The following is a 56,242-nucleotide window of genomic DNA, read 5'->3' on the forward strand; positions in this document are numbered from 1 at the left end:
GTGACCTCCTTCGATTACGCGACGCTGGAGCATCGCCTGCGGGAACTCGCCTTCCTCAATTCCGGGGTCCGCATCATCCTGACGGACAAGAGGCCGGCAGACGAGAAGCGGGTGGAGCTGTTCTACGAGGGCGGACTGGAAGCCTTCGTGCGCTATGTCGACCGTGCCAAGAAGCCGATCATTCCGGCCCCGATCGCCCTGTCGGGCGAGAGGGACGGGATCACCGTCGAAGTCGCGATGTGGTGGAACGACGCCTATAACGAGAACGTCCTCTGCTTCACCAACAACATTCCCCAGCGCGACGGCGGCACCCATCTCGCCGGCTTCCGCGGCGCGCTCACGCGTCAGGTCACGGGCTATGCGGAAACCTCCGGCCTCCTGAAGAAGGAGAAGGTTCAGCTTACCGGCGACGACTGCCGCGAGGGGCTGTCCTGCATCCTGTCGGTGAAGGTGCCGGATCCGAAATTCTCTTCTCAGACCAAGGACAAGCTGGTCTCCTCGGAAGTGCGCCCGGTGGTCGAGAACCTCGTGAGCCAGGCGCTTTCGGAATGGTTCGAGGAGAATCCGCAGGATGCAAGAACGGTGATCGCGAAGGTCGTCGAAGCGGCAGCCGCACGCGATGCTGCTCGCAGGGCCCGCGAACTCACGCGCCGCAAGGGTGCGCTCGACATCACCTCGCTGCCCGGCAAGCTCGCCGACTGCCAGGAGCGCGATCCGGCCAAGTCGGAGATCTTCATCGTCGAGGGCGACTCGGCGGGTGGATCGGCCAAGGGTGGGCGTTCACGCAAGAATCAGGCGATCCTGCCGCTGCGCGGCAAGATCCTGAACGTGGAGCGCGCGCGCTTCGACCGCATGCTCTCCTCTGATCAGATCGGCACGCTGATCACGGCGCTCGGAACGTCGATCGGCAAGGACGAGTTCAACGCGGAAAAGCTGCGCTACCACAAGATCATCATCATGACGGATGCCGACGTCGATGGCGCCCATATCCGAACGCTGCTCCTCACCTTCTTCTTCCGCCAGATGCCGGAGCTCATCGAGCGCGGTCACATCTACATCGCCCAGCCGCCGCTCTATAAGGTGACGCGCGGAAAGCAGAGCCAGTATCTGAAGGACGAGAAGGCGCTCGAGAACTATCTCATCGAGGGCGGCCTGGACGACGCCTCCCTCACCCTGTCCACGGGTGAGGTTCGCACCGGCCGCGATCTTCGAACGGTGGTCGACGACGCCCTTGGAGTTCGCAACCTTCTGAACGGTCTTCACTCGCGTTATGACCGGTCGGTCGTCGAGCAGGCCTCGATCCTCGGTGCGCTGTCTCCCGAAGTCGCAGACCATCCGCAGGATGGGCCGGCGACGGCGCGGCGGATCGCGGAACGTCTCGATCTCATCGCCGATGAAACCGAGCGAGGCTGGTCGGGCGAAGCGGTGGACGGCGGATACCGGTTCGTGCGCACCGTGCGCGGCGTCTCGGAGGTTCAGACCCTGGACGCCAACCTCCTGCATTCGGGCGATGCGCTTGCCCTGATGCGGTATGCGCCGCGCCTCGGCGAAGTCTATGACGGCGCGGTCCCGACCCTGGCCCGGAAGGATACGGTTCGCGATATCGCAGGGCCTCTCGAGCTTCTGATCACCGTGTTTGAAGTCGGGCGCAAGGGCATTTCGACCCAGCGATACAAAGGTCTGGGCGAGATGAATTCCGATCAGCTCTGGGAGACGACACTGGACCCGGACGCCCGAACCCTCGTGCGCGTGAAGGTTCAGGATGCGACGGATGCGGACAACCTCTTCGCCCAGCTCATGGGGGACGAGGTCGCGCCGCGCCGCGAGTTCATTCAGGACAACGCCCTGAGCGTCGCCAATCTCGATATCTGACGGCGACTGCCGCCGCTTATGCCGCACAGCCCCGGTCGCAGCGCGCGACCGGGGCTGTTGTCGTTCGAGTCTATCGTCGGGACGCGCCGCTTACTTCGGCAGGAGAACGCTGTCGATCACGTGGATCACGCCGTTCGACTGATCGACATCCGGGATGGTGATCACGGCCTTGCCGCCGCTCTCGTCCATCAGTGCGAGGCCCGGTCCTTCCGGCATGGCGGTGATGGTATCGCCCGAAACGGTCTTCATCTTGTAGGAGCCGCCATTGTCGTTGGCGCGCTTCAGGATCTGCCCGGCTGACATATCACCGGCGACGACATGGGCTGTGAGGATCTTCGTCAGCTGAGCCTTGTTTTCCGGCTTCATCAGCGTCTCCACCGTGCCGGCGGGGAGCTTCGCGAATGCATCGTCGGTGGGCGCGAACACGGTGAAGGGTCCGGGGGAGGCGAGCGTGTCGACGAGGCCCGCCTGCTTCACGGCCGCAACGAGGGTCTTGTGGATCGGCGAGTTGGACGCGTTCTCGACGATGTTCCGGTTCGACGGCATCTGTGCGCCGCCGACCGTGGGGTTCTGGGCATAGGCCGCCGGCGCGGCGGCAATCGCGAGCGAGACGGCGATCAGCGAGTTTTTCAGAAAGGCTTTCATCGAGAGGTCCTCCTCCGGAGTAAGGCGCGACCCTCATGGCCACGCTTCGCCCGCAGCTACGCAATGATCGGCTCGACGGATGCGAATGGTTCGTCAGAGGATGGTGGAGGGCCTCTATGCGGGACAGTGGCCGATGTCTCCGATCAAGACCGGCCGAAACGCAGGACCGTTTCGATGGGACAGGAGACCGTGTCCGCGATTCGCCCATCCACGTGCTGTCGGTCGACCGATTCTCTGCGGCTGCGCAATTGTCGCACGCTCGCAGCGCTCGGCGGCAAGACTGGTCATCCTGTCGGCCCGGCCAGCCATTGCGAGGTCGTGGAAAGGTAGGATCTGCATGCTGCAGCTCCTGAAAAACCCGACTTTACCAGCGCTTTCCCCGGTTCCGATAATTTCGCTTCGAATGCGCTGGACAGGCTTTCCGGCCTTCTCTATAAGGCCGGCATTCGCACGGTTTTCCTACTGAAGACGGCAACGTCCTCCCCTGGAAATCAGACGCGAAGCGCCCGAGTAGCTCAGTTGGTAGAGCAAGCGATTGAAAATCGCTGTGTCGGTGGTTCAAATCCGCCCTCGGGCACCATCCCCTATTCCCAAAATGTTGATGACACGCCGAATACGGTGTCAGGCCTGCGATCTGGTCTCGTTTCGCATCGCGCGAGCCGGTTCTCCTGCTTTGTCTCGCTGTATGCGGGTCCTGTTTCAGCGTTCGCGCGGTCGCGATCGGGACGTGATTTCGCGCCTCTTCACCCGGTCCGGTAAGACGTTAAATTGATTTACTCGGTGGTCCGGCGTCACCGGCGCCAGCAGCGCATGCCCCGGCTCGAGAGTCTTAACTGAAAATCGGTTCAGAAATTGCTGCGCTGCAATGTAAACCGTTTATCGGTTAATCGGATTTGATCGGCTTGAAGCACGGTTTTTCCGGTCTATAGTCGACTTCACAAGAAGTTCCGGCGCAGCGTTTGGAGGCACCATGGCGGCACGGCAGAAGAATTCCTCATCCGGCTCGTCGAATTCGGACAAATCGAAACCGTCCGACAAGACGGTCGATACCGAGTCGGGCAAGGAGATCGTCCGGACTCTCGAGAACTTCTCGGCGCCGGATCCTGCCGAGTTCAGCAAGGAGGAGGAGTTGCGTGCTTATCGCGACATGCTTCTCATCCGGCGCTTCGAGGAAAAGGCCGGCCAGCTCTACGGCATGGGCTTCATCGGCGGGTTCTGTCACCTCTATATTGGCCAGGAAGCTGTCGTCGTCGGCATGCAGATGTCGATGAAGGAGGGCGATCAGGTCGTCACCGGCTATCGCGATCACGGGCATATGCTCGCCACCGGCATGGAAGCCCGCGGCGTCATGGCCGAGCTCACCGGTCGCCGCTCGGGCTACTCCAAGGGGAAGGGTGGCTCGATGCACATGTTCTCCAAGGAAAAGAAGTTCTACGGCGGGCACGGCATCGTGGGCGCGCAGGTACCGATCGGAAGCGGTCTCGCATTCGCCAACAAATACAACGGCACCGATGCCGTCTCGATCACCTATTTCGGCGATGGCGCCGCGAATCAGGGCCAGGTCTACGAGAGCTTCAACATGGCCTCGCTCTGGAAGCTGCCCGCGATCTATGTGATCGAGAACAACCGGTATGCGATGGGCACCTCGGTTTCCCGCGCTTCCGCCGAGACCGATTTCTCCCATCGCGGATTGTCCTTCAAGATCCCCGGCATTCAGGTCGACGGCATGGATGTGCGCGCGGTGAAGGCTGCCGGCGACATGGCGGTCGAGCACTGCCGGTCCGGCGAGGGGCCGATCATTCTCGAGATGATGACCTATCGCTATCGCGGCCATTCCATGTCGGATCCCGCCAAATACCGCACCCGCGACGAGGTGCAGAAGATGCGCTCGGAGTCCGATCCGATCGAGCAGGTGAAGAAGCGTCTCCTTGAGAACCACGAGATGTCCGAGGACGAGGTCAAGGAGATCGACAAGGAGGTTCGCGACATCGTCGGAGACGCCGCCGACTTCGCACAGAACGATCCCGAGCCGGATCCGAGCGAGCTCTGGACCGATGTCTACGCCGACGAAGCGCCCCAGGCTGCCGAATAAGGGAGGACGGCGATGCCGACCGAGATTTTGATGCCCGCTCTCTCCCCGACGATGGAAGAGGGCACTCTCGCCAAATGGGTGAAGAACGTCGGTGACACGGTCCAGCCGGGCGATGTGATCGCCGAGATCGAGACTGACAAGGCCACGATGGAAGTCGAAGCGGTCGATGAGGGCACGCTTGGCAAGATCCTCGTCGAGGCCGGGACGGAGAACGTGAAGGTGAACGCGCCGATCGCGCTCCTCCTCGCCGAAGGCGAAAGCGAGAGCGATATCGGCTCGAGCTCCGGCAGCGAGGCCAAGAGCGAGGAGCCCAAGACCGCCACGAAGTCCGACGACGAACCGGTCGCGCAAAGTGGCGATCAGGCCCGCAGCGCGAAGACGGTGACGCCGATCGACGAGCGTCGGGTTCCCGCCGAAGGCAAGACGCATCCCGATGTCGAGGACGACAGCCCGTTCGGCCGGGATGTGCCGGAAGGCACCGAGATGGTTTCGACGACCGTTCGCGAAGCGCTTCGCGACGCGATGGCCGAGGAGCTTCGCCGCGACGAGGCCGTCTTCGTGATGGGTGAGGAAGTCGCCGAATATCAGGGCGCCTACAAGATCACGCAGGGTCTCCTCGACGAGTTCGGGGCACGGCGCATCGTGGATACGCCGATCACGGAGCACGGATTTGCAGGTCTCGGCGTGGGTGCGGCCTTTGGCGGCCTGCGTCCGGTCGTGGAATTTATGACCTTCAACTTCGCCATGCAGGCCATCGACCAGATCATCAACTCGGCGGCGAAGACCCTCTATATGGCCGGCGGCCAGATGGGCTGTCCGATCGTCTTCCGTGGACCGAACGGCGCCGCTGCGCGCGTGGCGGCCCAGCACAGCCAGGACTACGCCGCCTGGTATAGCCACGTTCCCGGTCTCAAGGTCGTGCAGCCCTACAGCGCGGCCGACGCCAAGGGGCTTTTGAAGTCGGCGATCCGCGATCCCAATCCGGTCGTGTTCCTCGAGAACGAGATTCTCTACGGCCACTCCTTCGACGTGCCGAAGATGGACGACTGGACCGTGCCGATCGGCAAGGCCCGCATCCACCGCAAGGGATCGGATGTCACGATCGTTTCGTGGTCGATCGGCATGACCTATGCGATCAAGGCGGCCGAGGAACTGGCGAAAGAGGGTATAGAAGCCGAGATCATCGATCTTCGGACCATCCGCCCGATGGACATGCCGGCGATCGTGCGCTCGGTGAAGAAGACTAATCGGGCCGTGATCGTGGAAGAGGGCTTCCCGCAGTGTTCGGTCAGCGGTCATATCGCATCCGAACTGATGGTTCAGGCCTTCGACTATCTCGACGCCCCGGTGTTGAAGGTCAACGGCAAGGACGTGCCGATGCCTTATGCAGCGAACCTCGAGAAGCTCGCTCTGCCTTCGGTCAAGGACGTGATCGATGCCGTAAAAGCGGTCTGCTACCGGAGTTGAGGCTTTGACCAAACTGGCGGCCGAGGACGGTGAATTCGTCGCACAAGACGATGGGAAGGTGGTGATCCGCAAGGAAATCGCCGCTTCACGCCAGGCCGTCTGGCACTGTCTGACCGAGCCTGACTGCCTGAAGGCCTGGTGGCGGGAGAACATCGAGTTCGAGCCCCAGGTCGGCGGGCGGTTCACCGAACCCTGGGTCGATCCGTCGGGTCGCAATCGCACCACCCGCGCGCAGGTCACGTCCTATCACCCGCTTGACGGTTTTGTCATGGTCTGGGCGGACGACGACTGGGCCTTCGATACCGTCGTATCCGTCACCCTCTCCGAAACCGAGATCGGGACGGAGGTCCGGATCGAACATCAGGGTTGGGAGAAGGCGCCGGAAGTCGATCGCGCGACCATGCTCCTCGATCATCAGAGCGGCTGGACCGCCCATCTGGGCAATCTCGCCAATTACGTCGAGGACCAGGGCAGCGGACGCCATGGAGGTCACTGAGGAGTGATGGAGCGGACATCTCCAGAATTGGTGGAGAGTGCCGCTCCCGGCATTCCTCGTGCGAGCGGTCCTCGATGGGGCAGCGCCCGCGCACGGCGTTCCATCGAAGTGTGTTTCGAGCACCCGGCTGCCCGGGTGAAGCCATCTCTCGCGAGCGCGAGGGGTGGAGCCGCGTTCGACAGGACGTTCCAGCCGGTTGATCCGGCATATCGATTCTTCAGCAAAATTTCGTGGCCGACGGCCATCAATCAAGAAGACGCCTAAGACCCTTCGGAGATCTCCCATGCCGATCAACGTGACAATGCCCGCCCTGTCTCCGACGATGGAAGAAGGCAATCTGGCCAAGTGGCTGGTCGCGGAAGGCGACAAGGTCTCGGCGGGCGACATCATCGCCGAAATCGAAACCGACAAGGCCACCATGGAGGTCGAGGCTGTCGACGAAGGCGTTCTCGCCAAGATCGTCGTGCCCGGCGGAACCGAGGGCGTAAAGGTCAACGACGTGATCGCCATTCTCGCTGCCGATGGTGAGGATGTCGATGAAGCCGCGAAATCGGGTGGCGGCAGCGATCCCGCTCCGTCAGGCGACGACAAGGGCGGCGCGATGACCGCGGACGCCAAAGCCGATGATGCGGTGACCGGTTCGGAGGAGGACGCCAAGGATCCGTCCAAGCGCAGCTATTCCCGTCCCGATGGCGGAACCGGCGGTAAAGGCGAGCCGGAGAGCGACGAAGCGACGGAGAGCGCCGGTCCCGCGCCGAAGGACGGTTCGGGCGAACGGGTCTTCTCGTCGCCTCTCGCCCGGCGTCTGGCAAAGCAGGCCGGTGTCGATCTGACCAAGGTCGAGGGATCGGGGCCGCACGGTCGCGTGGTCAAGGCCGATATCGAAAAGGCGAAGAAGGACGGCGTCGGAAAGGACGCCAAGGCCGAGAAGCCGAAGGATGCCGGCAAGCCGAATGCGGCGCCCGCACCCACGGCGACGGCGCCGAAGGGCGCGAGCGACGATGCCATTCTCAAGATGTTCGAGGAAGGCAGCTACGAGAAGATCCCGCATGACGGCATGCGCAAGACGATCGCCAAGCGCCTCGTCGAGTCCAAGCAGACCGTGCCGCACTTCTATCTGTCGGTCGATTGCGAGCTCGACGCGTTGCTCGCCCTGCGCAAGCAGCTGAACGATTCGGCTCCGAAGACGAAGTCCGACGACGGCGAGAGGCCAGCATACAAGCTCTCGGTCAACGACATGGTCATCAAGGCGATGGCTCTGGCGCTGAAAGCCGTGCCTGCCGCCAATGTCTCCTGGACCGAGACGGCGATGCTGAAGCACAAGCATGCCGATGTGGGTGTCGCAGTGTCGATCGACGGCGGCCTCATCACGCCGATCATTCGCCGGGCCGAGGAGAAGACCCTTTCGACGATCTCCAACGAGATGAAGGATCTCGCCAAGCGCGCCCGGAACCGGAAGCTTCAGCCGCAGGAATATCAGGGCGGCACGACGGCGGTTTCCAATCTCGGAATGTTCGGGATCAGCAATTTCTCGGCCGTGATCAACCCGCCCCATGCGACCATCCTCGCCGTTGGCGCGGGCGAGCAGAAGGCGGTCGTCGAGAGCGGCGAGATCAAGGTCGCGACCATCATGACCGTGACCCTCTCGACCGATCATCGTGCGGTCGACGGGGCGCTCGGCGCGGAACTCATCGCGGCGTTCAAGCAGTTCATCGAGAACCCGATGTCCATGCTGGTCTAAGGGCGGGCGATGCGGCGCTTCCTCCGACTCCCGACCTGTGTGGCGGCGATCGCCCTTGCGGTGGCTGCTACGATTTCTGCGCCGGCAAGCGCGCAGAAATGGCCGAAGGCTGAGATCGACGCCTATGCCCGGTCGTTTGCGGGAAAAACCTATGTGATGAGTTTGGGTGGGCTCGGGAACACGCTGGTCTACGCAGCTCCGGACGGCCGTGCCTATGTCGTCCGGGCCTTCGACAAGGCGGTCGTGCCGGGCTCCTGGGAGATCAGCTACAGCATGTCCAATCGATCGCTGATCGCATGCGTCCGGCGATCCTCGGTCAAGCAATGCGCGACGCAGGCTCTTATGGCGCAGTCTCCATCTCGACGCGGAGACGTGTTCGCGCTTTCCCAGCGACGGGCGCTCAACCGTGTCCTGTCGATCAACTTCGATCTGGCCGAAGCGGCGCGGGCTGCACGATGAAGACCGTCCTCGCCTTCGGCGACTCCCTCACATGGGGCTACAACCCCGAAACCATGCTGCGCCACGACTTCTTCGACCGCTGGCCGAACGTCGTCGGTAAGGCGCTGGGCCATCGGGTGCGGGTCATCAGCGAGGGGCTGAACGGGCGTACGACCGCCTTCGACGACCACATGGTTTCTGCCGAGCGCAATGGCGTGAAGATCCTGCCGACGCTTCTTGCAAGCCACCAGCCGCTCGACGGTCTCGTGGTCATGCTGGGAACGAACGATCTGAAGCGCAATACGGGCGGGGGACGTGTGTTCGAATCGCGCCAGGGCTTGGAGCGCATCGTCGAGATCGCCCTCGGCTTCCCTTATCAGCGCGGCTACCGGTCTCCGAAGATCCTTCTGGTCGCGCCTCCGCCGTTCTGTTCGACGACCGAGCCCGATTTCTCGCTGCTGTTCGGTCATGCGAAGGATGAATCGATCCATTTTCGCTCGGCCGTGACGAAGGTCGCCGAGGAATACGGGGTCGCGATGTTCGACGCCGGAGAGGTATGCGAGACATCGCCCATCGACGGCGTCCATCTCGACGCGACGAACTCGCGCAGGCTGGGAGAAGCCCTGGTCGAACCCATCCGTGCGCTCCTCGGCTCCGATGATGACCAAAGCGCCTGAAACAGCAATATGAACGACCCGCGATCGAGCGGACGAGACAACCTGGAGATGACCCATGGCTGACACTTACGATATTCTCGTCATCGGTGGCGGGCCCGGCGGCTACGTTGCGGCCATTCGCGCCGCGCAGCTTGGTTACAAGACCGCCGTCGTCGAGCGCGAACATCTGGGCGGGATCTGTCTCAACTGGGGCTGCATTCCCACCAAGGCGCTTCTTCGCACGGCCGAGATCTTTCACTACGCGGAGAACGGCAAGAATTATGGCCTCGAGATCGCTCCGCCGAAGTTTGACATCGAGGCGGTGGTCAAGCGCTCGCGCGGTGTCTCGGCACAGCTGAACGGCGGCGTCGGCTATCTCATGAAGAAGAACAAGATCGACGTGATCTGGGGCGAGGCCAAGATCACGAAGGCAGGCAAGGGCGGCCCCGCCGAAGTCAGCGTCGGGAAGATGAAGAAGCCGGTGGTCGAGCCGCAGAACCCGGTTCCGAAGGGCGTTCTCGGCGAGGGGACCTACAAGGCCAAGCACGTGATCGTCGCGACCGGCGCGCGCCCGCGCGTCCTGCCGGGCATCGAGCCGGACGGTGACCGGATCTGGACCTATTTCGAGGCGATGAAGCCGAAGAGCATGCCCAAGAGCCTGATCGTGATGGGATCGGGCGCGATCGGCATCGAATTTGCAAGCTTCTACCGCTTCATGGGCGCCGAGGTGACGGTGATCGAACTGCTTCCGCAGATCCTTCCGGTTGAGGATGCGGACATCGCGAAGCTCGCCCGCAAGCAGTTCGAGAAGCAGGGCATGAAGATCATGACCGACGCGAAGGTCGCGAAGGTCGAGAAGAGCAAGGACGGGGTGACCGTCACCGTCGAGACGAAGGGCGGCAAGACGGAAACGCTCAAGGCGGAACGTCTGATCTCGGCGGTCGGTGTCCAGGGCAATACCGAAGGCCTGGGGCTCGAGGAGATCGGCGTCGAGCTGGATCGGGGCATCATCAAGACCGATGGCGTCGGCAAGACGGGCGTCGAGGGCATCTACGCGATCGGCGACGTGGCTGGTCCTCCGATGCTCGCCCACAAGGCCGAGCACGAGGGGACGATCTGCGTCGAGGCCATCAAGGGCATGCACCCGCATCCCATGAAGAAGACCGAGATTCCGGGCTGCACCTACTGCCAGCCGCAGATCGCCTCGGTCGGCCTGACGGAGGCGAAGGCGAAGGAAGCCGGCCACGATGTCAAGGTCGGCCGGTTCAACTTCACCGGAAACGGCAAGGCGATCGCTCTCGGAGAGCCCGATGGAATGGTGAAGACCGTCTTCGATGCCAAGACCGGAGAGCTGCTCGGCGCCCATCTGGTGGGAGCCGAGGTGACGGAACTCATTCAGGGCTTCGTGATCGCGATCGGCCTCGAGACCACCGAGGAAGAGCTCTTCCACACCTGCTTCCCGCACCCGACCCTTTCGGAGATGATGCACGAATCCGTGCTCGACGCCTATGGACGGGTGATCCACCAATAAAAGTGTTGCGCGCCTGTCCAAAAAAAGACTGATTCGGCTTGCCGCGCGCCATCCCTCGCTATCTCCCTCAAGCAGAATGGCAATCTGCAATAAAGGAAATCATCATGGGTTGGCTCGCAGCAATCATCGTCGGTGGCCTGGCCGGTTGGCTGGCCGAAAAGGTCATGAAGAGCGACATGGGCGTCATCATGAACATCATCCTCGGCATCGTCGGGGCGATCGTTCTGAGCCTTATTCTTCAGTTGACGGGCCTCGGCGCCGGCGCCGGCGCCTCCTTCTCCTTCGCCTATCTGATCACGGGTTTCGTTGGCGCCTGCTTGCTGATCTTCATCTTCAGGCTCGTTCGCCGCTGACGCGACGCTTCTGACGATTGCGCAGGGCGCCGACACGGCATAGGTAAACGTCATGGTTACGGTGCTCGACAATCGCACCGCAGCCGAGGGCAAGCCCCGGCTGCGGCATCCAGAAAAGGCTCATCGACCGGACACGGCCGCGAGCCCACCCAAGCCCGACTGGATCCGCGTGCGCGCGCCGGTCGGGAAGGGTTTCCAGGAAACCCGCGACATAGCCCGCTCGAACGGTCTCGTGACCGTGTGCGAGGAAGCCGGCTGTCCGAATATCGGCGAGTGCTGGGAAAAGAAGCACGCCACCTTCATGATCATGGGCGGCATCTGCACGCGCGCCTGTTCCTTCTGCAATGTCGCAACCGGCATTCCCCACGCGCTCGACCAGTCCGAGCCGGAGAGCGTCGGGCGTGCCGTGGCGAAGATGGGCCTCGATCATGTCGTGATCACTTCGGTCGATCGTGACGATCTGGCCGATGGCGGAGCCGAGCACTTCGTGCGGACCATTCGCGCAATCCGCGCGGCCGCCCCCGGAACGACGATCGAGATCCTGACGCCCGATTTCCTGCGCAAGCCCGGCGCGCTCGAGCACGTCGTCTCGGCCCGCCCGGACGTCTTCAACCACAATCTGGAAACCGTGCCGTCGAAATATCTGACCGTTCGCCCCGGGGCGCGGTATTTCCATTCGATCCGCCTTCTGCAGCGGGTCAAGGAGCTCGATCCGACGATCTTCACGAAGTCCGGCATCATGGTCGGGCTCGGAGAAGAGCGGAACGAAGTGCTTCAGTTGATGGACGATCTGCGCTCGGCCGATGTCGACTTCCTGACGATCGGGCAATATCTGCAGCCGACCCGCAAGCATCATCAGGTGGTTCGCTACGTGACGCCGGAGGAGTTCAAGTCGTTCGAGACGACCGCCATGGCGAAGGGTTTCCACGTGGTTTCGGCGAGCCCGCTGACACGGTCCTCGCACCATGCCGGTGAAGACTTCCAGCGCCTGAAAGCGGCTCGTCTGGCCCGGACCAAGGCAGCGTAAGCGAAATCCATGCCACAGTTCCAATCGACGCGCCGGGTCACGCATTCAGCAGACGAGATGTTCGATCTCGTCGCCGATGTCGAAAAGTATCCGCAGTTTCTTCCGCTCTGCAAAAGCCTGAGCATCCGCTCGAAGCGCGAGCGCGACGGAAAGACGCTGCTCGTTGCCGACATGACGGTTGCCTACAAACTCGTGCGCGAGACGTTCACGAGCCAGGTTCTTCTGAAGCCGGAAGAGCGGCAGATCGACGTGAAATATGTCGATGGTCCGTTCCGCTACCTCGATAACCGCTGGAACTTCACACCGGTCGGCGATGAGGAGTGCGAGGTGCACTTCTTCATCGACTACGAGTTCAAGAGCCGGACGCTCAGCATGTTGATGGGCTCGATGTTTGACTACGCGTTTCGCCGGTTCGCCAAAGCCTTCGAGGATCGGGCGGACGAGGTCTACGGGACCGGAACCGGACAGGGCTCGACGCATCCCGAATCCTAGGCGAGGTTCCTTGGATCGGGCGGTCGCCTGGTCCTTCGTGCCCGCCTGCGAAGCCCTGTCAGGCTTCTTGTGCCAGAAGGCAACCCGGTTGGCTTCAATTGGACGCAGTTCCAAGGCTCCAGTGCCGGAACCGCTCTATTTCGATCAGGATCTGCAATCTTCGGATCATCGAAGGCCCGACTGTCTGGACTCGCTCAGTTTCGAGCCAGGGGCGAGACGCCGAACAGCCATTCGTGGGCCCAGACGATGAAGACGGCGGCGATCGACAGTCCGATGACCAGCGAGAGAAGATCCATTTTCGCGGACGCTACCTTTCCGCCGACGGGCTGGGCATTTCGGCGTAGCGACGAGAGGTAGTCGAGAACGGCCCAGACGAAGAAGGCACCGAAGAGAACGACGTTCGCCGTTTCGCCGTTGGCGAGGAGATGGCCGGCTGCCCAGAGACCGACGCCGAGAACCATCGGGTGGCGCGCGGCGCGCTTGATATGGCTCGCGGGAAGATATGCCGCCGAGACGAGAACGAAGGCGACCGGCACCAGAGCGAGCGTGCCAAGGGACAAGACCGGAGGAGGGGTGTAGAGGCGGCCATGCGAGGCAAGCGCTTCTCCATAACCCTGGCCAATCAGAACCAGTCCGATGAGGGAGAGAAGGCTGTAGCTCGCCCTGTAGGGCATCTCGCCGATCCGCGAGATCAGGAGGTTTCTCGGTGCTTCGCCGACCACGCGGATCGAATGCATTCCGATGAACAGAATCAGCCCGACAATCAGCAACGACACGTGAAAAGTCCCTTCTTCGACGCGGCCGAACGGTCGTAGCATGGTTCGAGTTCTGGGAGATACGAAGTCCTCGGTCGGGCGAGGACGCGATGCCGCACCCGCAACATCGCATCGCGCGATGGCTCGATCGCCTCGGTTCTAAACCGTACACTCCCGGTGAAGAGGAGATTCGACGATGAATGGTGCAGCGCTGGGAGCAGTGGCGATCTATTGCGCGTTGAACATCGCGATCCTGTTCTGGATCTCGATCGCGATCGGTCTCATTCGCAGACGAAACGCGATCCTGATCGGCGATGGCGGCGATGCCCGCCTCGCCAAGGCGATGCGCGGGCACGCCAACGCCATCGAAATGATGCCGATGACGCTCATCGCTCTCGCACTCGCGGCACTCCTAGGGGCGTCACCCTGGCTCATTCACGCCCTCGGCCTCGCGCTCACCATCGGGCGCTTCCTCCATGCGCTGCATTTCACTCGCGCGGGCACGCCTCTCTGGCAGCGCATGGCGGGTTTCGGCCTGTCCGCGATCGCACTCGCCGGATCAGCGGCAACCGCCGCGATCCTCGGGATCCTCGCGATCTGACTTCGGCCGCGACAGGGGATGGATCATCCCTGCCGGATCGAAGGACATGGAGACCTCGATCGAGTCGAAAGGCCGCACGTTCGAAGCGTGATCACGACGGTATCCTCGTTCCCGTTTTGATCTTGTTTTTTAATCAATTCCGCGTAGCGTCCAGAGGATGGAACGAGATCGCATTCTGGCATGGTTGAATGATGCCCATTCATCGCTTGCAGGCATTCAGCTCACCGGTGCATCGCTGTGTCTCGGGGCGCTCGTTATCCTTCTTTTCACGCTGCTGCTAAGGGCACGCAAGGCCAATCGCGAACTGAGGACCTTGATCGGCGAAGCGGGCGACGCTGGCCCAGGCATGAGCTCGGTCCTGAAGGCTCAGGCCGAACTGGCCGGCCGTCTCCAGTCGATGGCAGAGATCATCGGCAGTCGCCAGGCGGAACTGACGTCGACGCTTGCTGGCCGCTTCGACGGTCTCTCGAATGCTGTTGGACGACAGCTCGTCTCGACCAGTTCCGAAACCCGCGAAACGCTGTCCGCGCTTGGCGAACGTCTGGCGGTGATCGATCAGGCACAGAACCGCATCGGCGAACTGGCGAGCGGGATCACGCAATTGCAGCACGTCCTCGGGGACAAGCAGACGCGCGGCGCTTTCGGCGAGCTTCGGATGCAGACCATCGTCTCCGACGCATTGCCGGCGAACGGATATCGAATGCAGGCGACGCTCTCGAACGGGAAGCGGCCGGACTGCCTAATCATGATGCCGAACGGCGCGTTCCCGCTCGCCATCGATGCCAAGTTTCCACTCGACGCCTATGCCGCGCTGGCTTCGGCGCAGACGAAGGAGGCGCGCGTTTCCGCCGGCAATCGGTTGCGCCGGGACATGGATGTCCATATCCGCGCGATCGCCACCAAATATCTGATACCGGGCGAAACGCTGGATACGGCGATCATGTTCGTTCCTTCGGAGGCGGTGTTCGCGTTTCTTGGCGAACATTTCCCCGACATCATCCAGAAGGCCTATCGGTCACGCGTGGTGATCGTCTCTCCCACATTGCTCATGCTTTCCGTCCAGGTGATTCAGAATCTTCTGAAGGACGCCAAGGTTCGGGAGGAGGCGGTCCGTATCCAGCAGGAAACCCGTCTTCTCGGCGAGGAAATCCAGCGCCTCGGGGAGCGGGTCGATGCGCTCAAGACCCATTTCGGCCAGTCGCAGCGGGATGTCGATCAAATCCTCTCTTCCACATCCCGCATTTTGAAGCGCGCGGAAAGGATCGACGAACTGCCTGCGGACACCCGTCAAGGGCTCGAATAAGGCACGAAGGGCAAATATCACAACAACGTGATCGCCGCTAAGATCCGTGCTGATCTTCGCAATCCCCGTGAGCGCAGAGCTTTGCAGGGGTCCGTTGCCAGTCTATTCTTACCAGACCGTTAAACTAACTCGGATCGAAACGTGATCAGCCGCATTATGTGACCAGAAGACGACGATCCTGAGGGGGACGAAATGTATCGCGTGGCGCGAACACTGATGGCAGCAGTCGGGCTGGCGATCCTGCCGGTCGGTGCATCGGTCGTTCCTGCACATGCAACCGGTCTCTCCGAAGCCTACAACTCGCAGACCGATATCGACTTTCGCCAAGGCCTCCAGATCCGTCTCGCCTGGACCGGCGATTACGAGGGCTCGTTCGACGGCGTGATCGGGCCGAACTCGCTCCGGGCGATCCGTGATTTCCAGGCCCGCCATGGGTTCGAGCCGAATGGCATCATTTCCGACCAAATGCTGTCGCAACTCGTCTCGCAGTCGGATGCCGTCCAGAACGGACTGGGCGTCGCCTTTGCCGAAGATGCCGCGACCGGTTCGCGGCTTCTCATTCCGTTCAACCGCGTCGTGGATCAGGGTCGTACCGAAGTCGGTAACCTCTGGCGCTCCGAAGACGGACGTATCGAGGTCGAGACGGTGCGGATCGCCGATACCGGCCAGACCCTTCCGGGCCTCTTCGATGTCCTGAACCGGCAGACGGAAACGCGCTCGGTGTCCAGCTCCGCGTTCTCGGAGACCAGCTTCAAGGTCTTCGGGACGGACTCCGGCCGCCAGTATATGATGCGCTTCGAGGTCGGTTCGGAAGACGGCACCGATGTTCGTGGGTTCTCCATTTCATACGATCCCGCGGTCGCGAGCGAGATCGAGCCCTTCCTGACCGTCGCATCGGAATTGTTCGAGCCGTTCGCCGCCGATCCCCGCGAGCCACTGGTGGCCAGCCGCGAGGACAAGCCGTTCACGACCATGCTGCGCAATCGCCGCGAGACGGCGGAGCCGGATGGCCGTTACGCGATGGCTTATGCCGATCCGACCCAGCCGAACATGTTCGCCATTCCGCCGATCGACGGCCGGATGGCCTCCAATCAGCGTGATCCGTCCGATGTGGCGTTCGACATGGCGGGCTCTGGGTTTGCGGTTTCCGAGGACGGCTGGGTGCTGACGAACGCCCATGTTGTTAGGGCCTGCAATGCGGTGCTCGTGAGTGGTTATGGCCGCGTGACGGACCGGGTCGTCGATACGCAGAACGATCTTGCGCTCGTGAAGGTCGATGGACATTTCGAAGCGCCCCTCGCGATCGCGGCAGACAAGCCGCGCCTTGGCGAAGACATCCTTGCGCTCGGTTTCCCCCTGCGTTCGATCCTTGCCGATTCCCTGAACGTCACCCGTGGAAACGTTTCCTCGCTTCTCGGCCTGATGAACGATCCGCGCTACATGCAGATCTCCGCCCCGGTGCAGCCGGGCAATTCGGGTGGTCCGCTCGTCGATCTCGCTGGCCGGGTCGTCGGTGTCGTGACCGCGAAGCTGAATGCCGTCGCGATCGCCGATGCGACCGGGGACATTCCCCAGTCCATCAACTTCGCGATCCAGCCGAATGCCGTCTCCGCATTCCTCGACGAGAATGCCATCGAATACCGGACGGCGGACGCGGGCGCGGAGCTCACGAGCGTTCCCGACGCCGTCGCGAGCGTGAAGGACGCGATCCTTCCGGTGCTGTGTCTCGACGAATAGACGCGGCTGACCTCCGGGACGGGCGGGCTGACCGCCTCGGGAATGGTTCGTGGGGCGCTCGTCCGTGGTGGCCTGCCCAGAACCAAAGCTGACCGATCGGAATTGGAACCGGATCAGAAGAGGCCTGTTTTCCTGAAACGATACCAGTCACTCTGGAAGCAACGGGAAAACGAAATGCCTGATCTCAGCACCGAACCCAAAATGATGCGCGCGCAGCAGGACAAGGATACGCCCGAACGCATCGCCGAGGACGAGACCCGGCCGGGTGCGGGACGCACGGACGCTGACGCCGAGAGCGCGCGAGATCGGGAGGCGTCCAAAAAAGGCGAGGCCCGTTACGAGACGGAACAGCAGCAGGCAATCTTCGAAGGAAACCAGAAGAGCGGCACGGCGAAGACGGATGGTAAGCCGCAGACGGCAAAGAGGCCTGAAGAGAGCGGCGATCATGGCCTCGCGAATGAAGGTCGCTCTCTTCTGAAGGACTGACCGAAGCGCGACGGCGCTTCGCGCCGAGAGCATGAACTATTTCTGGATGCTCTGAAGAAACGTCGTCAGGTCATCCGTGATGTAGTCGATATGCTCGCCGTCGCGGCCCTCGTGCTCCCAATACTCGCCGAGGGTCGTCTCGAAATTGCGCGGCACGACGAGGACGGTCGTCATACTCAGTGCCTTGGGGACCGAGAGATTCTTCGCGAGATCCTCGAACATCGCGGCCTTCGAGGGGTCGATCCCATGACGGCCGACGAAGAGATCGTAGGTCTCGGCCGCAGGTTTCGGAACGAGGTTCGAGGCGACGATATCGAAGATATCGTCGAAATGATCGAGAACGCCAAGTTGCCGCGCCGCACGTTCGGCGTGGCCGCGGTCCCCGTTGGTGAAGATGAATTTGCGGCCCGGGAGCGTCGCGATCGACTCTCCGAGGGCCGCATTCGGCTCCAGCCACGAATAATCGATGTCATGAACGAAGGCGAGAAACGCGTCCGGATCGATCTGGCGCTCGTTCATCAGCCCCCGCAGGGTCGTTCCGTGGCGCCGATAGAGATCCTTCTGCACGATCCGCGCGTCCTCTCTCGGAAGACTCAGGAGATCGGCGACGAATGTCGTCATCCGCTGGTCGATCTGCGAAAACAGGTCGGTGTGGCGCGGATAGAGGGTGTTGTCGAGGTCGAAGATCCAGTCGCGCACGTGTGCGAAGGATTCCGGCGAGGCATCCGCGGTCCTCAGAGTCTCGGCTGTCATGCTGATCGGTCCTCGTCCGCCTGTTCCATCCCCGGAAATGCATCGCGCAAGGCGTGATGGCAAATGGAAACTCCCGAATGGCGGGCTCGCAAGTCCCGCTATGAGGACGTTCTGCCACAATTTCCCGGCGGCCTGCCGCGATCGGTCTGGACGAAGGATACGGTAAGATCCCTAGCACCCCGTCGCCGACCCGGCCCGCACGGTGTCAATCGGTCGGGTCGTCAAGAGAAGGGAGCGACGACCGATCTCGAACCCGTCGACCCTTCGCCGAAAATTTCGCCCGACGCCCTAATAGGCGAACTGGAAGCGTCCGGTCACGGCATGGACGTCGAGCCCGTCGATCGATCCTGCAGTCCCATGGGTGTAGGAGTAGTCGGCAGTCAGCCTGAAGCGCTTGGTCAGATAAAGGTTTGCGACGGCCGACAATCCGATTTGCGCACCGGCATCGGGACCAAGATCGGTCAGATCGAGATAGTCGACGCGGGCACCGACTTCCAAAGCGCCGAAGCCGCCCTGATCGATCGGGTTCTTCGGGACGACCCGTCCGAACGATCCCGTCTCGCGGCTGTAGCTGCGCTGCTCGCCGGTGAGGAAATAGGTCGTGTAGAGATACCCGCCATGGGCGGTCCCGCTCTTCAGCAATCCATCCACATAGACGCCTGTCAGTTCCGCCTGGATCGAAAGCGAACTAACGGAGCGAGCGAATTCGAGGTTGCCGCGATAGACGTCTGACGACCCCATGAATGTCGGCGAGGACGCTATCGAACGGCTGCTGAGTGCGGAATTGCTGTTGCCCGAGAACGAGACGCCGCCGGTGACGTCGAATTTGGTCGAAACGGCCGCACCCAGATGGAGGAGGTTCTCGACCCGCTGGGTGCCGGTGCCGTCCGTCGTCGCGTCACCGCCACGCTCGATCTGACTCTCTTCGTAAATCGGCACCCACGTGGCCCGAGCGGTCACGCCGACACCGCGCTCGTCCAGCCCCTCGAAACCAGGACCGCGCCCGTCGTTGAGGTCGCCACCGAAAACGCCTGCTGCAACGGTATACGTGTCCGTCGAGTAGCGGGCGACACCACCCACATTGTCGCCCGGAATGAGGGCCGCGCTTTGTCCGGCGCTCGCGAAGGGCAGGAAGCGGCTGCCGCCGATGTCCTGGAGGGAAAAGGGCTCGTCCTGCTGACCCAGAATCACGTCGAGATTGTCCATGAACTGGTAGCTGAGGAAGAGATAGCGCAGCGGCCGGGACTCGTTCTCGAAGTCGTAGGCGAAGGTCGCGTCGAGCTTGTCGTAGGTTCCGAACAGGTAGAGGCGGGCAAGCGCGACCTCCGACCGCCATCCGCTCCGGCCGGGATCGAAGTCCAGATATCCGCCGTCCAGCTGGACGAAGGGGGCGATGGTGATATTGCGATCGTCGCCGCCGAACTGGAGATAGCGTTCGTTAGTCGGGAACAGATCAGAGTCGTTCGTCGCCGACTGAGCATGTGCGTCGCGAGGAAGAGCCGCCGCGCAGAGAAGGACGGATGCAAGAATTAATCCAGCCTGTTCCAGCCTCGACGATGGCGTTTTACCATAATGGCGGTCGGTCATCGGGCTGTCCCTCGATTGTTTCATCATCCGACGCACGAAGTCAGGAATTCAACGCGTCGTTTGTTTTCGAAACACTAGAGGGCGCGGCGAAGCAGCGATGTAGCCGCTTCGCAACAATGTGCCGAGACCGGACGGCGATCCTACGTCACGGTACGATCAGCGTTCCCGCACCGTGTTCGGTCAGCAGTTCCAGAAGAACAGAATGCCGGGTCTTCCCGTTGAGGATGACGACGCCTTCGACGCCTCGCTCGAGCGCTTCGATACAGGTCTCGACCTTGGGGATCATGCCGCCCGAAATGACGCCCCTGCGGATGAGGGACTTCGCCTCGCTGACCGACAGCTCCTTGATCAGCTGCTTCTCCGCATCGAGCACGCCGGGCACGTCGGTCAGGAACAGGAGCCTCGATGCCTGCAGCGCACCTGCGATCGCGCCGGCGAAGGTGTCGGCATTGATGTTGTAGGTCGCCCCGTCCCGGCCCGGCGCCACCGGCGCGATCACCGGGATCATCTCGGAGCGGGCGAGGAGATCGAGAAGCGTCCGGTCCACCTCCACCGGTTCGCCGACGAAGCCGAGATCCAGAACGCGCTCGATATGGGAGTCGGGGTCGATGACCGTCTTCGTCGCCTTCTCCGCGAAGACGAGATTGCCGTCCTTGCCGCAAAGACCGATCGCCCATTCGCCCTCGGCGTTGATCATGGCGACGATCTCCTTGTTGATCGACCCCGCCAGAACCATTTCGACGATCCGGACCGTCTCGGCATCCGTGACCCGCAGCCCGCCCTCGAAGCGGGACTCGATGCCCATCTGCGTCAGCATCCTGCCGATCTGGGGACCGCCGCCGTGCACGACGACCGGATTGACGCCCGACTGCTTCAAGAGCGCGATATCGCGTGCGAAGGCCTGGCCGAGGCTCGTATCGCCCATGGCGTGACCGCCATATTTCACGACGACATTCTTGTTCTCGTAGGCCTGCATATAGGGGAGGGCTTCGGAGAGAAGGCGTGCCTGCGTCTCGGCGCTGTCGGGGGTCTGCTCGCTCATCTCGTCCGTCCTATCGCTCGGGTGGCATCGTATGGGTGGCTCTTCTAGCGACAATCCTGCCGGGGCAGAAGTCGCGATCTGGGCTTCTACGATCGTTTCGCGACGGTTCGTTGGCAGGGGCGGCAAGGAAATGCCATGGTTTTCGCCACTGTGATCGCATTCGCGTGATATCCTGTTCGTGAGAAGAAGGGACCGGGGAACCCATGCTCGATTGTCTGCCACGCTGCGCGACGGCTATCGTCAGCGCCTTGGGCGCCATTCTGCTGTCACCCTCGTTCGCGCAAGCGGCCGAGGATGCGCTGTCCAAGGCTGCTGGCGAGGACGTGCAACTCGTCATGCGCCATGCGATCGCGCCGGGCACCGGAGATCCCGATGAGTTCACGCTGGGCGATTGCAGCACCCAGCGCAACCTTTCCGAGACCGGCCGCGAACAGGCGGCAGCAATCGGGCGCAAGCTCGAGGAGGCGGGCGTGAAGGTCGACGTCGTCTATTCGAGCGAATGGTGTCGCGCACGCCAGACCGCCGAACTCCTGGGACTGGCTCCGGTCGAGTCCGCCTCTTTCCTCAACTCGTTCTTCGAAGATCGCACCGAGGCCGCGCGCCAGAACAGGGCATTTCGCAACAAGCTCGAGGAACTCGCCGAGGAAGGGCGGAAGGCCCTTTTCGTGACCCATCAGGTGAACATAACCGAGCTGACGGGCGTCTACCCGGCATCGGGTGAGATCGTTCTCATCACGCTGGACGAGAACGGCGAGGTCGAACCCGGCGGCAGCATCCACGAGTGATTACAGCCCGCGACTCGATCGGGACGATGGTGTCGGCCGGGTCGCAACAGCGATCGCGCCAGTCATCGGTCCGGGGATATCGCGTCGGCCTCCGCCCTCAACGGCGGGAGGACGCGCTCAACGATGCGACCGCTCGCTCGATGTTTCCGATGGCGCCCGCGTCCTCAATCGTCGCAGGCGTCTCGAACGGCTCGTGATCGACGATCGCCTTCATCGTGCGCCGCAACACCTTGCCGGAACGGGTCTTCGGAAGCTTGTCGACAACGACGATCTGCTTGAACGCGGCAACGGGGCCGATCTGGTCGCGGACCATGGCGACGATCTCTCGCTCGAGCGTTTGGTGATCCTCGGGCGCATCGCTTTTCAGGACCACGAAGCCACAGGGCAGTTGCCCCTTCATCTCGTCATGCATGCCGACCACGGCGCATTCGACGACCGAGGGATGACGTGCGACGACCTCCTCCATCTGCCCGGTCGAGAGGCGATGGCCGGCGACGTTGATGACGTCGTCAGTGCGTCCCATGACGAAAAGATATCCGTCCTCGTCGAGATAGCCGGCATCGGCGGTGGAATAATAGCCGGGGAATTCGGCCAGATACCCGTCGCGGAATCGCTCGTCGGCGCGCCAGAGCGTGACCAGATTGCCGGGGGCGAGCGGGAGCTTGATCGCGATCGTCCCCATCGCTCCCGGCGCGACGCGCTCGCCATCGGGACCGAGGATGGCGAGATCATAGCCCGGCATGGCGACGCTCGGACTTCCGTGCTTGACCGGCAGGAATTCGATGCCGCGCGGATTGCCGGCGATGGTCCAGCTCGTTTCCGTTTGCCACCAGTGGTCGATCACGGGGCGGTCGAGAAGCGTTTCGGCCCATCTGATCGTCTCGGGGTCTGCCCGTTCGCCGGCGAGATAGAGCGCTTCGAACTTCGACATGTCGTAGCGCTTCAGGAACTCTCCGTCCGGATCCTCCTTGCGCACGGCGCGAATGGCGGTCGGAGCCGTAAAGAGTGTCTTGGCGCCGTGTTCGGATATGATGCGCCAGAACGTGCCTGCATCCGGCGTGCCGACGGGTTTGCCTTCGAAGAGAATGGTCGTCGCTCCGCGGATGAGCGGCGCGTAGACGATATAGGAATGGCCGACGATCCATCCGACATCGGAGGCCGTGAAGCAGACATCGCCGGGATCGATCCCGTAGATCGCGCCCATGGTCCAGTTCAGCGCGACGAGGTGGCCGCCATTGTCGCGAACGACCCCTTTCGGCTTGCCGGTGGTGCCAGAGGTATAGAGAATGTAGAGCGGATCGGTCGCGGACAGGCGGGCGCAGGGCACCTCGCGCCCGTCCTCGATCTGCGCTCTCAATCGATCGCGAAGTTCGGCCCAGTCGTGGTCCCGTCCCTCGACGAGGTCGCATCGAAGCTCCGCACGCTGCAGGACGATCGCTGCCTGGGGCGGCTTCTCGGCGAGTTCGAATGCGCGATCGAGAAGCGGCTTGTATGCGACCGTCCGGTTGGGTTCGATGCCGCAGGACGCGGAGAGGACGAGCTTGGGTTCCGCGTCGTCCATCCGCTTGGCGAGTTCGGCCGCCGCGAACCCGCCGAAGACGACCGAATGGATCGCGCCGATCCGGGCGCATGCGAGCATTGCAACCGCCGTCTCGGGCACCATCGGCATATAGATCACGACCCGGTCGCCCTTCTCGATCCCGAGATCGAGCATCGCAGCGGCCAGAGCCTTCACGTCGGTCAGCAGCTCGGCGTAGCTGATATGCTGCTTCCGGCCGGTTATGGGCGAGTCGTAGATGATGGCCGTGCGCTCGCCGTGTCCCGCTTCGACATGCCGGTCCACCGTATTGTAGCAGGTGTTGCAGACCCCGTCGGGAAACCAGCGTCCATAGATGCCCAAGTCCCGATCGAAAGCGCGGCTCGGCTCATCGAACCAGTCGACGGCTTGCGCCTGTTCGAGCCAGAACGCGTCCGGTTCGCGTTGAGCGCGCTCGTAGATTTCGCGGAAACTCTGGGTCATCGCTCGCATCTCCCGGGCATTGCTGCGATCCGGATATGGTCTCCGATCGCCCTCCGGTTCTGAAGATAACCGGGATCGGTCATTTCGAAAGCCGGGCGAGGACCTTCTTTTCGCCAATGCCGTCACCGGTCGTTCCTGCCACTCGCCCAGTGTAAGGAGAATTTTATCGAACCTGGGTAGCGTTCAAGGCCTGTGGCGGGTGCGGAGGTTGCATCTCGCATTCGGGGGCACCGTCTGGAGATGATCGGCTTTTCGATTCTGTACGGAGTAAGGGGCAGGGCGCCGAGCATGCTCCGTCTGCCGGCGATATCGTCGCTCGGCATCCTTCTCCTCGCCTGTTCCGGCCTGCCGACCTTCGCAGCGGCGTGGCTTCAGGACGAAGGCAGTGGCCAGATCATAGCGACCGGGCTTTACTCGAGCGCCAACGAAGCATTTCTGGATCGGTCCGGGGATACGGAGCCGATCGATTTCGAGAAGGGCGCGGCGACGCTTCTCATCGATTACGGCGTCCGATCGTGGCTGACGGTTTCGGGAACTGCCGAGTTCGGATCGGAATCGAGCGACGGGCTTCCCTTCCGTCGGCCGGGTCTCTCGAATGCTTCGCTTTTCGCCCGCACGCAGCTCTACCGGTCCGATCTCTACGCGATGAGTGTCGAACTGGGCGGACGCGTCGAGGATGCGTATGGGGAAGCCGATCTCGAAGTCGATCAATTCGGATGGGATGCGCCGCTGATCGAGGCCCGCTGGTCGGGCGGGGGCAATTTCGAGGTTTTCGGGCGTGCCTCCTTCGTGGATCTGTCGGCCGGCTATCGCTATCGCCTGGGGGAGGGACCGAACGAGATCCTTCTCGATGCATCCTTGGGTGTGAGGGCATTCGATCGCACGACGCTTCTCCTCCAGAGCTTCGCGACGATCGCCGAGGATAGCCCGGAGGCATCCTATGCGTATCAGAAGGCGCAGGCTTCGGTGGTCTACGATCTCAACGAGACATGGTCGATCCAGAGCGGAGGCTTTGCGACGATCGCCGGGCGTGAGGCCCTGAAGGAACGCGGGGCTTTTGCGGGTCTCTGGTATCGGTTCTGAGCGGACTGAGAAGCGCGTGCGACCACGCCCGGACGATCAGCCGTTCTGCGCGAGCACGGCCTCGACTACCTCGCGGTGCGGCATCGCGGACTGCGCTCCGACCCTTCGGCAGGCAAGCGAGGCCGCGCAGGTCGCACGCCGAATGGCGGATGCCGGGTCGAGCCCTTCGGCAAGGCCTGCGGCGAAGGTGCCGCAGAAAGTGTCGCCCGCCCCGGTCGTGTCCTCAATGGCGACAGGGAAGGCAGGCTGAGAGACGAGCGTTCCGTCGCGCCTTGCGGCGACAACGCCGCTTGCGCCGAGCGTCGCGACCACGTCGATATCCAGATGTCTGCCGAGATCTGCTGAGCGTTCGGGGATCGACGCAGACGCAAGACCGAGGGCACTGGCCGCGGCACTGAGTTCGATCTCGTTGACGACGAGCCAGTCGATGGAATGCGTCAGTTCGCGAAGCTGTTCTGCGGACAGAGCCGGCGGCACCGGCGCAAGGTTCAGGATCGTCGATCCACCTGCTGCCTTCACCCGCCGCGCCGCCTCGATCCCCGCGGCAGCCGGGGTCTCCATCTGGAGAACCAGAACCGTATCCTCGCTGAACGTCTGCGTGTGGAGGGCGTCCGGTCCCAGAAGCGCATTGGCTCCGCTCGCAACCGTGATGGCGTTCTCCCCCCTCGCATCGATCGAGATGAAGGCTGCGCCCGTCGGCTCCGGGGTGTGCTGGATGCCGGAAACATCGACGCCCATCGCAGCGAGATTGGCGACCACGCTCGCCCCGAACGCATCCTCGCCGACCGCGCCGATCATCCGCACCGAGCCGCCAGACCCGAGTATGCGCGCGGCGGCAACGGCCTGGTTCGCGCCCTTTCCGCCGAACATCTGGACATAGCGTGGGGCAAGGACGGTTTCGCCTGGATGGGCGATCGTCTCCACCCGGCAGACGAGATCGAGATTGAGGGAGCCGAAGACGACGACCTCGCCGATACCCGTGTTCGCGCGGTTCATCCGATCCTCCTGCGCCGCAAGTTGCTGTTTTGCCGATGGATCCGTTGAAATGCGTGCCGGGTCAAGCAGTCCAGATTTGCTCCAGCCCGGTATCGGATAGAGGGCAGGCGCGGCCGCGCCGTCGTCCCCCACCTTCGCCTGTGTGTAGGAAGTGATCTGGGGGCGAGCCAAGAGCGACCGGTAAACGATTGAAAACCATAGGAAACGGTTCCATGACCATTCCCGTTATCGCCATTGGTTCGCTCAAGTCCTCCGGCACCACCACGCTCGCCTTGACGCTTGCGGGCGTCGTTGCGGCAGCGAATATTCCGATCCTGCTGATCGATGCTGCACGCGATGGGGACGCGACGAACTGGGCTGCAAAAGCTTCCATTCCTGCCAAGCTGCGTGTGGAACGCGAAACCGAAACGGTCGAAATCGAGCGCCTCGTTCGTGGCGCCCGGCGCCGCGGCGAAGCCGTGATCATCGATTGTGGAACGCTGCCGGAACAGCTGCGCTTCGCCGAACGGATGGCCGATACGACGCTCATTCCCGTTCGCTTCTCGCCGCTGTCGGCATACGCCGCCATCGAGACCGACCGGCTCTTCGACGAGACGCCGGGGATCGGCCGGCCCGATCGCAAGCGTGCCTTCGTCGCAAGCGCCATCACCCCGATCCACAGCCGCGTCGCAAAGGCGGTGGAGGGGCTGATCGCACGCAGCACGACCCAGCGCCTGTCAGTCGGCCTGTCACTGCGGGCTGCCTACGAGGCACCGTTCCTGACCGGCGGTACGCTGTTCGGCCTCGACGAGGCCGATGCGCCGGGGCTCGACCGGGCCCGTGCCGAAGCGGCGACGCTCGCCTATGCCGTCGGCCTCCTCCAGATGCGCTCCGAGGCCACCCCGAAGTCTGAGATCAGCGAGATCGCCGCCTGAGGCGACTTCGCGAGTGACCGCGACCGCTTGTCCTTCGATCAGTTGAACGAGGGCGGTTGCGAGAGGTCGACGGCCGGCGCGGACGTCGGCGACTGGCCGGAATTCGAGCCTCGTTCCGCATCCGTCGAAGGTGCGGACGGCGATCCGGGTTCAAGACTGCCCGGCCCGTCCAATTGCAGCGGTGGCAGGCCGAAGGCCGGCGCTGCCGCATCGTTGGGCGAGCGATCCGAACCGGTCTGTGCGTCCGCGTTCCCCCCGAGTTCCGGTGACAGCTGTCCGAGATCGGGCGCCGACGCGCCTGCGTTCGGCTGGCTGGCCGGCTGGCCACCGTCCGATCCGGGGAAGGTGAGAGGCGGAAGTCCGATCCCGCCCGCCCCGCCGAACGAGGGCAGCTCGATATCGACCGATGCGGGCGCGCTTGCCGGAGCCTCGTCCTTGTACCGCATCACCATCTGCGGAAACAGGATGGTCAGCGCCACCATCAGGATCTGGATGCCGAGAAACGGGACGGCGCCCCAGTAGATCTGTCCGGTGGTGACCGGCTCCATCCGCTTGCCCGTGATCCGATCGAGATAGGGCACCTTCGCCGCGACCGATCGCAGATAGAAGAGCGCGAAGCCGAAGGGCGGATGCATGAAGCTCGTCTGCATGTTGATGCCGAGCAGCACGCCGAACCAGATGAGATCGATGCCGAGGGATTCCGCTGCCGGCGCCAGAAGCGGCACGATGATGAAGGCGAGCTCGAAGAAATCGAGGAAGAAGGCGAGGAAGAAGACGAGGACGTTGACGGCGATCAGGAAGCCTGTTTCGCCGCCCGGGATCGTCGTCAGAAGCTCTTCCACCCAGATATGGCCGTTGATGCCGTAGAAGGTGAGCGAGAACACCCGGGCGCCGATCAGGATGAAGAGCACGAAGGAGGACAGCTTTGCCGTCGACTCCATCGCCTGAACCAGAAGGCTGAGATTGAGCCGTCTCTTGCCGAGAGCGAGAACCAGCGCGCCGACCGCACCCATCGCTCCACCCTCGGTGGGCGTTGCAACGCCCAGAAAGATCGTTCCCAGGACCAGGAAAATCAGGGCGAGCGGCGGGATCAGGACAATGATGACCTGCTGCGCCAGGTTCGACAGAAGGTTGAGTTTCAGCGCTTTGTTCAGCGTGGCGACCGCGTAAATCGCGACCACGCCGATTGCGGCTCCCCAGATCGCATGGCCCTGCGGCACGCGTCCTTCCAGATAGACCGAAACGGCCCAGGCGATCGCGAAGGCGGCAGCAAGAGCGACGAGCAGCGAGGTGACGCCCCGCCCGAGCGTGCGCGCCTCCGGCGGGAGGGCAGGGGCCGATCGGGCCGAGAAGACCGTCATCGCGAAGATGTAGAGAAGATAGAGCCCGCTCAGGATCAGCGCCGGCACGAGCGCGCCCGAATACATGTCTCCGACCGAGCGCCCCAGCTGGTCGGCCAGAACGATGAGGACGAGCGAGGGCGGGACGATCTGTGCGAGCGTTCCCGATGCGACGATGACGCCGGAGGCCAGCTTCCGATCATAGCCGTAACGCAGCATGATCGGCAGCGAGATCAGGCCCATCGCGATGACGGATGCGGCGACGACGCCGGTGGTCGCCGCGAGCAGTGCGCCGACGATGATGACCGCATAGGCGAGGCCGCCGGGAAGCGAACCGAAGAGCTGCCCGATCGTCTCGAGCAGGTCCTCGGCCATGCCGGACCTCTCGAGGATCAACCCCATGAAGGTGAAGAAGGGGATCGCAAGAAGCGTGTCGTTCGCCATGACGCCGCCGAAGAAGCGATCGGGCAGGGCGCCGAGCAGGGGATAGAAGAGGTTGATGTCGGGCGAGAGCGGCGCGAGCTCGACGCCGATGAAGAAGAAGAGAAGCCCGTTCGCCGCAAGCGAGAAGGCCACCGGATAGCCGAGGAGCAGGAACACGACCAGCGACGCGAACATGATCGGCGCGAGGTTGTGGGCGATAAACTCGATCACGCTGCATCTCCCTTTCTCGACGCCCCATTCGCATGCTCGGCGAGCGCGGCGCCACCCCTTGCAGGCGTTTCGGGCATGAGGGTCTCCATTTCCGAGGCGAGCGGCATCTGCTTTGCCAGCGGCGTCGTGTCCGGTTCCCCGGCAAAGAGGATCGCCGCCCGTTTGATGAGTTCGGAGACCGCCTGCAGAAGAAGCAAAACGAAACCTGCGAGCAGCAGCGCCTTGGCGGGCCAGACGATCAGACCGCCGGCATTGGAGGAGTATTCCTGTCGCTCGAAGGAGCTGATCACGTAAGGCACGAGGATCCAGACCATCAGCACCGCGAAGGGCATGAGAAAGAGGATGTGCCCGAGAAAGTCGATCCAGTCGCGCGTGCGCTTCGAGAGCAGATTGGAGACGATGTCGACGCGGATATGTTCGTTGCGCAACAGGGTCCATGCGCCCGCCAGCATGAAGACGGCTCCGAACAGATACCACTGGACTTCGAGCCAGGCATTGGACGAGGTGTTGAAGACCTTTCGGACGACGGCATTGCCCGCGCTGACGAGGACGACGACGAGGATGAGCCACGAGACGAAACGTCCGAAGAACGTCGTGACGCGGTCGATCCCCCGGGACAGGGACAGGAACGCCTGCATGGGTGGGTCCTTCAGCCGATGCCGGAAAGGATGAGTTTGAAGCAGGGTGAAAACGCTCCGGGCGGGCTCCCTGCCATGCAATCTCAGTCCGTTACGAAGAGAGAACTCTTTTCGCAAGTCTCCATGCGGCAAAGCGAGCCGGCCGCAAGCTGCCTCGCAGGACTTGCGGCAGAGCCGAGCGTGATGATGGCGCGCGGCGTCCTAGGTTTCGTCTCGCAAGCGGATCACCTGCATGTCCCGCAGGCGGAAGACACGGGATCGCGAGGAAGAACGAGGACTTCGATGGCAGAACCCCGCAGGAAAACGCCGGGACCGGTCTCGCGGGAATGGCTCATGCGCGCGGGAGCCCATTACCTCGAGCGCTATGCGACGTCCTCGGAGAACTTCCGCCGTGTTCTCGAACGTAAAACGAAACGTCGCATGATGCTTCGCGACGAGTTCGACACCGATCACTCGGATCTCATCGCGGACGTCGTTTCGAGATTTGACGAACTCGGCTTTCTCGACGACCGGAGTTTTGCCGAAGCGAAGGTTCGCTCGTTCAGGAGAAAGGGCTTGTCGATCCGCATGGTCGAAGCCAAGCTTTCGGAAAAGGGCGTCGATCGCGGAACGATCGATGCGGTGGTTGCCGAGGATGAAACGCTGGAGGAGACGGCCGCCCGCAGCTATGCGAAACGCCGGCGTCTCGGACCCTGGAGGCTCCGCGACCGAGCCGAACGGCGTGATCGCGACGTGGCCGCAATGATGCGCGCCGGCTTTGCCTATCCGCTGGCCTCGTCCGTCGTCGATGGCGAGGCCGACGATGAACGCGACGAGGCGTGAACCCCGCCGCTTTGTCAGTGATGATGCTCAGGCACGTGTCCAGGTCTGCGCCTTGCAAAAGACCTTGAGGGCGCAGCCTTCGAGCTTCAGCGAATTGCCGTCGTCGGCGATCTCCACCGTGCCCGTATAGGTCTTGTCCTCGCGCGGGTCCGTCACCGTCCCCTCGTAGTTCGTTCCGGAGCCCGCCATGCGGCCGACCGCCTTGCCTTTGTGCTGACCGGTTACGACGGTCGCACAGAACTCGCTGCCGCACGGATCCACCTGCACGATGCCGCCGTCCGGCGCGCGCCACTTGCCTTCGATCGGCTCGCCCGCCTGTGCCTGCGTCGCCATTCCGCCGATGAGGCATGCCAGCACAGCGGCTGCCGTAAGCGTTCTCGTTTTCATGGGGTCGTCCTGTCGTTCATCGATATCGTGACCGCCGCATCTACGGCGGTTACGATGAAGAACGAAAGGTGCCGTCGAGCTTTCCCGCAGCGGCCTACACTTTGCCGTGACCGGGACTTATACCTGCTCAATGCCGGATCGGCGGCATCATGCTCACACGCGTGACCAGGTCTGGCTCTTGCAGAAGATCTTCAGCGCACAACCGGTGAGCTTCAGCGATGCGCCGCCGCCGGAAATCGCGGCCGAGCCGTTATAGGTTTTCCCGGAACTCGGATCGGTGACCGTTCCGCGATATTGCCCGCCGCTGCCGGACAGCTGACCGATCCGCTTGCCCTTGTGCTCACCCGTGACGATCGTCGCGCAGTAGCTGCCGCCACAGGCAGAAACCTTGACGATATTGCCGGTTTCCGCACGCCACTGGCCGACGATCGGCTCGGCTCCCTGCGCCTGAGCGAAGGCCGTCGAAGCGGCAAAGACTACAATGGTGACAGCGGATCTCAGATTGATGCGCACGCGTTCTTCCTCCCGATTTCAAGCTCACCGATCCTCCCGATCGACGAGCCCTCCGGGCATGATGGTACGGCCAGAACAGGCGTCAGAGCAATCCACGACACGCTAGAATTCGAACTTTTACGTAAGATGCCTATCGGGCTTGCTGCCAATGCTGCACCGTCTTGCAGAAGACTTCCATGATGCAGCCCTTCACCGCGATCTGCCGACCTTCGAGGATGAGGGAACCGGGATAGCTCTTGCCGTCGCGCGGATCGCTCACCCGTCCCTTGTATTCCGGGCCGGGGCCGGAAACATGGGCGACCGACGCGCCCTTGTAGGCACCCGTCGCGACGGATGCGCAGTATCGGTCCCCGCAAGGCTCGATGGAGATGACTTCTCCGTCTTCCGTTTGCCAGGAACCGGTCAGTCCCGGTCCTGCGGAAGCTGGAGAGGCCGAGAGAAAGGCCGCGCACAGGCCCGCTGCGGCGAGGGCCGATGCGTGTCGGGATATCGAGAAAGGGCTCGCGAACAAAGGGCGCTCCGGTTTGGTCTCACGTCCAGAAACGCCGCCCTCGTTATAAGGCGAACATGCCCATAAGAGGGCGGTGGAGGACCCGGAGGCTGCGACTGCGGTCCGCTTTCAAGCCTCGCGGTGGTGCAGCGCTCGTTCCAGTGCGTCCTCGAAGACTTGCGCGTCGGAGGCGGTGCCGACGCTGATCCGCAAGAGGTTGTCGAGACCCTTGGCGCGGGGCCTTCGGATGAACACGCCGGATGCCTCGATCCTCTCTGCGAGTTCGCCGGTATATTGCGCGTCGCCGGCAACGGCCATGGCGACGAAATTGGCAGCAGACGGCAAAGGCGTCAGTCCGTGACGCTCCGCCGCCCGCGTCAGACGCTCCCGGCCGTCGGCCACGAGATCGAGGACGGTTCGCAGGTGATCCTGGTCTGCAAGGGCCGCAATGCCCGCGACCTGTGCCAGACGAGAGAGTGAGAAGTGGTCGCGGATCTTATTGAACTGCCGGATGTCGCCCGGATCGCCGAAGACGTATCCCAACCGGAAGCCGGCCATGCCATAGGCTTTGGAGAAGGTTCGAAACCGAAGGAGATTGGGACGGATGAAACCGGCTTCGAGCATGGCGCTCGCGGGCGCGAATTCGCAGTAAGCCTCATCGAGCGCGATCAGCGTTTCCTCGGGGACCCGTTCGATCAACGTCTCGATATCGGACGCCTGCCAGTATGACCCGGTCGGGTTGTCGGGATTGGTGAGGTAGAGAATGCGGGGTCGGATCCGCTCCGCACTTTCGGCAAGGGCCTGCAGATCCTGCCTGAAATCGGATTGATAGGGAACGGTCTCGACGCGCACCCCGGCAGCGCCCGCGAAGTAGGTGAAGGTCGGATAGGAACCGAGACTTGCCAGTACGCTGTCACCCGGCTCGCAACAAGCCGCGACGAGGTCCCGCAGCAAGCCGTCGATGCCGGTGCCGCAGAGAATGTTCCCGACTGCGAGGCCGAGATGCTCGGCGAGCGCCTCGCGCAGTTCGAACTGTTCGGGATCGCCATACATCCAGCCATCCGCCGCCGCCCTGCCGACCGCCTCGATGACCTTCGGGGAGGGTCCGAATACGCTCTCATTGGCACCGAGACGTGCCGTGAACGCGCCTCCGCGCATGCGCTCCAACGTCTCCGGCCCGATGAAGGGCGAGCCGGAGGAGATCTGGCGGATACGCGGCGAGAAGGGTTCGTTCACGGTTCGGATGCCTGCCTTGATGGATGGGTGCGAGCCTATGCCGGTATCCGACGACTTCAGCGTTCGATCGGCTCCAGGCCCTTCGAGAAGCGCTTGGCATTCGCCACATAGTGTCTTGCCGATTGCTTCAGCTTCTCCGCCGTCGCATCGTCGAGTTCGCGAACCGCCTTGGCGGGCGAGCCGACGATGAGCGAATTCGGCGGAAAGGTCTTGCCTTCCGTCACAAGGGCATTCGCACCGACGATCGAATTGTCTCCGATGACCGCGCCGTTGAGAATGGTCGCGCCCATTCCCACGAGCACGTTGTCGCCGAGCGTGCATCCGTGGACGATCGCGTTGTGGCCGATCGTGCATCCCTTGCCGATCGTCAGCGGAAAGCCGAGATCGCTGTGAAGGGTGGAGTTGTCCTGGATGTTCGTGTCGTCGCCGATCTCCATCCACTCGTTGTCGCCGCGTATGACCGCGTTGAACCACACGCCGACATTCGCCCCGAATCGAACCCTTCCCACCACGCGGGCACCGGGCGCGATGAAGGGTTCGCTTCCCGCCGGCATTTCCGGGCGGTCGTTCTCAAGCTTGTAGGTCGGCAATTCGGTCTCTCCCATTTCCGTGATGCGCGGCATTTGAACCGACGGACCGCGATCCGGTGAACCGATGGCTTCGAGCGTCGGGTCCGCACGCCCTATAGATCAGCCCACGCGGCCAGCCGGCAACCCTGCCGTGGATACTGTGCGCAATTTCCAGCGTGCGCCGCAACACGTTTGGACACGAGGCTCGATGTAAAACGGCTTGGCGCTCGGCACGAACTGTCCGCACGACTGTGCAAGCTCCGCAACGGAAACCGCATTTAGCTTCTCTCTCGGGCACAGACGCGACGCATTCGAAGCAATGTGATCGCGAGAGGAGGAAACGGCATGTTCCTACGTGAACCGCAGCGCCTCGACGACGCGATTCTTTTGACGCGGGCGATCCGGAACCTGATGAAGGAGGGGCTCGATCGCAGGGGTATCGAGAAGGCGCTCGTAACCCATATTCCCGTCGATCTGGATCTTCTCGCCGGCTGCTACGCCCAGGCTCTGCGCTCGATGCCGACGGTGCCGAAAGAGCCGAAAAAGGTCGCCTGAGAACGCAGGTCCGTCGGTCATCCCGGCATGTGGTAATCGAGGAACCGGTTTTCGCGCACGTCGAAATAGCCGCCAGTCACGTTGAGCTCGGGAAGCGCCAGAGGCAGGATCTTCGAGGCGACCTCCTGCGGGGTCGGCAGCGTCTTCGGGTCTTCGCCGGGCATCGCCTGCGCGCGCATCTTGGTCGCCGTCGCCCCGGGATTGACCGAGTTGACCTTCAGGTTCGTCTTCGCGGTTTCGTTGGCCCATGACTTCGTCATGGCCTCGACCGCCGCTTTCGTCGCGGCATAAAGCGACCAGTAGGCCTTCGCCGAATGGGCGGCGCCCGAGGACATCATGATCGCCCGGCCGGCATCGGACGCACGCAGCAGCGGATCGAGCGATCGGATGAGACGCCAGACCGAGGTCACGTTCGTCGCAAGCGTCTTCTCGAAGGTCTTCGGCTCGATATGACCGATCGGGGAAAGCACACCGAGCATTCCGGCATTGGCGACCATCACGTCGAGCTTGCGATGCCGTTCGAAGATCGCGGCACCGAGACGGTCGATCCCCTCGTAATCGAGAAGATCCAGCGGGACGAGGGTCGCCGAACCGCCGGTCCGCCTGATGCGGTCGTCGAGTTCCTCAAGACCGCCCACGGTGCGAGCCACGCAGTAGACGTGCGCGCCTTCGGCGGCGAGAGCCGCTGCGAGTTCGTAGCCGATGCCGCGCGAGGCACCGGTCACCAGTGCGACGCGTCCGTCCAGTCTTGCAGTCATGATGTCCTTCGAAGGCGTTGTCAGCCGAACCCGCCGAGGAGGGAGAGCTGCCTGACATTCTCGAACGAGTCGAGATCGGTGAGGGCGGTCGGATAGTCGCCCGTGAAGCATGCGTCGCAATATTGCGGCTGATGCTTGTCGCGCGCGTCTTCGTCGCAGGCCCGGTAGAGACCGTCGATCGAGATGAAGGCGAGACTGTCGACCTTGATGAACTCGGCCATCTGCTGGATCGACATGCGGGATGCGAGGAGCTTCCCGGTCTCCGGCGTATCGACGCCGTAGAAACACGCGCCGGTGGTGGGGGGCGAGGCGATGCGCATGTGGACTTCAGCCGCGCCCGCGTCCCGCATCATCTGGACGATCTTCTGGCTGGTCGTGCCGCGCACGATCGAATCGTCGACGAGAACGATCCTCTTGCCCTCGATCATCGCCCGGTTGGCATTGTGCTTCAGCTTCACGCCCATATGACGGATCGCGTCGCTGGGCTGGATGAAGGTCCGGCCCACGTAATGATTGCGGATGATGCCGAGCTCGAAGGGCATGTTCGACTGCTGGGCATATCCGATCGCGGCCGGAACGCCGGAATCGGGGACCGGTACGACGAGATCGGCCTCGACATGGCTCTCGCGGGCGAGTTCGGCGCCGATATTCTTGCGGATCGTGTAGACGTTCCGGCCTTCGACGTTGGAGTCGGGCCTTGCGAAATAGACATATTCGAAGATGCAGAAGCGGCTCTTGCGCTTCTGGAACGGGAAGAGGCTTTCGATGCCGTCAGCCGTCACGATCACCATCTCGCCGGGCTCGATGTCCCGGACGTAGTCGGCGCCGATGATGTCGAGGGCGCAGGTCTCGGATGTCAGGATCGGCGAGCCTTCGAGATCGCCGAGCACCAGCGGACGAATGCCGAGCGGATCGCGTACGCCGACGAGTTTCTTCGCCGACAGTCCGACCAGCGAGAACGCGCCTTCGAGCCGCGAGAGGGCATCGATCAGCTTGTCCTTGAAGAGGCGGGCCCCCGAGGTCGCGATCAGATGAAGGATCGTCTCGGTGTCGGAGGTCGAGGAGAAGATCGACCCGCGCCGCTGCAGCTCGCGCTGCACCGTCATCGCATTCGTGATGTTGCCGTTATGGGCGACCGCGAACCCGCCGGCGGCGAGTTCCGCGAAGAAGGGCTGCACGTTTCGCAGGCCCCCGCCACCCGTCGTGGCGTATCGCGTGTGGCCGATCGCGCTGTCGCCCGGAAGCCGCTCCAGCACCGACTGCTTGGTGAAGGTGTCGCCGATGAGCCCGGGATGACGCTCCACATGGAACTGGGTCCCGTCGTAAGCGACAATGCCCGCCGCTTCCTGGCCTCGATGCTGAAGGGCATGCAGGCCGAGCGTGACCAACGCGGCGGCGTCGGTGCGACCGTAAATGCCGAAAACGCCGCATTCCTCATGCAGCGTGTCGTCGCCGAAAGGCGTTTCGTCCATGACGCTTCTCACTGCCTGCCGAACCCGAAAGGCCGACACCTGGCCGTTAGATAGACTTCAGCGTTCCGAGCGCTAACCCGACGCCGTCCTTGTGCCATACGCCCGTTTCCGGGCGCTGTGCAAATGAAATACGGTTTATTGTGCGTTCTCGATGACGCCGTCAACATTTTCGCCGCCGGTCTCGGGCGCCTCTTCCTCGGCCGGGTTGAGACCGTCGATCTGGTCGAGGATGCTCTGTTCGGGATTGTCGGGCAGAGCGGCGATCAGATCCTGCCCGAAGTCGTCGAGCATGGGCTTGGACGCCGCGTTCGCGACCCAGGAGGGCTGATTCTCCGGCGCGAGCCAGTTGAAGAACAGCATGGCGACGACCACGAGAAGAAGACCGCGGGCGGCGCCGAAGACGAAGCCGAGAACGCGGTCCACGGCACCGACACGGCTGTCGATGATGAAATCCGCGATCTTCAACGTGATGAACGAGACGATGATCAGCGCGACGAAGAAGCAGATCGCCGCCGAGATCGCCAGCGCGACCGTGTCGGAGTTCACGTGTTCCGCGACATAGGGAAGGACATAGGGATAGCCGTAGAATGCGGCGACGGCGGCGACCAGCCACGCGACGATCGACAGCACCTCGCGGGAGAAGCCTCGCACCATGGCGAGCAGCGCCGAAACGAGCATGATGGCGACCAGGATCGCGTCGAGAATGGTGAATGACATCGCTGGGTTCAGATCCGTAGTCGGTTGATGATCGAAGCGGGGACGCCTCTCATTCGTCGCCGGAACCGGAAACGAACGCAATTCGAGGCGTTTCACACCTTCCTTGCGTCAAGATCAAGACGCCATGCCGTCAGTCCTCGGCCTGTGTGCTGGAGCCGGCCGCGATGGTTGCGACGAGGTCTGCGAGCGTCTCGATCTCGCTGACGCGAAGATCGCCCTTCGGAAGGTCTGGAATGTTGGCGGGGATCGTCGCGCGCGAGAAGCCGAGTTTTTCCGCCTCGCGAAGGCGCAGCGCCGATTGCGCGACAGGCCGCGTCGCGCCCGACAGGCTGATCTCGCCGAAATAGACCGCGTCGGCCGGAAGGGTGACCCCGGAAAGCGAAGAGACGAGAGCCGCCGCGACCGCGAGGTCGGCAGCGGGTTCGGAGATTCGAAACCCTCCGGCGACATTCAGATAGACGTCGTGCTGGCCGAGCCGCACGCCGCAGCGTGCTTCCAGGACCGCGAGCACCATCGCAAGCCGTGGCGCGTCCCAGCCGAGGACTGCACGTCGCGGCGTGCCGAGAGAGGAGGGCGCGACGAGCGCCTGGATCTCCACCAGAACGGGGCGCGTTCCCTCGACCCCCGCGAAGACGGCGGCGCCGGGCGCCTTGTTGTTGCGTTCGCCCAAGAAGAGTTCCGATGGATTCGGCACTTCCCGCAGGCCCTTGTCGCCCATCTCGAAGACGCCGATCTCGTCGGTGGGGCCGAAGCGGTTCTTCACCGTTCTCAGAATGCGGTAGTGGTGGCCGCCTTCACCCTCGAAATAGAGGACGGCGTCCACCATGTGCTCGACGACGCGGGGGCCTGCGATCTGGCCCTCCTTCGTGACATGGCCGACAAGCACGACGGCGGCTCCGGACGCCTTGGCGAAACGGATCAGGGATTGCGCGCCCGTCCGAACCTGCGTCACCGTTCCGGGCGCGGACTCGGCGAGATCGCTCCAGAGGGTCTGGATCGAATCGATGATGACGAGATCCGGTCTGCCGCTGTCGGAGAGGGTCGCGAGAATGTCCTCCACATTGGTCTCGGCCATGAGCTTCACGCTCGTATCGCTCGCCTTCAGGCGCTCTGCGCGCAGCCGGACCTGCGCGACCGCTTCCTCGCCGGACACGTAGATGACCTTCGAGCCCTTGCGCGCGAGCGCGGCCGCCGCCTGCATGAGCAGCGTCGACTTTCCGATGCCGGGATCGCCGCCGATGAGAATCGCCGAACCGCGCACGATGCCGCCGCCCGTTGCACGGTCGAGTTCGGCGATGCCGGATGCGATCCGCGGGGCTTCCTCGCTCTCGCCGGACAGAGGCAGAAGCTGGCCCGGCGTGCCGCGCCGGCGTGAGCGTTGCGGTCCACCGGCGACCCCGCCGGCCGAGGATTCCTCGACGATCGTATTCCACTCGCCGCAGGCATCGCATTTGCCTTGCCAGCGATTGTAGACGGCCCCGCAGGACTGGCAGATGAATGTGAGTTTCGCTTTGGCCATGGCGGCTCAGTTAGTGCCTTGCGACCAGCGACGATAGACCCTTGGGCCAAGACCGGTCAGCATTTCGTAGGCGATGGTTCCGGCCGCCCGCGCCACCTCGTCGATGGGAACGTTCGGCCCGAAGAACTCCGCGCGGTCGCCGGGCTGCACGCGGCCCTCGGGCAGGTCGCTGACATCCAGGAGAACGAGATCCATCGATATCCGACCGAGGATCGGCACCCGGTGGCCGTGGAGGAAGGCGGACGGCGTCGGCAGATCGGGACGCGTTGCGGCATGGTCTCCCGAAAGGGCACGGCGATAGCCGTCACCGTAGCCCATGCCGATGGTCGCGATCCGCGTCGGACGGGAAAGGCGTACCGTTCCGCCATAGCCGACGGCTTCGCCCGCCTTCGCGGTCCGGATCTGAAGAACCGCCGCGGTCAATGTCGCGACCGGCTCGATCCCGCAATCATCCGGCAGGGAGCCGCGTCCTCCATAAAGAGCGATACCGGGGCGCGTCAGTTCGAAACCGAATTCGGGGCCGCAGAACACACCCGCCGAGTTCGCGAGCGAGCGCTCGACATCCGGAAAGCGCTCGGCGATCTCGTTGAAGCGCCGGAACTGACTGCCCGTTTGCTCGCGCGACTCGTCGGCGCTCGCGAGATGGCTGAGAAGAAGCCCCGTCTTCAGATCGCCGGATGCGACGAGTGCGGCGACGAAGTCCAGATCCTGATCGTCGATCCCCAGCCGGTTCATTCCGGTCTCGACCTGAAGGGCAGCAATCGGTCGATCGCCGGGACGACTTGCGCCCTCGGTCCAGATCGCGATGTCGTCCCTGCTCGACAGGACGGGAATCAGCCGTTCCTGCCGGAAGAGTTCGATCGCATCCGGCTCGATCCCCTGAAGCACATAGATCCGGCTCTCGGGTGTGTCGCTCAAGGCTTCGATCGCCTGTCTGACGATTCCGCCTTCCTCGGGCCAGGCGACGAAGAAGTCGCGGCAGCCGGCTTCGTGAAGCGCTCGCGCGACCTCAGCCGCACCCAGCCCATAGCCGTCGCATTTCACCGCCGCTCCGGTCCGCGCGTTCGGCTGTCTCGCCGCGACCCTTCGCCAATTCCGCACGAGCGCGCTTCGATCGATTTCGACGCTCGGCATGCGCTGAGGTCCCGCTTCGCGAAGTCCCGATGCGGCGGGCTGCGCTGCCTCGCTCATCGCCGTGAGAACCCGCCTCGTTGCGAGCGTCAATAGGTCTGCTCCGGCAGGTAGGCGTCGTCCGCGAGATCCGAGAACCGGGTATATTCCGGCTGGAAGGCGAGGCTGACCGTACCGACCGGACCGTGACGCTGCTTGGCGATGATCACATCGCCCTTGCCTCGCGCGTCATTCAAGGCCTGTTCCCATTTCAGGTGCTCGTCCGTGCCGGGCTTGGGCTCGCGATTGGCTAGATAATACTCCTCGCGATAGACGAAGAGGACGACGTCGGCGTCCTGCTCGATGGAGCCGGATTCGCGAAGATCGGAGAGCTGCGGGCGCTTGTCCTCACGGTTCTCCACCTGACGCGACAGCTGCGAGAGGGCGATGACCGGAACGGACAACTCCTTCGCCAGTGCCTTGAGGCCCGTCGTGATCTCGGTGATCTCCTGGACCCGGTTCTCGGAAGATTTCTTCGAGGAGCCAGTCATCAGCTGAACGTAGTCGATCACCATCAGGTCGAGGCCCCGCTGGCGCTTCAGGCGCCGGGCACGAGCCGCGAGCTGCGCGATCGAGATGCCGCCCGTCTGGTCGATATAGAGCGGGATCTTGCTCATCATCTCGGTGCAGGCGATCAGCTTCTGCAGTTCCGAGTCGTTGATCTCGCCGCGCCGGATCTTGGAGGAGGAGATCTCGGTCTGCTCGGAAATGATACGCGTCGCCAGCTGCTCGGCTGACATTTCGAGGGAGAAGAAGCCGACCACGCCGCCATTCTTCGCCTTGAAGCTTCCATCGGCCTGTTCGGCAGGCTCGTAGGCCGCCGCGACGTTGAAGGCGATATTGGTTGCGAGGGACGTCTTGCCCATGGCCGGTCGCCCGGCGAGGATGATCAAGTCCGAGGGCTGCAAGCCACCCATCTTCCGGTCGATCGAATGCATGCCGCAGGAGACGCCTGACAGGCCTCCGTCGCGGTCCTTGGCGGCGGTCGCCATCTGGACTGCCGTATCGATCGCATCGCGGAAGGACTGGAAGCCGCCGTCGTAGCGGCCGGTCTCGGCGAGTTCGAAGAGGCGGCGCTCGGCATCCTCGATCTGGCTCTTAGGCTCCATATCGAGAGGCGCGTCGAAGGCGATGTTGACGACATCCTCTCCGATCCGGATGAGCGAACGTCGAATGGCGAGATCGTAGATCGCGCGGCCGTAGTCGCCGGTATTGATGACGGTCGTCGCCTCCGCCGCAAGGCGCGCGAGATACTGGGCGATCGTCATTTCGCCGACGCGCTGGTCGCCGGCCAGAAAGGTCTTGATCGTGACCGGATTGGCGATCTTGCCCATCCGGATCATCTCCGAGGCCTTGGAGAAGATCTCCCGATGCAGCGGCTCGTAGAAGTGATCGGCCTTCAGGAAATCGTGGACGATGTAATAGGCGTCGTTGTTGACGAGGATCGCACCGAGGAGCGCCTGTTCGGCCTCCAGATTGTTCGGCGCCTCCCGATAGAGCGCCTGTTCGTCCTGCTCGAGCTTCCGCAATGCCTGAGCCATCCGTCCATTATCCTCATGTCACGTCCGCCGAAGACAGAGGGATACACGAGGCGAGGGGGGGATGGAACGACGAAAGCACGAGGTCGGCACGCGTCACAACCGCCGGTGCATTACGGGACAAGCTGTGGATAACATCGTGGACGATATCGCCGGGGCTCGCTTCCTTTCTGCCTATCCGCCGTGAAAGACCAGCCGTGCGCTCATAAGGAGATGGGGCACGAAAAAAGGGCCCCGTGGCCGGGACCCTTTTCGAAACGCAGTTTGTTGGTTTCGGCGAAGTGCGAGGAGACTTAGCTCGGCTGGCCTTCGGACTGGGCTTCCGCTTCGCGATCGATCGGCTCGCCGTCCTCGTCCTCGAATGCGCGATCCTCGTCCATGGCGTCGGGCGAGCCACCGAAGTTCGGCTCTTCCTCGCCGTAGATCGCCTCGTAGGAGGTGAGATCCTCACCGGCTGCCTGGCGCTCGGCTTCATCGTTGGAGCGGGCGACGTTGATCTTGACGACGACCTCGACCTCGGGGTGAAGCGCGATCGTGACGTCATGAACGCCGATCTGCTTGATGGGCTGCTGCAGGACGACCTCGTTGCGGCCGACCTTGAAGCCACCCTGTCCGATCAGATCGGAAATGTCGCGCGCCGAGACCGAACCGTAGAGCTGGCCGCTCTCGCCGGCGGAGCGGACGGCAACGAAGGTCTTGCCTTCGATCTGGTTGCCGATCTGGCGGGCTTCACCCTTGCGCTCTTCGTTACGCTGGATGATCTGCTCCTTCTGCGCTTCGAAGCGAGCCTGGTTCGCGGCGTTCGCACGCAGGGCGCGGCCCGTGGGGAGAAGATAGTTGCGGGCAAAACCGTCGCGTACGCGAACGGTGTCGCCGATCTGACCGAGCTTGCCGATCCGTTCAAGAAGGATGACGTCCATGATGGGTGTCCTTTGGTTCGAGTTTGGATTGAAGGTGATTGGGCGAGATGCGCCTGACCCGCGCGGTCAGCGTCCCCTGGCCGGTCTGATCCGCTCTCCGTGCTTCCACACGTGGACGATGCCGACGACGACGAAGATGAAGATCGGAAAGGTCAGGAAGAGAACGGCCGCATAGACCAGGAAGAGTGCAAATCCCCGTCCGGGGCGCTCCCTGGTCCGGCGGTGGAAGCGGGCGAGGCCGACCAGCGCGAAGGCCGTTCCGAACGCCCCCACGAAGACCGTCGCGATGATGCCGGCGGCACCCGAGAGGAACGTACCGGCAAGTGCGAAAGCAAAAAGGAACAGCGCATCCTGCGGCAGGGAGGTGCTTTCGGGCAGGTCGTCCTTGGGCCTTGCGAGCCGACCCGAGCGCCTGACGATCGAGGCCGCGAAATGCAGGCAGACGACGAGCGTCAGCGTGAGGATCGTCGGCTGGATCAACGGAACCAGCCCGACGACCACGCTGACGAGGTTCTCGAGTTGCACCTGCTGGGCAGGATCGAGAGTGACGTTCGGATCGAAGAACGCTTCGCGCAGGGCCGGTTCGATCTGCGCCGGGTCGTAACCCATCAGGGTTCCGATCGCGACGCAGGCGATGGCCGCGAGCGCGGCGAGGACGAAGAGAATTCGCCCGATCGGCATCCATGTGACATCGCCCGCGGCGGTCTGGAGCGAATGCGGCGAGTGCCCCGTGTCGACCTCGGACACCGCATGCATGCGGCGGGTCGCGAGATGGGCGAGGATCGCCATCGGAAGGGTCATGGAGCCGGCGATCGTCAGGGCGCTCGGGACGCTTCCGATGACGGTGAAGACGATTGCGGGAGCGATGATCGCGGAGAGAAAGCCGACGGCCGATCCCCATCCAAGGCCGGCGATCGCAACAGGCACCGGCGTCGCGAGGGCGAAACCGACGGCGAAGGCCGACTGGGTCGCCATGCCGGCAAAGAGCAGGGCGCTCGTAAGGCCTGCGCCGATCGCGATCAGGATGGATACTGGTGTCATGGTCTCGTCGCTGTCCTGCGGATCGCAGTTAGGGGACATTCCCCAGCCCGGCTGTCATTCTCGTTTCCGACCGTCGCCGTCAGGCGGAGGGAAAGAAAGGGGCCAATCGGTAAGGCCCCTTCCGCTGTTCGTCAGGCGTCGTCGACGCCGGGTCCTGCTTACTTCACGACGTAGGGGATGAGGCCCAGGATGCGGGCGCGCTTGATCGCCTTGGCGAGGGCGCGCTGGTTCTTCTGGGACACGGCCGTGATGCGGGACGGAACGATCTTGCCGCGCTCGGAAATGTAGCGCTGCAGGAGACGGACGTCCTTGTAATCGATCTTCGGTGCGTCAGCACCGGAGAACGGGTCGGACTTGCGCCGGCGATGGAACGGGCGGCGGGTCGGAAGCTGTGCGATATCGACCATGATGACTTACTCCGAATCGCTGTTGCGGTCGCGGCGCGGGCCACGATCGTCTCTGTCGCCACGCGGGCCACGATCCTCGCGCGGACCGCGATCGTCGCGGTCGCGGCGCGGACCGCGATCGTCGCGTCCACCACGACGGGGGCCACGATCGTCGCGCTTCTGCATCATCGCGGACGGACCTTCCTCGTGCTCCTCGACGCGGATCGTCATGAAGCGCAGGATGTCCTCATTGAAGCGCATCTGACGCTCCATCTCATGAACCGCAGCCGAAGGCGCGTCGATGTTCATGAGCGTGTAGTGCGCCTTGCGGTTCTTATCCATGCGGTAGGCCAGGGTCTTCAGACCCCAGTTCTCGACCTTGGCGACCTTGCCGCCACCGGCTTCGAGAATTCCACGCAGGTTTTCGACCAGCTGTTCGACCTGGCTGTTCGAAACGTCCTGACGCGCGAGGAAGACATGCTCGTAAAGAGCCATATGCAGTCGCCTTTCCGGTTTCGTTTCGCCGACGAATGGTGAAGAGAACCCAACGGCTAAGCCTCAGCGACCTTTCTCTTGACTGCCGAAAGGATCGGCATTGGACAGAAAGGCGCATCATGCGAAAAACGGTCGAGAGCGGAGACACGGGAAGCCGGGAGCTTTGAAAGCCCCCATGGGACCGGAAAACCGGACGCCTTCCGTTCAGCCCCCAGCTGGGTTCTCAAACGTCGACGCTGGGGCCATACCGGTTCGAGTGCCCGAAATCAACCTCGGCCGCTCTTTTCCTGAGCATTTCGGCCTCCGGAAACCATCGAGGCGCTTGACACGATACGGTGGCGCCGAACATCCCCTGTCGGACACATCAGTCGAAGACGTCGGTGCCGCCGCACCGGATACGTCTTCAATCGAGCCGTAGAGGAGCATTCATGACGCTGGCAATCGTTTTCCCCGGGCAGGGCAGTCAATCCGTCGGGATGGGAAAGGCTCTCCAGGAAAACTATGCGGCGAGCCGGGATGTCTTCGCCGAAGTCGACGACGCGCTCGGAGAAAATCTCTCTCGGCTCATCTTCGAAGGGCCGATCGAGGAGTTGACGCTGACGGCGAATGCCCAGCCCGCCCTCATGGCGGTTTCGATGGCGACGATGAGGGCGCTCGAAAGCGAAGGGTTCGCGGTGAGTTCGGCTGCCTTCGCCGCCGGACATTCTCTCGGCGAATATTCCGCCCTCGCGGCGACCGGCGCGATTTCGATCGCCGAGACGGCCAAGCTTCTGCGAATCCGCGGCCTCGCGATGCAGGAAGCCGTGCCCGCGGGAGAGGGTGCCATGGCGGCGATCCTCGGGCTCGAAATGGAGGCGGTCCAGGCCCTTTGCGATGAGAGTTCGCAAGGCGAGGTCTGCGAACCAGCCAATGACAATGGCGGCGGCCAGATCGTGATTTCGGGCGCCAAGGGCGCCGTCGAGCGTGCCGTTGCACGCGCGGGCGAACGCGGGGCCAAGCGCGCCATTCCGCTCCCGGTTTCCGCGCCCTTCCACTGTGCGCTGATGAGCCCCGCGGCGGAGCGGATGGCGCAGGCACTGAAAGACGCGCGGATCTCGGTGCCTTCCATTCCGGTGATTACGAATGTCACGGCCGATGCGACGCAGGACCCGGAGATGGTCCGAAAGAGGCTCGTCGAGCAGGTCACCGGCTCGGTGCGCTGGCGCGAAAGCATGATCTTTGCCGCCGAAGAAGGCGTCGATGAACTCGCCGAAATCGGCGCTGGCAAGGTGCTTTCCGGGCTTGCCAAGCGCATCGACAAGCGGTTGTCCGCGCGCTCCATTGGAACGCCGGACGAGATCGCCGCCTTCTTGAAAGATCGCGGCTGACGCGCGAAGGAGCGGACGACGCGCCCTTCTTGGGCACAACGACGATTATGAAGAGGACACGGATGTTCGATCTTTCGGGACGCAAAGCCCTGGTAACCGGCGCGAGCGGCGGTATCGGCAAGGCGATCGCCACCGCGCTCCACGGGGCAGGGGCTACGGTCGGTATTCACGGCACGCGCCGTGAAGCGCTCGACGAATTGGCAGGAGAGTTGTCGGACCGTGTCCACGTGCTTCCGGCCGACCTTTCCGACCGCGCCGGCCAGCAGGCCCTCGCGGAAGAAGCGGAGAAGGTGCTGGAAGGTGTCGACATTCTGGTGAACAATGCCGGCATCACGAAGGATGGTCTCTTCGTCCGCATGTCGGACGAGGACTGGGACCAGGTTCTCGAGATCGACCTGACCGCCGCCTTCCGTCTGACGCGTGGCCTCACCCATCCGATGATGCGCCGGCGGTTCGGCCGCATCATCAACATCACTTCGATCGTCGGCGTCACTGGCAATCCGGGACAGGCCAATTATTGCGCGGCCAAGGCAGGCATGATCGGCTTCTCGAAGTCGCTCGCATCCGAGATCGCCTCGCGAAGCGTGACGGTCAACTGCATCGCCCCAGGCTTCATCGCGAGTGCGATGACGGAGAAACTGAACGACAAGCAGCGCGACTCGATCATGGGTGCAATCCCCATGAAGCGAATGGGCGAAGCCTCCGAAATCGCCTCCACCGCAGTCTTCCTCGCATCGAACGAGGCCGCATATATCACAGGGCAGACGCTGCATGTGAACGGCGGCATGGCGATGATCTGAGGTTGCCGAGAGGCGCCCCGTATCCGATCTGAAGGGCGCAAACCTGCGTCCGGACGGGTGGGGCGCTTGATAATCAATGGCCGCGCGTCTAACGAGGGCGGCGACAGCACCACTGCAATAGAGGACTCACAATGAGTGAAACCGCTGACAAGGTCAAAAAGATCGTCGTCGAACATCTGGGCGTCGAAGAGAGCAAGGTGACCGAGAACGCCAGCTTCATCGACGATCTCGGCGCCGATAGCCTCGACACGGTCGAGCTCGTCATGGCGTTCGAGGAAGAATTCGGCGTGGAAATCCCCGACGATGCGGCCGAGACCATCCTGACCGTTGGTGATGCGGTCAACTTCATCGAGAAGAACAAGGCCAGCTAAGGTCTTCTTCGGTCCGGCGCGGCTCGGGGGGTCGGAAATATTCGACCGCCGGGCCCGCCGTCATTGCGGACTCGGGTGAATGCGAAGTCGCCAGGGCCTGCTTCATCCGAACGATGAGTGCGAACGGTCTGCGACAGTGCGTGAGATGAGACGAGTTGTAATTACCGGCCTCGGCATGGTGAGCCCCCTCGGGGCCAATGTCGGCGATACCTGGAAGCGGCTGTTGAAGGGCGAGAGCGGCGCGGCACGCGTCGAGACCTTCGAAGTCGAGGATCTCCCCTGCAAGATCGCCTGTCAGATCCCGCGCGGCGACGGACAGAACGGGACGTTCAATCCCGATCTCTGGATGGAGCCGAAGGAACAGCGCAAGGTCGACGACTTCATCGTCTATGCCGTCGCGGCCGCGTCCGAGGCGCTCGACGACGCCGACTGGCATCCCGAAAGCTACGAAGATCAGATCCGCACCGGCACCCTGATCGGCTCCGGAATCGGCGGCCTCGAGGGCATCGAGCGCAATTCGCTCCTTCTGGCGGAAAAGGGTCCGCGGCGCATCTCGCCATTCTTCATTCCGGGAAGCCTGATCAATCTCGCCTCGGGTCATGTCTCGATCCGGCATGGTCTCAAGGGACCGAACCATTCTGTCGTCACCGCCTGTTCGACCGGCGCCCATGCGATCGGCGACGCCGCGCGGCTCGTCGCGCTGGGCGATGCGGACGTCATGGTGGCGGGCGGCGCCGAGTCGCCGGTCATCCGGCTCTCGCTCGCGGGCTTTGCCGCCTGCAAGGCACTTTCCACGCATTTCAACGACGACCCGACGCGCGGCTCGCGCCCCTATGATCGCGATCGCGACGGCTTCGTCATGGGCGAGGGCGCCGGCATCGTCGTCCTCGAAGAATACGAGCATGCGAAGGCACGCGGAGCGAAGATCTACGCCGAGGTCGTCGGCTACGGTCTGTCCGGCGATGCCTATCATATCACGGCGCCCGCTTCCGATGGCGACGGAGCCTATCGCTGCATGTCGGCTGCCTTGAAGCGTGCCGGGGTCACCCCGGACGAACTCGACTACGTCAACGCGCACGGAACCTCGACGCCCCTGGGTGACGAGATCGAACTGCGCGCATTCGAACGGCTCGTCGGCGACTCCGCGCACAAGATCACCATGTCGTCCACCAAATCGGCGGTCGGGCATCTTCTCGGAGCTGCAGGAGCGGTCGAGGCGATCTTCTCGACCCTTGCGATCCGCGACAATGTCGCGCCTCCGACCATCAATCTCGACAATCCGTCGGTGGAAACGAAAATCGATCTGTGTGCCAACGCCAAGCGCGAGAAGCAGATCGATGTCGTCCTGTCCAATTCGTTCGGTTTCGGCGGGACGAACGCCTCGCTCGTCCTGCGCCGCGTCGTGGACTGACGTCTCGACCTCACAACGAGATGAGCCCGGCGACACGCCGGGCTTTCGCCACATTGCCATGGTGGACGATTTGGCAGTTTGGAACGTTCGTCGAGGGAGCGAATTTTGAGCGATCACGAACCAGGTGACGTTGACCGCTCCGGCGGCGGTGGTGACGGATCCACGCGAGCGGTTCGCAAAACCAAGCCGAAGACGCGCTCGCGCCTTGCGCGCAGTCAGCTCGTCATCTTCCTGAATTTCTGCCTTTCCCTCGCCTTCTTCGGCGCCCTTGCGCTCGGAGCGGTGATGTATTGGGGAAAGGGCATGTTCGAGAACGAGGGGCCGCTGAGGACCGAGGCGAACTACGTCGTCGCGCGGAACAGTTCGCTCAACTCCATTGCGGATGGTCTCGAAGAAAGCGGCGTGATTTCCAGTTCGCAGGTCTTCCAGGTGGCGGCCCGGATCGAAGGTGTCGGTGGTCAGTTGAAGGCCGGCGAATACGCCTTCGATCCCGGCGTCTCCATGCGGGACGTAATGGAGAAGATCGCACGGGGCGACTCCGTCCAGCATGCCATCACGATCCCCGAGGGTTGGACGGTCGAGCGGGCCTTTCAGCGGATCGCCGAGTCCCCGGTGCTGTCCGGCCCCATGCCCGACATGCCGCCAGAGGGCATGATGCAGGCCGAGACCCATCTCGTTCAGCGGGGCATGACGCGATCGCAACTGGTTCAGGCGATGCGTCAGTCGCAGGAAGCCATGATCCAGGAAATCTGGGATGGACGGGACGAAGATCTCCCCGTGGACGACATCGCCGAGTTCGTCACGCTTGCCTCGATCGTGGAGCGGGAGACAGGGATCGCCTCCGAGCGTCCGCATGTCGCGTCCGTCTTCATCAACCGCCTGCGCAAGGGCATGCGTCTCCAGTCCGATCCGACCTTCCTTTATGGAATTTACGGAGGCGCGGGTAAGCCCAGCGAAGCCCCCATCACCCGCTCGGACATCGAGAGCGACACGCCCTACAACACCTATCGGATCAACGGTCTGCCGCCCGGGCCGATCGCGATCCCCGGCAGGAAGGCGCTCGAGGCGGTCGCCCATCCGCTGGAAAGCGACGACCTCTATTTCGTCGCGGACGGGACCGGCGGTCATGTGTTCTCGCAGACGCTCGATGAGCACAACAGAAACGTGCAGCGATATCGTGAGATCGAACGCGAACGCCGTGCCGATGCGCAATAGGGTCGAGGTCACACCCGATCCGATCGATCGGCCCGGCCTTTTCGGAAACGTCCCGGCGGGAAACGCACGACCTTCTTACGGCACCTTCCCAATCTCTTGTCGGGAGATGAAGCGGTGAGCCTGCGCAGCATGACCGGCTTCGCGCGCTCGCAGGCCCGCTCTAGCAATGCATCCCTCGTATGGGAACTCAAGAGCGTCAATGGACGCGGGCTGGACCTCAGGCTGCGCATGCCTGCCGGTTTCGACGCACTCGAACCGGACGTGCGTGCGCTCGCTTCCCGCTACCTCGCCCGGGGCAGCGTCCAGATCAATCTGACGGTCGAGTGGGATGAACGGCCGTCAGCGCTACAGGTCGATCGTGATCGGCTGACACTCGTCCTTCAGATCAGCGACGAACTCGTGGCATCGGGACGTGCATCTTTGCCGCGGACGGACGGCCTCCTCGGCTTGAAGGGCATCATCGAGTGGGAGCAGGCACAAGACGGCGCGCCGACGCTGCAGGACGATCTGATCCGTGCTTCGAAGGAAAGCTTCGCCGAAGCCGTCGAGCAACTTCGGCAGGCCCGGCAGGAGGAAGGCAGGAGCCTCGGGCGGGTGATTGCAGCACTCCTGGACCGGATCGGCGCGCTTGCGAGAGACGCGCGCGAGGAACGAACCCGTCACCCGGAATTCCTGCGCCTGCGCATCGCCGAACAGGCTGCCCGTCTGGCCGAACAGGCGATCGACGAGCAGCGCCTCGTTCAGGAACTCGCGCTCATCGCCGTGCGCGCCGACATTTCCGAGGAACTCGATCGACTGGACAGCCATATCGATGCGGCCCACGGCCTCCTGGCGGCCAATGAGCCGGTCGGGCGACGTTTCGACTTTCTGACCCAAGAAATGAATCGCGAATCGAACACGATCTGTTCCAAGTCGAACTCGGTCGCCTTGACCGCCATCGGCCTCGACTTGAAAGTCGCGGTCGATCAACTGCGTGAACAGGTTCAGAATATCGAATGACGCCAGACAGCCATCAGACCAAGACCGACGCGACAATCGCCCGCCGGGGTCTCAGCCTCGTGATCTCCTCGCCCTCTGGAGCCGGCAAGTCGACGATCGCACATGCTCTCATGGACGCCGATCGAAGCTTCCAGCTCTCCATCAGCGTGACGACCCGCAAGCGACGCGGAAGCGAGGTCGATGGTGTCCATTACCGCTTCATCGACAAGGAGGAATTCATGAGGTTGCGCGAGAAGGACGACCTTCTCGAATGGGCGGAAGTCCACGGCAACTTCTACGGAACTCCGCGAGCCCCGGCCGAGCGCGCGATGCGCAACGGCCACGACATGCTGTTCGACATCGATTATCAGGGCGCCCTGCAGCTTCAGGAGAAGGCCGGAGACGACGTCGTCTCCATCTTCATCCTGCCACCGTCCATGGCGGAGCTGAAATCGCGGCTGCTGCGCCGGGCGGAGGACTCCAGCGAGACGATCGCGATTAGGCTGGCCAATTCACGCGTCGAAATCGATCGCTGGCGCGATTACGACTACGTCATCGTCAACGACGATCTGAACCAGGCCTTCGAAGCCGTCCGGGCGATCATTGCGGCAGAGCGTCTGAAGCGTGAACGCCGTCCGGGTCTGGAAGTCTTCACGAAGGCGCTTCTCGAAGAGCCGATCGAGTAAGCCAACTCTTCGCGCAGTCGACGGATACGGCCCGCTCAGATGGCATTCGCGATCTGCACGAATTCCTCGACGCTCAATGTTTCGGCCCGCCGCTGCGGGTCGATCCCGATCCGCTCGAGCAGTTGCTCGCCGCCGACCGGCTTGAGGCTTTGGCGCAGCATCTTCCGTCTTTGACCGAATGCGGCCGCGGTTACGGTCTCGAGCTTCGACAGATCGGCGGCGAGAGGTGCGGGCTTCGGCACGATTCGAACCACCGACGACATCACTTTCGGCGGGGGTGTGAACGCCTCGCGCGGAACATCGAACAGGATCTTCGCTTCGGTTCTCCAGCCCGCCAGAACACCGAGCCGCCCGTAATGATCGCCGCGCGGCTGCGCCACGATCCGTTCGGCGACCTCTTTCTGGAACATCAGCGTCAGGCTGTCCCAGACCGGCGGCCAGGCGGGCACCGCGATCCAGTTGAGGAGCAGCTGGGTTCCGACATTATAGGGAAGGTTCGCGACGATCTTCAGGCGCTTGCCGCCCGCGATTTCGGCAAGATCGATCTGGAGCGCGTCGAGGTTCCGGATGTCCACTCGCGAGGGATAGTGCGCGGAGATCTCTTCGATCGCCGGGATACACCGGGGATCCTTCTCGACGACGACGAGCCGTCGAGCGCCGCTCGCGAGCAGCGCGCGCGTGAGCCCGCCGGGGCCCGGTCCGACTTCCAGCACCGTGCAATCCTCGAAGGGCGCTGCCTGCCGCGCGATCTTGGACGTCAGATTGAGGTCGAGAAGAAAGTTCTGGCCGAGCTGCTTGCGCGGTGCGAGATCGTGCGCGGCGATCACGTCGCGCAGCGGGGGTAGGTCGTCGATCGGGCTCACGCGCTTGCCGAGGCTTTCTTGGTCGTGTTCCGACGATCGGACGCCTGCGCCATGTCCAGGGCCTGACGGAAGGCGGCACGGAAGCTGTCGGGGCGCGCGATGCCGCGTCCCGCGATGTCGGATGCCGTTCCGTGATCGGGCGACGTCCGGATGATCGGAAGACCGAGCGTGATGTTGACGGTTTCGTCGAACGCCAGGGTCTTGGCCGGGATGAGCGCCTGGTCGTGATACATGCAGATCGCGACGTCGTAGCTCGAGCGGGCGCGCGGATTGAACATGGTATCGGCCGGGAACGGACCCTTCGCGTCGATGCCTTCGACGCGGAGTATTTCGATCGCGGGACGAATGACGGTCTCGTCCTCCATCCCGATCGCCCCTCGTTCACCCGCATGCGGGTTGAGGCCGGCGAGCGCCAGTCGCGGTTTCTCGACGGCGAATTTCTCGCGCAGATCGCGATCGACGATACGGCAGGTCTCGACGATGAGTTCCGTCGTCAGCAGGCCGGGGACCGCATGGATCGGCACGTGGATCGTGACGGGAACGCAGGAGAGATCAGGACCCGCGAGCAGCATGACCGGCGTCACGGGCTTTCCCGTCGCCCGTTCGCAAAGATCCGCGAGATATTCGGTATGGCCGGGATGACGGAAGCCGACGTCGTAGAGCGCCTTCTTGTCGATCGGCGCGGTCACGATCCCACTGACCTCGCCCTTCAACGCAAAAGCCACCGCCCGATCGATCGCTTCGATCGTTCCCGCTCCATTGCTCGGATCGAGTTTGCCCGGCTCGTCACGATGAGCGTTGACGAGTGGCAGGATCGTAAGGGTGTTCCGGTCGACCGACAGGCACTCGGCAGGTCGGGCGACCTCGCGGATATCCAAGCTGAGCCCAAGGCGATCCGCGCGCTGTCTCAGCATGCCCGGATCGGCGAGAACGACGCAGGGCGCGGCCGCGAGATCTCCCGCCTGGTGAAGCGCGAGAATCAGATCCGGGCCGATACCCGAAGGCTCGCCGACGGTGATCGCCAGCGGCGCCGTGCCGCGTGCATGAACGGAAGACATCAGCGACGGACGATTTGCGCGCTCTCGCGAAGCTTCTTCAAAACCGCTGCGTCCGGGCCGTTCTCGCCGCCCTGCTTGTTGAGGGACTCCATGTCCTGCATCTGGAAGACCATCTGTGCGGCCCGATCGTCCGAGATCGTGCGGGCGTTGCAGACCGCGATCAGTTCGACGCCGCGCTCGGTTTCCTTGGGTGCGGTGGCCCGTCCCGGATTGGTCCGCATGACATCGTCCTTCCACAGCGCAGGCAATTCGGGCTGTGCCACGCGACCGAGATCGCGGACGGTCACGTCACGCAGTCCCTTGGCGATGTTGAACGAGTTCTCGCAGGACTGGAACCTCGACCTGAAGGCTTCGGCCTCGCGCTTGCGATTGCCGAGAATGGAGGCGCGCTGCCCGGTTGGAATGACGAAGATGACCTGCTGCAGGCTGTATTCGGTCGTCGACGGCTTCTCTCCGCCGCGAGCGAGCATTCGCTGCACTGCATCCTGTTCGCTGAGGCGCTCCTCCTGGCGGATCCGCGTCGCGACTGCCTGACCCCAGCCCATCTGGACGCGGATATAGTCCTTGAAACCTGCTTCCGAGAAGCCGGCCTGTCCCAGCACCTGATTCAACTGGGCGAGAGTCAGCTTGTTGCTTTTCGCGAAATTCTCGTAGGCGCCGTTGACCGCTTGGTCCGGAATGCTGATGCCTTGGCGCTTGATCTCCTGCTTCTTGAGCGCCTCGTCGATCAGCTCGTCGGTCGCCTTCTGGGTGGTGTTGCCCGCGACGCGGCGCAGCTTCAGGAAGGCTGCCCGCTGGCGGATCTGGTAGGTGGTCACCGGCTGGCCGTTGACCACGGCCTTCACCGCGCTCGCCGCTTGGACAGGCGTGGCACCGAGGCCGACCATGGCCGGTCCTGAGAGGCCGAGTACGGCGACGACCGTGCCGCGCATCATCCAGGAGGTCAGTCGATTCATTGCCACTGGTATCCCTTTGTCGTCCAATCCACCTTGGCCGCTAAAGCACGGATAGGGCGAAAGAATGATGTCCCGACCTGCACTCCCTCGCCAACGGAGGGCCCTTCCGCAACCGCGGAAAGGCGACCTCAGAAGGACTGGCCGATCTCTCCGAGCGTCCTGAAGCCGACCTGGAACTTGAAGGTCTGCGTATTCGCATCGAGCGCGTAGCGGTCCGTGCGCTCCTCATAGCCGACCAGAAGACTGAAGCACTCGTCAGCGTAGCGCACGCCGTAGTTCTGATCGACGATCGTCTCGTTTTCGAGATCGTAGGAGGCTCCGGCGATCGCAGTCCAGTTCTCGGCGAACTTCAGTTCGCCGGCGCCAGAGACCTGGCTTCGATCGTTCAGCGATCCGTAGATCGGCTGGGCGGCGATATTGGAGTAGCTGATGCTCGCACTTCCGCGTTCGAAGGAGGCATTGGCCAGAAGATCGAGGCGCTTCAGCGAGAGGTCTTCGTCGTCGTAGCGGGCCTGGGTGCCGAAGCTCAGTCCGTAAGGCGTCTGAACGGAGAAACCGCCGACATAGTCGGACACGTCGTCTTCCAGACCCGAATCGAAACCGACCAGGGCGAGGCCCACTTGGTCGAATGAGTTCCGGCCGCCGAGGTGATAGGACTGCCCGACGAGAGCGTTGATGTTCCAGTCCGAGCCGAGATCGGCCGAATATCGCAGGCCGACATTGGCCCTCTGGCCGCCTTCGATCCGATCGTAGCCGCTGAACTTGTCGAGCGCGAACAGGTTGTTCGCGTTGAAGACGAAGGTGCCGGCATCCTCGTTCGGAATGAGGCCGACATCCTGCTCGTCGTTCCTGACGACCAGCTGGGCGACCGGCTCGATCACATGGCTCACGCCGCCGACTTGGATGAGGTAGGGATAGCGGGCCTCGAGCGCGGCCGTCGCCATGCCGCGTGTGCCGGTATCGTCGAGGTCGATGCGCCCCTGATTGTACCGTGTCAGCGCCGGATCGAAGACGTTCTGTCCCAGGGTCCGATCGAAACGGTAATACGGGTTCACGAACCCGTTCGCGGACATGTCGGCCGTGTAGAGATCGCCTCGAAGCGAGGCCGTCGGCGAGAGAACGAGGCCTGATTCGGAATAGTAGGTGTCCGACCAGGAAAGCTTTCCGGACCCGCGCGTGTAATCGCCTTCGAGGCCGTTATAGCGTGTCAGGAAGGGATCGAACTGGTAGCCGTCCCTCGGCAGGGTGCAGACCAGCGCATCGGAGGCGAGTTCCAGCGAGGTCGCGCAAAGCGGCGAAATCGAAGCGGCGTCGCGGCTGATCGATGTCAGATTGAGGTCGAGTTTCACCTCGCCTCCCAGGATGCTCTCCTGCTCGATCCTCTCGTAGTCGAACACCGGGTGCGCGCTCGCCTGCTGCTCGTCGAGCAGCGGGTCGATCGCCTGATAATCGAATTCCTGGACGCGAAGGTCGAAGAAGCTCTGGTCGCCGAGGCCGGTCAGATAGATCTCGGAGGTCCGGACCGTGTCGTCGAAGCCTTCGATCTCGTAGGTGTTCGAGAAGTTGTTGTCGGACTGGAACAGCCAGTCCCAGCCGAACGTCCACTGCTCCGAAAGCGCGAACCGCCCTTTCGTGCCGACCATGCCGCGTTCGGTATTGGCGAAGTCCGGCGAGAACACGGTCTGTCCATCCCGCACGAAGTTGTCGTCCGCGAACGCCGTTCTCTCGCCCTGGCTGATGCCCGCTGCCTGGATCGTGAAGATGCCGTTCTCGAAGGCTTGCCGATACTCGACCTCTCCGAGGAAGCCCTGCTTGGTGTAGTAGGTGCCCGCGACGGTCAGATCCTTGTCGTCGGAAATGACGTAGTAATACGGGACGCGCACGCCGTAGCCGGTGCCGTCGGACGAACGGAAGGACGGCGCGAGAAAGCCCGACTTTCTCTTCACCGTCGGATCGGGCGACTGGAAGTAGGGCAGATAGGCGATGGGCGCGCCGAAGAACTCGAACTGGGCGCCGTAATACCGAATGACCTGTTCTTCCTGGTCCCAGACGATCTTGCGGGCCTTCACCTGCCACAGGGGCGGGCGCTCGGGATTCTCGCGGCACGCCTCGCAAGCGGTGTAGACGCCCTGATTGAACGTCGTCACGCTGCCGTCGGCGCGCGTCGCAGACGCGGCCGCGAATCGCGTGTTGTCCGGCGTCTCGATTCGAAGGGCCTGAACGAAACCGTCCCGGAAATCGTCCGTCAGATCGAGCTGATCGGCATAGATACGATTGCCGTCGGGCTGTTGCAGTTCGACGTCGCCGCGGGCGATCAGCCGGCGGGTGTTCTGGTCGTAGGTGATGTCGCGGGCGACGACCTTGTAGTCGCCATAGTCGATCTGCACGCCGCCGCTGGCGGACACGACTGCGCGATCACTGTCGTAGGTGACAGTGTCGGCTTCG

At 63.2% G+C, this 56,242-nt stretch carries 55 protein-coding genes and 1 tRNA gene (2 of these 56 only partly in view); 28 read left to right on the forward strand and 28 right to left on the reverse strand.

Annotation, left to right across the window (positions count from 1 at the left end; translation table 11 throughout):
- Positions 1-1,872: the 3' portion of a DNA topoisomerase (ATP-hydrolyzing) subunit B gene (gyrB, locus tag DYI37_RS01425; protein WP_116681406.1), read on the forward strand. 567 nt of this gene lie to the left of the window's left edge; only the last 1,872 of its 2,439 coding nucleotides appear in the window; its start codon lies beyond the left edge, outside the window; the stop codon is at positions 1,870-1,872.
- Between the two features lie 90 nt (positions 1,873-1,962).
- Here the strand turns inward: gyrB and DYI37_RS01430 are convergent, their stop codons facing one another.
- The gene (locus tag DYI37_RS01430; RefSeq protein ID WP_116681407.1) at positions 1,963-2,517 is read right to left on the reverse strand and encodes a fasciclin domain-containing protein; all 555 of its coding nucleotides are present in this window, start codon (positions 2,515-2,517) and stop codon (positions 1,963-1,965) included.
- 504 nt (positions 2,518-3,021) lie between these two features.
- On the opposite strand from DYI37_RS01430, the gene DYI37_RS01435 reads away from it, so the two are divergent.
- The 11 genes from DYI37_RS01435 to DYI37_RS01485 all read left to right on the forward strand — a co-directional run bounded on the left by DYI37_RS01435 (position 3,022) and on the right by DYI37_RS01485 (position 12,810).
- Positions 3,022-3,097 (forward strand) — tRNA-Phe (locus DYI37_RS01435).
- A gap of 390 nt (positions 3,098-3,487) precedes the next feature.
- Positions 3,488-4,609, forward strand: a complete 1,122-nt coding sequence (pdhA, locus tag DYI37_RS01440) for a pyruvate dehydrogenase (acetyl-transferring) E1 component subunit alpha (protein ID WP_116681408.1) — start codon at positions 3,488-3,490, stop codon at positions 4,607-4,609.
- Between the two features lie 12 nt (positions 4,610-4,621).
- A complete protein-coding gene (locus tag DYI37_RS01445; RefSeq protein WP_116681409.1) occupies positions 4,622-6,076 on the forward strand; it encodes a pyruvate dehydrogenase complex E1 component subunit beta in 1,455 nt (484 codons plus the stop codon).
- A gap of 4 nt (positions 6,077-6,080) precedes the next feature.
- The gene (locus tag DYI37_RS01450) at positions 6,081-6,572 is read left to right on the forward strand and encodes an SRPBCC family protein (RefSeq protein WP_116681410.1); all 492 of its coding nucleotides are present in this window, start codon (positions 6,081-6,083) and stop codon (positions 6,570-6,572) included.
- 283 nt (positions 6,573-6,855) lie between these two features.
- Positions 6,856-8,313, forward strand: a complete 1,458-nt coding sequence (locus tag DYI37_RS01455) for a pyruvate dehydrogenase complex dihydrolipoamide acetyltransferase (RefSeq protein ID WP_116681411.1) — start codon at positions 6,856-6,858, stop codon at positions 8,311-8,313.
- A gap of 9 nt (positions 8,314-8,322) precedes the next feature.
- Complete coding sequence (locus DYI37_RS01460; RefSeq protein WP_116681412.1) at positions 8,323-8,772, forward strand: hypothetical protein; 450 nt, start codon at positions 8,323-8,325, stop codon at positions 8,770-8,772.
- Entirely contained in the window at positions 8,769-9,428 is a 660-nt protein-coding gene (locus DYI37_RS01465; RefSeq protein ID WP_116681413.1) for an SGNH/GDSL hydrolase family protein, read from the forward strand. The genes DYI37_RS01460 and DYI37_RS01465 overlap by 4 nt, the downstream gene beginning before the upstream one ends.
- 55 nt (positions 9,429-9,483) lie before the next feature.
- Positions 9,484-10,938 (forward strand): dihydrolipoyl dehydrogenase, encoded by a 1,455-nt coding sequence (gene lpdA, locus DYI37_RS01470; protein WP_116681414.1) that lies wholly within the window; start codon positions 9,484-9,486, stop codon positions 10,936-10,938.
- Positions 10,939-11,042: 104 nt separating this feature from the next.
- Positions 11,043-11,291 carry a GlsB/YeaQ/YmgE family stress response membrane protein gene (locus DYI37_RS01475; RefSeq protein WP_116681415.1) on the forward strand — a complete coding sequence of 83 codons (249 nt, stop codon included), beginning with the start codon at positions 11,043-11,045 and terminating at the stop codon, positions 11,289-11,291.
- Between the two features lie 52 nt (positions 11,292-11,343).
- Positions 11,344-12,318 carry a lipoyl synthase gene (gene lipA, locus DYI37_RS01480; RefSeq protein WP_116681416.1) on the forward strand — a complete coding sequence of 325 codons (975 nt, stop codon included), beginning with the start codon at positions 11,344-11,346 and terminating at the stop codon, positions 12,316-12,318.
- A 9-nt stretch (positions 12,319-12,327) separates the two neighbouring features.
- Positions 12,328-12,810, forward strand: a complete 483-nt coding sequence (locus DYI37_RS01485; RefSeq protein ID WP_116681417.1) for a type II toxin-antitoxin system RatA family toxin — start codon at positions 12,328-12,330, stop codon at positions 12,808-12,810.
- A gap of 194 nt (positions 12,811-13,004) precedes the next feature.
- Here DYI37_RS01485 and DYI37_RS01490 read toward each other — a convergent pair whose 3' ends face one another.
- Complete coding sequence (locus DYI37_RS01490; protein ID WP_245413724.1) at positions 13,005-13,586, reverse strand: NnrU family protein; 582 nt, start codon at positions 13,584-13,586, stop codon at positions 13,005-13,007.
- A 175-nt stretch (positions 13,587-13,761) separates the two neighbouring features.
- On the opposite strand from DYI37_RS01490, the gene DYI37_RS01495 reads away from it, so the two are divergent.
- The 4 genes from DYI37_RS01495 (at position 13,762) to DYI37_RS01510 (ending at position 17,692) form a co-directional block, all read left to right on the forward strand.
- Positions 13,762-14,166, forward strand: a complete 405-nt coding sequence (locus DYI37_RS01495; protein WP_116681419.1) for an MAPEG family protein — start codon at positions 13,762-13,764, stop codon at positions 14,164-14,166.
- A 346-nt stretch (positions 14,167-14,512) separates the two neighbouring features.
- A complete protein-coding gene (locus tag DYI37_RS01500; RefSeq protein WP_245413725.1) occupies positions 14,513-15,469 on the forward strand; it encodes a DNA recombination protein RmuC in 957 nt (318 codons plus the stop codon).
- A gap of 216 nt (positions 15,470-15,685) precedes the next feature.
- Positions 15,686-17,206, forward strand: coding sequence for a serine protease (locus tag DYI37_RS01505; protein ID WP_245413726.1), 1,521 nt, complete (start codon positions 15,686-15,688; stop codon positions 17,204-17,206).
- Between the two features lie 102 nt (positions 17,207-17,308).
- Positions 17,309-17,692 carry a hypothetical protein gene (locus DYI37_RS01510; protein ID WP_147307842.1) on the forward strand — a complete coding sequence of 128 codons (384 nt, stop codon included), beginning with the start codon at positions 17,309-17,311 and terminating at the stop codon, positions 17,690-17,692.
- 36 nt (positions 17,693-17,728) lie between these two features.
- Here DYI37_RS01510 and DYI37_RS01515 read toward each other — a convergent pair whose 3' ends face one another.
- The 3 genes from DYI37_RS01515 to argB form a co-directional block, all read right to left on the reverse strand.
- Positions 17,729-18,445, reverse strand: a complete 717-nt coding sequence (locus DYI37_RS01515; protein ID WP_116681423.1) for a pyrimidine 5'-nucleotidase — start codon at positions 18,443-18,445, stop codon at positions 17,729-17,731.
- Positions 18,446-18,733: 288 nt separating this feature from the next.
- Positions 18,734-20,032, reverse strand: coding sequence for an OprO/OprP family phosphate-selective porin (locus tag DYI37_RS01520; protein ID WP_158555055.1), 1,299 nt, complete (start codon positions 20,030-20,032; stop codon positions 18,734-18,736).
- 145 nt (positions 20,033-20,177) lie between these two features.
- Positions 20,178-21,074, reverse strand: coding sequence for an acetylglutamate kinase (gene argB / locus DYI37_RS01525; RefSeq protein ID WP_116681425.1), 897 nt, complete (start codon positions 21,072-21,074; stop codon positions 20,178-20,180).
- Positions 21,075-21,277: 203 nt separating this feature from the next.
- On the opposite strand from argB, the gene DYI37_RS01530 reads away from it, so the two are divergent.
- Positions 21,278-21,859 carry a histidine phosphatase family protein gene (locus tag DYI37_RS01530; RefSeq protein WP_199520052.1) on the forward strand — a complete coding sequence of 194 codons (582 nt, stop codon included), beginning with the start codon at positions 21,278-21,280 and terminating at the stop codon, positions 21,857-21,859.
- 97 nt (positions 21,860-21,956) lie between these two features.
- Here DYI37_RS01530 and DYI37_RS01535 read toward each other — a convergent pair whose 3' ends face one another.
- Entirely contained in the window at positions 21,957-23,879 is a 1,923-nt protein-coding gene (locus tag DYI37_RS01535; RefSeq protein ID WP_116681426.1) for an AMP-binding protein, read from the reverse strand.
- Positions 23,880-24,167: 288 nt separating this feature from the next.
- On the opposite strand from DYI37_RS01535, the gene DYI37_RS01540 reads away from it, so the two are divergent.
- Complete coding sequence (locus DYI37_RS01540) at positions 24,168-24,962, forward strand: hypothetical protein (RefSeq protein WP_116681427.1); 795 nt, start codon at positions 24,168-24,170, stop codon at positions 24,960-24,962.
- A 36-nt stretch (positions 24,963-24,998) separates the two neighbouring features.
- On the opposite strand, the gene DYI37_RS01545 is transcribed toward DYI37_RS01540, so the two are convergent.
- Positions 24,999-25,958, reverse strand: coding sequence for a ribokinase (locus DYI37_RS01545; protein WP_116681428.1), 960 nt, complete (start codon positions 25,956-25,958; stop codon positions 24,999-25,001).
- Positions 25,959-26,170: 212 nt separating this feature from the next.
- On the opposite strand from DYI37_RS01545, the gene DYI37_RS01550 reads away from it, so the two are divergent.
- Positions 26,171-26,872: a chromosome partitioning protein ParA gene (locus tag DYI37_RS01550; RefSeq protein WP_116681429.1), complete on the forward strand. Its 702-nt coding sequence runs from the start codon at positions 26,171-26,173 to the stop codon at positions 26,870-26,872.
- Positions 26,873-26,910: 38 nt separating this feature from the next.
- Here the strand turns inward: DYI37_RS01550 and DYI37_RS01555 are convergent, their stop codons facing one another.
- On the reverse strand, positions 26,911-28,866 hold the full coding sequence (locus DYI37_RS01555) for a TRAP transporter large permease (protein WP_116681430.1): 1,956 nt from the start codon (positions 28,864-28,866) through the stop codon (positions 26,911-26,913).
- Positions 28,863-29,504 (reverse strand): TRAP transporter small permease subunit, encoded by a 642-nt coding sequence (locus DYI37_RS01560; RefSeq protein ID WP_116681431.1) that lies wholly within the window; start codon positions 29,502-29,504, stop codon positions 28,863-28,865. The genes DYI37_RS01555 and DYI37_RS01560 overlap by 4 nt, the downstream gene beginning before the upstream one ends.
- Positions 29,505-29,786: 282 nt before the next feature.
- Between DYI37_RS01560 and DYI37_RS01565 the strand changes: the two genes are divergently transcribed.
- Complete coding sequence (locus DYI37_RS01565) at positions 29,787-30,326, forward strand: regulatory protein RecX (protein ID WP_116681432.1); 540 nt, start codon at positions 29,787-29,789, stop codon at positions 30,324-30,326.
- Between the two features lie 27 nt (positions 30,327-30,353).
- Here the strand turns inward: DYI37_RS01565 and DYI37_RS01570 are convergent, their stop codons facing one another.
- From DYI37_RS01570 to DYI37_RS01590, 5 genes are all read right to left on the reverse strand, one after another.
- Complete coding sequence (locus DYI37_RS01570; RefSeq protein ID WP_116681433.1) at positions 30,354-30,713, reverse strand: DUF2147 domain-containing protein; 360 nt, start codon at positions 30,711-30,713, stop codon at positions 30,354-30,356.
- 153 nt (positions 30,714-30,866) lie between these two features.
- Positions 30,867-31,226, reverse strand: a complete 360-nt coding sequence (locus tag DYI37_RS01575; protein WP_199520053.1) for a DUF2147 domain-containing protein — start codon at positions 31,224-31,226, stop codon at positions 30,867-30,869.
- A 130-nt stretch (positions 31,227-31,356) separates the two neighbouring features.
- Positions 31,357-31,737 (reverse strand): DUF2147 domain-containing protein, encoded by a 381-nt coding sequence (locus DYI37_RS20510; protein WP_116681434.1) that lies wholly within the window; start codon positions 31,735-31,737, stop codon positions 31,357-31,359.
- Between the two features lie 108 nt (positions 31,738-31,845).
- Positions 31,846-32,952, reverse strand: coding sequence for an aminotransferase class I/II-fold pyridoxal phosphate-dependent enzyme (locus tag DYI37_RS01585; RefSeq protein WP_245413727.1), 1,107 nt, complete (start codon positions 32,950-32,952; stop codon positions 31,846-31,848).
- A 56-nt stretch (positions 32,953-33,008) separates the two neighbouring features.
- Positions 33,009-33,542, reverse strand: a complete 534-nt coding sequence (locus DYI37_RS01590; RefSeq protein WP_425365020.1) for a gamma carbonic anhydrase family protein — start codon at positions 33,540-33,542, stop codon at positions 33,009-33,011.
- A gap of 324 nt (positions 33,543-33,866) precedes the next feature.
- Here DYI37_RS01590 and DYI37_RS01595 point away from each other — a divergent pair, with 324 nt between their 5' ends.
- The gene (locus tag DYI37_RS01595) at positions 33,867-34,076 is read left to right on the forward strand and encodes a hypothetical protein (protein WP_116681435.1); all 210 of its coding nucleotides are present in this window, start codon (positions 33,867-33,869) and stop codon (positions 34,074-34,076) included.
- Between the two features lie 17 nt (positions 34,077-34,093).
- On the opposite strand, the gene DYI37_RS01600 is transcribed toward DYI37_RS01595, so the two are convergent.
- The 10 genes from DYI37_RS01600 to rpsF form a co-directional block, all read right to left on the reverse strand.
- Positions 34,094-34,834 (reverse strand): SDR family NAD(P)-dependent oxidoreductase, encoded by a 741-nt coding sequence (locus DYI37_RS01600; RefSeq protein WP_116681436.1) that lies wholly within the window; start codon positions 34,832-34,834, stop codon positions 34,094-34,096.
- A 20-nt stretch (positions 34,835-34,854) separates the two neighbouring features.
- Entirely contained in the window at positions 34,855-36,306 is a 1,452-nt protein-coding gene (gene purF, locus DYI37_RS01605) for an amidophosphoribosyltransferase (protein WP_116681437.1), read from the reverse strand.
- A gap of 135 nt (positions 36,307-36,441) precedes the next feature.
- Positions 36,442-37,023: a CvpA family protein gene (locus DYI37_RS01610; RefSeq protein ID WP_116681438.1), complete on the reverse strand. Its 582-nt coding sequence runs from the start codon at positions 37,021-37,023 to the stop codon at positions 36,442-36,444.
- Positions 37,024-37,153: 130 nt separating this feature from the next.
- The gene (gene radA, locus DYI37_RS01615; protein WP_116681439.1) at positions 37,154-38,542 is read right to left on the reverse strand and encodes a DNA repair protein RadA; all 1,389 of its coding nucleotides are present in this window, start codon (positions 38,540-38,542) and stop codon (positions 37,154-37,156) included.
- Positions 38,543-38,548: 6 nt separating this feature from the next.
- On the reverse strand, positions 38,549-39,676 hold the full coding sequence (alr, locus tag DYI37_RS01620; protein WP_245413728.1) for an alanine racemase: 1,128 nt from the start codon (positions 39,674-39,676) through the stop codon (positions 38,549-38,551).
- An 86-nt stretch (positions 39,677-39,762) separates the two neighbouring features.
- A complete protein-coding gene (locus DYI37_RS01625) occupies positions 39,763-41,253 on the reverse strand; it encodes a replicative DNA helicase (RefSeq protein WP_116681441.1) in 1,491 nt (496 codons plus the stop codon).
- 290 nt (positions 41,254-41,543) lie between these two features.
- Positions 41,544-42,170: a 50S ribosomal protein L9 gene (gene rplI / locus DYI37_RS01630; protein ID WP_116681442.1), complete on the reverse strand. Its 627-nt coding sequence runs from the start codon at positions 42,168-42,170 to the stop codon at positions 41,544-41,546.
- A gap of 66 nt (positions 42,171-42,236) precedes the next feature.
- Positions 42,237-43,211, reverse strand: a complete 975-nt coding sequence (locus tag DYI37_RS01635) for a hypothetical protein (RefSeq protein ID WP_147307843.1) — start codon at positions 43,209-43,211, stop codon at positions 42,237-42,239.
- A 158-nt stretch (positions 43,212-43,369) separates the two neighbouring features.
- Positions 43,370-43,618 carry a 30S ribosomal protein S18 gene (gene rpsR, locus DYI37_RS01640; RefSeq protein ID WP_116681444.1) on the reverse strand — a complete coding sequence of 83 codons (249 nt, stop codon included), beginning with the start codon at positions 43,616-43,618 and terminating at the stop codon, positions 43,370-43,372.
- A gap of 6 nt (positions 43,619-43,624) precedes the next feature.
- Positions 43,625-44,092 (reverse strand): 30S ribosomal protein S6, encoded by a 468-nt coding sequence (rpsF, locus tag DYI37_RS01645; RefSeq protein WP_116681445.1) that lies wholly within the window; start codon positions 44,090-44,092, stop codon positions 43,625-43,627.
- Positions 44,093-44,520: 428 nt separating this feature from the next.
- Here rpsF and fabD point away from each other — a divergent pair, with 428 nt between their 5' ends.
- The 7 genes from fabD to gmk all read left to right on the forward strand — a co-directional run bounded on the left by fabD (position 44,521) and on the right by gmk (position 50,920).
- A complete protein-coding gene (fabD, locus tag DYI37_RS01650; RefSeq protein WP_116681446.1) occupies positions 44,521-45,459 on the forward strand; it encodes an ACP S-malonyltransferase in 939 nt (312 codons plus the stop codon).
- Positions 45,460-45,521: 62 nt separating this feature from the next.
- Positions 45,522-46,259 carry a 3-oxoacyl-[acyl-carrier-protein] reductase gene (gene fabG / locus DYI37_RS01655; protein WP_116681447.1) on the forward strand — a complete coding sequence of 246 codons (738 nt, stop codon included), beginning with the start codon at positions 45,522-45,524 and terminating at the stop codon, positions 46,257-46,259.
- A gap of 131 nt (positions 46,260-46,390) precedes the next feature.
- Complete coding sequence (locus tag DYI37_RS01660; protein WP_116681448.1) at positions 46,391-46,630, forward strand: acyl carrier protein; 240 nt, start codon at positions 46,391-46,393, stop codon at positions 46,628-46,630.
- 145 nt (positions 46,631-46,775) lie between these two features.
- On the forward strand, positions 46,776-48,041 hold the full coding sequence (gene fabF, locus DYI37_RS01665) for a beta-ketoacyl-ACP synthase II (RefSeq protein ID WP_116681449.1): 1,266 nt from the start codon (positions 46,776-46,778) through the stop codon (positions 48,039-48,041).
- A gap of 105 nt (positions 48,042-48,146) precedes the next feature.
- A complete protein-coding gene (gene mltG, locus DYI37_RS01670; protein ID WP_116681450.1) occupies positions 48,147-49,256 on the forward strand; it encodes an endolytic transglycosylase MltG in 1,110 nt (369 codons plus the stop codon).
- Between the two features lie 114 nt (positions 49,257-49,370).
- Positions 49,371-50,255, forward strand: a complete 885-nt coding sequence (locus DYI37_RS01675) for a YicC/YloC family endoribonuclease (protein ID WP_147307844.1) — start codon at positions 49,371-49,373, stop codon at positions 50,253-50,255.
- Positions 50,252-50,920 (forward strand): guanylate kinase, encoded by a 669-nt coding sequence (gene gmk / locus DYI37_RS01680; protein ID WP_116681452.1) that lies wholly within the window; start codon positions 50,252-50,254, stop codon positions 50,918-50,920. The genes DYI37_RS01675 and gmk overlap by 4 nt, the downstream gene beginning before the upstream one ends.
- Positions 50,921-50,955: 35 nt before the next feature.
- On the opposite strand, the gene rsmA is transcribed toward gmk, so the two are convergent.
- The 4 genes from rsmA to DYI37_RS01700 form a co-directional block, all read right to left on the reverse strand.
- On the reverse strand, positions 50,956-51,783 hold the full coding sequence (gene rsmA, locus DYI37_RS01685) for a 16S rRNA (adenine(1518)-N(6)/adenine(1519)-N(6))-dimethyltransferase RsmA (RefSeq protein ID WP_116681453.1): 828 nt from the start codon (positions 51,781-51,783) through the stop codon (positions 50,956-50,958).
- Positions 51,780-52,841 (reverse strand): 4-hydroxythreonine-4-phosphate dehydrogenase PdxA, encoded by a 1,062-nt coding sequence (gene pdxA, locus DYI37_RS01690; RefSeq protein ID WP_116681454.1) that lies wholly within the window; start codon positions 52,839-52,841, stop codon positions 51,780-51,782. The genes rsmA and pdxA overlap by 4 nt, the downstream gene beginning before the upstream one ends.
- The gene (locus DYI37_RS01695; protein ID WP_245413729.1) at positions 52,841-53,797 is read right to left on the reverse strand and encodes a SurA N-terminal domain-containing protein; all 957 of its coding nucleotides are present in this window, start codon (positions 53,795-53,797) and stop codon (positions 52,841-52,843) included. Before DYI37_RS01695 ends, pdxA begins: the two co-directional genes overlap by 1 nt.
- Positions 53,798-53,925: 128 nt before the next feature.
- Positions 53,926-56,242, reverse strand: the 3' portion of a protein-coding gene (locus DYI37_RS01700; RefSeq protein ID WP_245413730.1) for an LPS-assembly protein LptD. The gene runs 182 nt beyond the window's last position; the window shows 2,317 of its 2,499 coding nt (coding positions 183-2,499); the start codon falls outside the window, past its right edge; it ends in the stop codon at positions 53,926-53,928.

The sequence above is a fragment of the Fulvimarina endophytica genome, assembly GCF_003403015.1.
GTDB lineage: Bacteria > Pseudomonadota > Alphaproteobacteria > Rhizobiales > Rhizobiaceae > Fulvimarina > Fulvimarina endophytica.

What these genes read in the sequence shown, in the direction of transcription:
- lipA (WP_116681416.1), top strand. Translation starts at nt 11,344, where the DNA reads ATGGTTACGGTGCTCGACAATCGCACCGCAGCCGAGGGCAAGCCCCGG.
- DYI37_RS01600 (WP_116681436.1), bottom strand. Translation starts at nt 34,834, where the DNA reads ATGACTGCAAGACTGGACGGACGCGTCGCACTGGTGACCGGTGCCTCG.
- DYI37_RS01635 (WP_147307843.1), bottom strand. Translation starts at nt 43,211, where the DNA reads ATGACACCAGTATCCATCCTGATCGCGATCGGCGCAGGCCTTACGAGC.
- rpsF (WP_116681445.1), bottom strand. Translation starts at nt 44,092, where the DNA reads ATGGCTCTTTACGAGCATGTCTTCCTCGCGCGTCAGGACGTTTCGAAC.
- pdxA (WP_116681454.1), bottom strand. Translation starts at nt 52,841, where the DNA reads ATGTCTTCCGTTCATGCACGCGGCACGGCGCCGCTGGCGATCACCGTC.
- radA (WP_116681439.1), bottom strand. Translation starts at nt 38,542, where the DNA reads ATGGCCAAAGCGAAACTCACATTCATCTGCCAGTCCTGCGGGGCCGTC.
- fabG (WP_116681447.1), top strand. Translation starts at nt 45,522, where the DNA reads ATGTTCGATCTTTCGGGACGCAAAGCCCTGGTAACCGGCGCGAGCGGC.
- rplI (WP_116681442.1), bottom strand. Translation starts at nt 42,170, where the DNA reads ATGGACGTCATCCTTCTTGAACGGATCGGCAAGCTCGGTCAGATCGGC.
- DYI37_RS01565 (WP_116681432.1), top strand. Translation starts at nt 29,787, where the DNA reads ATGGCAGAACCCCGCAGGAAAACGCCGGGACCGGTCTCGCGGGAATGG.
- DYI37_RS01570 (WP_116681433.1), bottom strand. Translation starts at nt 30,713, where the DNA reads ATGAAAACGAGAACGCTTACGGCAGCCGCTGTGCTGGCATGCCTCATC.
- DYI37_RS01460 (WP_116681412.1), top strand. Translation starts at nt 8,323, where the DNA reads ATGCGGCGCTTCCTCCGACTCCCGACCTGTGTGGCGGCGATCGCCCTT.
- lpdA (WP_116681414.1), top strand. Translation starts at nt 9,484, where the DNA reads ATGGCTGACACTTACGATATTCTCGTCATCGGTGGCGGGCCCGGCGGC.
- DYI37_RS01695 (WP_245413729.1), bottom strand. Translation starts at nt 53,797, where the DNA reads ATGAATCGACTGACCTCCTGGATGATGCGCGGCACGGTCGTCGCCGTA.
- fabD (WP_116681446.1), top strand. Translation starts at nt 44,521, where the DNA reads ATGACGCTGGCAATCGTTTTCCCCGGGCAGGGCAGTCAATCCGTCGGG.
- purF (WP_116681437.1), bottom strand. Translation starts at nt 36,306, where the DNA reads ATGGACGAAACGCCTTTCGGCGACGACACGCTGCATGAGGAATGCGGC.
- DYI37_RS01455 (WP_116681411.1), top strand. Translation starts at nt 6,856, where the DNA reads ATGCCGATCAACGTGACAATGCCCGCCCTGTCTCCGACGATGGAAGAA.
- DYI37_RS01625 (WP_116681441.1), bottom strand. Translation starts at nt 41,253, where the DNA reads ATGGCTCAGGCATTGCGGAAGCTCGAGCAGGACGAACAGGCGCTCTAT.
- DYI37_RS01520 (WP_158555055.1), bottom strand. Translation starts at nt 20,032, where the DNA reads ATGACCGACCGCCATTATGGTAAAACGCCATCGTCGAGGCTGGAACAG.
- DYI37_RS01535 (WP_116681426.1), bottom strand. Translation starts at nt 23,879, where the DNA reads ATGACCCAGAGTTTCCGCGAAATCTACGAGCGCGCTCAACGCGAACCG.
- DYI37_RS01560 (WP_116681431.1), bottom strand. Translation starts at nt 29,504, where the DNA reads ATGCAGGCGTTCCTGTCCCTGTCCCGGGGGATCGACCGCGTCACGACG.
- DYI37_RS01465 (WP_116681413.1), top strand. Translation starts at nt 8,769, where the DNA reads ATGAAGACCGTCCTCGCCTTCGGCGACTCCCTCACATGGGGCTACAAC.
- DYI37_RS01530 (WP_199520052.1), top strand. Translation starts at nt 21,278, where the DNA reads ATGCTCGATTGTCTGCCACGCTGCGCGACGGCTATCGTCAGCGCCTTG.
- gmk (WP_116681452.1), top strand. Translation starts at nt 50,252, where the DNA reads ATGACGCCAGACAGCCATCAGACCAAGACCGACGCGACAATCGCCCGC.
- DYI37_RS01660 (WP_116681448.1), top strand. Translation starts at nt 46,391, where the DNA reads ATGAGTGAAACCGCTGACAAGGTCAAAAAGATCGTCGTCGAACATCTG.
- DYI37_RS01495 (WP_116681419.1), top strand. Translation starts at nt 13,762, where the DNA reads ATGAATGGTGCAGCGCTGGGAGCAGTGGCGATCTATTGCGCGTTGAAC.
- DYI37_RS01545 (WP_116681428.1), bottom strand. Translation starts at nt 25,958, where the DNA reads ATGAACCGCGCGAACACGGGTATCGGCGAGGTCGTCGTCTTCGGCTCC.
- DYI37_RS01540 (WP_116681427.1), top strand. Translation starts at nt 24,168, where the DNA reads ATGCTCCGTCTGCCGGCGATATCGTCGCTCGGCATCCTTCTCCTCGCC.
- DYI37_RS01595 (WP_116681435.1), top strand. Translation starts at nt 33,867, where the DNA reads ATGTTCCTACGTGAACCGCAGCGCCTCGACGACGCGATTCTTTTGACG.
- DYI37_RS01430 (WP_116681407.1), bottom strand. Translation starts at nt 2,517, where the DNA reads ATGAAAGCCTTTCTGAAAAACTCGCTGATCGCCGTCTCGCTCGCGATT.
- DYI37_RS01515 (WP_116681423.1), bottom strand. Translation starts at nt 18,445, where the DNA reads ATGACAGCCGAGACTCTGAGGACCGCGGATGCCTCGCCGGAATCCTTC.
- rpsR (WP_116681444.1), bottom strand. Translation starts at nt 43,618, where the DNA reads ATGGTCGATATCGCACAGCTTCCGACCCGCCGCCCGTTCCATCGCCGG.
- DYI37_RS01475 (WP_116681415.1), top strand. Translation starts at nt 11,043, where the DNA reads ATGGGTTGGCTCGCAGCAATCATCGTCGGTGGCCTGGCCGGTTGGCTG.
- DYI37_RS01610 (WP_116681438.1), bottom strand. Translation starts at nt 37,023, where the DNA reads ATGTCATTCACCATTCTCGACGCGATCCTGGTCGCCATCATGCTCGTT.
- pdhA (WP_116681408.1), top strand. Translation starts at nt 3,488, where the DNA reads ATGGCGGCACGGCAGAAGAATTCCTCATCCGGCTCGTCGAATTCGGAC.
- DYI37_RS01550 (WP_116681429.1), top strand. Translation starts at nt 26,171, where the DNA reads ATGACCATTCCCGTTATCGCCATTGGTTCGCTCAAGTCCTCCGGCACC.
- DYI37_RS01505 (WP_245413726.1), top strand. Translation starts at nt 15,686, where the DNA reads ATGGCAGCAGTCGGGCTGGCGATCCTGCCGGTCGGTGCATCGGTCGTT.
- argB (WP_116681425.1), bottom strand. Translation starts at nt 21,074, where the DNA reads ATGAGCGAGCAGACCCCCGACAGCGCCGAGACGCAGGCACGCCTTCTC.
- fabF (WP_116681449.1), top strand. Translation starts at nt 46,776, where the DNA reads ATGAGACGAGTTGTAATTACCGGCCTCGGCATGGTGAGCCCCCTCGGG.
- DYI37_RS01500 (WP_245413725.1), top strand. Translation starts at nt 14,513, where the DNA reads ATGAGCTCGGTCCTGAAGGCTCAGGCCGAACTGGCCGGCCGTCTCCAG.
- alr (WP_245413728.1), bottom strand. Translation starts at nt 39,676, where the DNA reads ATGCCGAGCGTCGAAATCGATCGAAGCGCGCTCGTGCGGAATTGGCGA.
- DYI37_RS01445 (WP_116681409.1), top strand. Translation starts at nt 4,622, where the DNA reads ATGCCGACCGAGATTTTGATGCCCGCTCTCTCCCCGACGATGGAAGAG.
- DYI37_RS01485 (WP_116681417.1), top strand. Translation starts at nt 12,328, where the DNA reads ATGCCACAGTTCCAATCGACGCGCCGGGTCACGCATTCAGCAGACGAG.